Origin of the sequence: uncultured Endozoicomonas sp. (assembly GCF_947495845.1) — a bacterium.
GTDB lineage: Bacteria > Pseudomonadota > Gammaproteobacteria > Pseudomonadales > Endozoicomonadaceae > Endozoicomonas.
Genome location: NZ_CANMAO010000018.1, coordinates 1 through 57,671 on the forward strand (window position 1 = coordinate 1; position 57,671 = coordinate 57,671).

46 protein-coding genes, 1 tRNA gene and 1 pseudogene (1 of these 48 running past the window's edge) are annotated in these 57,671 nt (G+C 47.9%); 20 read left to right on the forward strand and 28 right to left on the reverse strand.

Features of this window, described 5'->3' with window-relative positions; translation table 11 throughout:
- Nucleotides 1–938: 938 nt before the first annotated feature.
- Nucleotides 939–1,160, forward strand: coding sequence for a hypothetical protein (locus Q1B11_RS12670; protein ID WP_299733179.1), 222 nt, complete (start codon nt 939–941; stop codon nt 1,158–1,160).
- 15 nt (nt 1,161–1,175) lie between these two features.
- Here Q1B11_RS12670 and Q1B11_RS12675 read toward each other — a convergent pair whose 3' ends face one another.
- Together Q1B11_RS12675 and Q1B11_RS12680 are read right to left on the reverse strand one after the other, a co-directional pair.
- On the reverse strand, nt 1,176–2,069 hold the full coding sequence (locus Q1B11_RS12675) for a hypothetical protein (RefSeq protein WP_299733182.1): 894 nt from the start codon (nt 2,067–2,069) through the stop codon (nt 1,176–1,178).
- Nucleotides 2,066–3,001, reverse strand: coding sequence for a site-specific DNA-methyltransferase (locus Q1B11_RS12680; RefSeq protein WP_299733185.1), 936 nt, complete (start codon nt 2,999–3,001; stop codon nt 2,066–2,068). The genes Q1B11_RS12675 and Q1B11_RS12680 overlap by 4 nt, the downstream gene beginning before the upstream one ends.
- A 356-nt stretch (nt 3,002–3,357) precedes the next feature.
- Here Q1B11_RS12680 and Q1B11_RS12685 point away from each other — a divergent pair, with 356 nt between their 5' ends.
- The gene (locus Q1B11_RS12685) at nt 3,358–3,585 is read left to right on the forward strand and encodes a hypothetical protein (RefSeq protein WP_299733188.1); all 228 of its coding nucleotides are present in this window, start codon (nt 3,358–3,360) and stop codon (nt 3,583–3,585) included.
- Between the two features lie 37 nt (nt 3,586–3,622).
- Here Q1B11_RS12685 and Q1B11_RS12690 read toward each other — a convergent pair whose 3' ends face one another.
- The 8 genes from Q1B11_RS12690 to Q1B11_RS12725 form a co-directional block, all read right to left on the reverse strand.
- The gene (locus tag Q1B11_RS12690) at nt 3,623–4,930 is read right to left on the reverse strand and encodes a hypothetical protein (RefSeq protein ID WP_299733191.1); all 1,308 of its coding nucleotides are present in this window, start codon (nt 4,928–4,930) and stop codon (nt 3,623–3,625) included.
- Nucleotides 4,931–5,047: 117 nt separating this feature from the next.
- Nucleotides 5,048–6,352: a zonular occludens toxin domain-containing protein gene (locus Q1B11_RS12695; protein ID WP_299733194.1), complete on the reverse strand. Its 1,305-nt coding sequence runs from the start codon at nt 6,350–6,352 to the stop codon at nt 5,048–5,050.
- A gap of 129 nt (nt 6,353–6,481) precedes the next feature.
- The gene (locus Q1B11_RS12700) at nt 6,482–6,799 is read right to left on the reverse strand and encodes a DUF2523 family protein (RefSeq protein ID WP_299733197.1); all 318 of its coding nucleotides are present in this window, start codon (nt 6,797–6,799) and stop codon (nt 6,482–6,484) included.
- A gap of 9 nt (nt 6,800–6,808) precedes the next feature.
- Entirely contained in the window at nt 6,809–8,239 is a 1,431-nt protein-coding gene (locus Q1B11_RS12705; RefSeq protein ID WP_299733200.1) for a virulence factor TspB C-terminal domain-related protein, read from the reverse strand.
- A gap of 73 nt (nt 8,240–8,312) precedes the next feature.
- Nucleotides 8,313–8,516 carry a major capsid protein gene (locus Q1B11_RS12710; protein ID WP_299733202.1) on the reverse strand — a complete coding sequence of 68 codons (204 nt, stop codon included), beginning with the start codon at nt 8,514–8,516 and terminating at the stop codon, nt 8,313–8,315.
- 18 nt (nt 8,517–8,534) lie between these two features.
- On the reverse strand, nt 8,535–8,747 hold the full coding sequence (locus Q1B11_RS12715) for a hypothetical protein (RefSeq protein ID WP_299733204.1): 213 nt from the start codon (nt 8,745–8,747) through the stop codon (nt 8,535–8,537).
- Nucleotides 8,747–9,037, reverse strand: a complete 291-nt coding sequence (locus Q1B11_RS12720; RefSeq protein ID WP_299733206.1) for a hypothetical protein — start codon at nt 9,035–9,037, stop codon at nt 8,747–8,749. The genes Q1B11_RS12715 and Q1B11_RS12720 overlap by 1 nt, the downstream gene beginning before the upstream one ends.
- A gap of 545 nt (nt 9,038–9,582) precedes the next feature.
- On the reverse strand, nt 9,583–9,774 hold the full coding sequence (locus Q1B11_RS12725) for a helix-turn-helix domain-containing protein (protein ID WP_299733208.1): 192 nt from the start codon (nt 9,772–9,774) through the stop codon (nt 9,583–9,585).
- Nucleotides 9,775–10,169: 395 nt separating this feature from the next.
- Here Q1B11_RS12725 and Q1B11_RS12730 point away from each other — a divergent pair, with 395 nt between their 5' ends.
- On the forward strand, nt 10,170–11,159 hold the full coding sequence (locus Q1B11_RS12730) for a tyrosine-type recombinase/integrase (RefSeq protein WP_299733211.1): 990 nt from the start codon (nt 10,170–10,172) through the stop codon (nt 11,157–11,159).
- Nucleotides 11,160–11,217: 58 nt separating this feature from the next.
- Here Q1B11_RS12730 and Q1B11_RS12735 read toward each other — a convergent pair.
- The 6 genes and pseudogenes from Q1B11_RS12735 to Q1B11_RS12760 all read right to left on the reverse strand — a co-directional run bounded on the left by Q1B11_RS12735 (nt 11,218) and on the right by Q1B11_RS12760 (nt 19,093).
- Nucleotides 11,218–11,310, reverse strand: a tRNA-Ser gene (locus Q1B11_RS12735).
- A 341-nt stretch (nt 11,311–11,651) separates the two neighbouring features.
- Nucleotides 11,652–11,816: pseudogene (gene csrA, locus Q1B11_RS12740) on the reverse strand (carbon storage regulator CsrA); the annotation flags it as partial.
- Between the two features lie 397 nt (nt 11,817–12,213).
- On the reverse strand, nt 12,214–13,449 hold the full coding sequence (locus tag Q1B11_RS12745) for an aspartate kinase (RefSeq protein ID WP_299733214.1): 1,236 nt from the start codon (nt 13,447–13,449) through the stop codon (nt 12,214–12,216).
- Between the two features lie 187 nt (nt 13,450–13,636).
- Nucleotides 13,637–16,258: an alanine--tRNA ligase gene (gene alaS / locus Q1B11_RS12750; protein ID WP_299733217.1), complete on the reverse strand. Its 2,622-nt coding sequence runs from the start codon at nt 16,256–16,258 to the stop codon at nt 13,637–13,639.
- Between the two features lie 114 nt (nt 16,259–16,372).
- Nucleotides 16,373–18,541, reverse strand: coding sequence for a bifunctional 23S rRNA (guanine(2069)-N(7))-methyltransferase RlmK/23S rRNA (guanine(2445)-N(2))-methyltransferase RlmL (gene rlmKL / locus Q1B11_RS12755; protein WP_299733220.1), 2,169 nt, complete (start codon nt 18,539–18,541; stop codon nt 16,373–16,375).
- Nucleotides 18,542–18,709: 168 nt separating this feature from the next.
- Nucleotides 18,710–19,093 (reverse strand): hypothetical protein, encoded by a 384-nt coding sequence (locus tag Q1B11_RS12760; RefSeq protein WP_299733223.1) that lies wholly within the window; start codon nt 19,091–19,093, stop codon nt 18,710–18,712.
- Nucleotides 19,094–19,529: 436 nt separating this feature from the next.
- Between Q1B11_RS12760 and rmf the strand changes: the two genes are divergently transcribed.
- Nucleotides 19,530–19,757 carry a ribosome modulation factor gene (gene rmf / locus Q1B11_RS12765; protein ID WP_095210600.1) on the forward strand — a complete coding sequence of 76 codons (228 nt, stop codon included), beginning with the start codon at nt 19,530–19,532 and terminating at the stop codon, nt 19,755–19,757.
- 81 nt (nt 19,758–19,838) lie between these two features.
- Here rmf and Q1B11_RS12770 read toward each other — a convergent pair whose 3' ends face one another.
- On the reverse strand, nt 19,839–20,864 hold the full coding sequence (locus tag Q1B11_RS12770) for a quinone-dependent dihydroorotate dehydrogenase (protein ID WP_366139467.1): 1,026 nt from the start codon (nt 20,862–20,864) through the stop codon (nt 19,839–19,841).
- 77 nt (nt 20,865–20,941) lie between these two features.
- Entirely contained in the window at nt 20,942–22,288 is a 1,347-nt protein-coding gene (locus tag Q1B11_RS12775) for a cytosine permease (protein WP_299733226.1), read from the reverse strand.
- 431 nt (nt 22,289–22,719) lie between these two features.
- On the opposite strand from Q1B11_RS12775, the gene Q1B11_RS12780 reads away from it, so the two are divergent.
- The gene (locus Q1B11_RS12780; RefSeq protein WP_299733229.1) at nt 22,720–23,052 is read left to right on the forward strand and encodes a YnfA family protein; all 333 of its coding nucleotides are present in this window, start codon (nt 22,720–22,722) and stop codon (nt 23,050–23,052) included.
- A 66-nt stretch (nt 23,053–23,118) separates the two neighbouring features.
- Here Q1B11_RS12780 and Q1B11_RS12785 read toward each other — a convergent pair whose 3' ends face one another.
- Nucleotides 23,119–27,975: an NAD-glutamate dehydrogenase gene (locus Q1B11_RS12785; RefSeq protein WP_299733232.1), complete on the reverse strand. Its 4,857-nt coding sequence runs from the start codon at nt 27,973–27,975 to the stop codon at nt 23,119–23,121.
- 233 nt (nt 27,976–28,208) lie between these two features.
- Here Q1B11_RS12785 and Q1B11_RS12790 point away from each other — a divergent pair, with 233 nt between their 5' ends.
- The 7 genes from Q1B11_RS12790 (at nt 28,209) to Q1B11_RS12820 (ending at nt 37,325) form a co-directional block, all read left to right on the forward strand.
- Entirely contained in the window at nt 28,209–29,180 is a 972-nt protein-coding gene (locus Q1B11_RS12790) for a MoxR family ATPase (protein ID WP_299733235.1), read from the forward strand.
- Nucleotides 29,181–29,206: 26 nt separating this feature from the next.
- Complete coding sequence (locus tag Q1B11_RS12795; protein ID WP_299733238.1) at nt 29,207–30,151, forward strand: DUF58 domain-containing protein; 945 nt, start codon at nt 29,207–29,209, stop codon at nt 30,149–30,151.
- Nucleotides 30,151–30,630 carry a DUF4381 domain-containing protein gene (locus Q1B11_RS12800; protein ID WP_299733241.1) on the forward strand — a complete coding sequence of 160 codons (480 nt, stop codon included), beginning with the start codon at nt 30,151–30,153 and terminating at the stop codon, nt 30,628–30,630. Before Q1B11_RS12795 ends, Q1B11_RS12800 begins: the two co-directional genes overlap by 1 nt.
- The gene (locus Q1B11_RS12805; RefSeq protein WP_299733244.1) at nt 30,623–31,645 is read left to right on the forward strand and encodes a VWA domain-containing protein; all 1,023 of its coding nucleotides are present in this window, start codon (nt 30,623–30,625) and stop codon (nt 31,643–31,645) included. The genes Q1B11_RS12800 and Q1B11_RS12805 overlap by 8 nt, the downstream gene beginning before the upstream one ends.
- Nucleotides 31,642–33,537 (forward strand): VWA domain-containing protein, encoded by a 1,896-nt coding sequence (locus tag Q1B11_RS12810; protein WP_299733247.1) that lies wholly within the window; start codon nt 31,642–31,644, stop codon nt 33,535–33,537. Before Q1B11_RS12805 ends, Q1B11_RS12810 begins: the two co-directional genes overlap by 4 nt.
- The gene (locus Q1B11_RS12815) at nt 33,531–35,285 is read left to right on the forward strand and encodes a BatD family protein (protein WP_299733250.1); all 1,755 of its coding nucleotides are present in this window, start codon (nt 33,531–33,533) and stop codon (nt 35,283–35,285) included. The genes Q1B11_RS12810 and Q1B11_RS12815 overlap by 7 nt, the downstream gene beginning before the upstream one ends.
- 225 nt (nt 35,286–35,510) lie before the next feature.
- A complete protein-coding gene (locus tag Q1B11_RS12820) occupies nt 35,511–37,325 on the forward strand; it encodes a long-chain fatty acid--CoA ligase (RefSeq protein WP_299733401.1) in 1,815 nt (604 codons plus the stop codon).
- 46 nt (nt 37,326–37,371) lie between these two features.
- On the opposite strand, the gene dauA is transcribed toward Q1B11_RS12820, so the two are convergent.
- Nucleotides 37,372–39,099, reverse strand: coding sequence for a C4-dicarboxylic acid transporter DauA (dauA, locus tag Q1B11_RS12825; RefSeq protein WP_299733253.1), 1,728 nt, complete (start codon nt 39,097–39,099; stop codon nt 37,372–37,374).
- A 126-nt stretch (nt 39,100–39,225) separates the two neighbouring features.
- Here dauA and Q1B11_RS12830 point away from each other — a divergent pair, with 126 nt between their 5' ends.
- Complete coding sequence (locus tag Q1B11_RS12830) at nt 39,226–39,732, forward strand: phosphoribosyltransferase family protein (protein WP_067586904.1); 507 nt, start codon at nt 39,226–39,228, stop codon at nt 39,730–39,732.
- Nucleotides 39,733–39,942: 210 nt separating this feature from the next.
- On the opposite strand, the gene aroC is transcribed toward Q1B11_RS12830, so the two are convergent.
- The 4 genes from aroC to Q1B11_RS12850 all read right to left on the reverse strand — a co-directional run bounded on the left by aroC (nt 39,943) and on the right by Q1B11_RS12850 (nt 44,075).
- The gene (aroC, locus tag Q1B11_RS12835; protein WP_299733259.1) at nt 39,943–41,025 is read right to left on the reverse strand and encodes a chorismate synthase; all 1,083 of its coding nucleotides are present in this window, start codon (nt 41,023–41,025) and stop codon (nt 39,943–39,945) included.
- 81 nt (nt 41,026–41,106) lie between these two features.
- A complete protein-coding gene (prmB, locus tag Q1B11_RS12840) occupies nt 41,107–42,057 on the reverse strand; it encodes a 50S ribosomal protein L3 N(5)-glutamine methyltransferase (protein WP_299733261.1) in 951 nt (316 codons plus the stop codon).
- A gap of 85 nt (nt 42,058–42,142) precedes the next feature.
- Nucleotides 42,143–42,829 carry a lipoprotein-releasing ABC transporter ATP-binding protein LolD gene (gene lolD / locus Q1B11_RS12845; protein WP_299733403.1) on the reverse strand — a complete coding sequence of 229 codons (687 nt, stop codon included), beginning with the start codon at nt 42,827–42,829 and terminating at the stop codon, nt 42,143–42,145.
- Between the two features lies 1 nt (nt 42,830).
- Entirely contained in the window at nt 42,831–44,075 is a 1,245-nt protein-coding gene (locus tag Q1B11_RS12850; protein ID WP_299733263.1) for a lipoprotein-releasing ABC transporter permease subunit, read from the reverse strand.
- A 288-nt stretch (nt 44,076–44,363) separates the two neighbouring features.
- Between Q1B11_RS12850 and Q1B11_RS12855 the strand changes: the two genes are divergently transcribed.
- A complete protein-coding gene (locus tag Q1B11_RS12855) occupies nt 44,364–44,693 on the forward strand; it encodes a hypothetical protein (protein WP_299733266.1) in 330 nt (109 codons plus the stop codon).
- Here the strand turns inward: Q1B11_RS12855 and Q1B11_RS12860 are convergent.
- Nucleotides 44,690–45,583, reverse strand: coding sequence for a helix-turn-helix domain-containing protein (locus Q1B11_RS12860; RefSeq protein WP_299733269.1), 894 nt, complete (start codon nt 45,581–45,583; stop codon nt 44,690–44,692). The genes Q1B11_RS12855 and Q1B11_RS12860 overlap by 4 nt on opposite strands.
- A 209-nt stretch (nt 45,584–45,792) precedes the next feature.
- Here Q1B11_RS12860 and galE point away from each other — a divergent pair, with 209 nt between their 5' ends.
- The 3 genes from galE to galK are packed head-to-tail and all read left to right on the forward strand — an operon-like array spanning nt 45,793 to nt 49,062.
- Nucleotides 45,793–46,809 carry a UDP-glucose 4-epimerase GalE gene (galE, locus tag Q1B11_RS12865; RefSeq protein ID WP_299733271.1) on the forward strand — a complete coding sequence of 339 codons (1,017 nt, stop codon included), beginning with the start codon at nt 45,793–45,795 and terminating at the stop codon, nt 46,807–46,809.
- 25 nt (nt 46,810–46,834) lie between these two features.
- On the forward strand, nt 46,835–47,884 hold the full coding sequence (locus Q1B11_RS12870; RefSeq protein ID WP_299733273.1) for a UDP-glucose--hexose-1-phosphate uridylyltransferase: 1,050 nt from the start codon (nt 46,835–46,837) through the stop codon (nt 47,882–47,884).
- A gap of 26 nt (nt 47,885–47,910) precedes the next feature.
- Nucleotides 47,911–49,062 (forward strand): galactokinase, encoded by a 1,152-nt coding sequence (galK, locus tag Q1B11_RS12875; protein ID WP_299733276.1) that lies wholly within the window; start codon nt 47,911–47,913, stop codon nt 49,060–49,062.
- A gap of 236 nt (nt 49,063–49,298) precedes the next feature.
- On the opposite strand, the gene Q1B11_RS12880 is transcribed toward galK, so the two are convergent.
- From Q1B11_RS12880 to Q1B11_RS12890, 3 genes are all read right to left on the reverse strand, one after another.
- A complete protein-coding gene (locus Q1B11_RS12880) occupies nt 49,299–50,585 on the reverse strand; it encodes a dicarboxylate/amino acid:cation symporter (protein ID WP_299733279.1) in 1,287 nt (428 codons plus the stop codon).
- A 397-nt stretch (nt 50,586–50,982) separates the two neighbouring features.
- Complete coding sequence (glpK, locus tag Q1B11_RS12885) at nt 50,983–52,488, reverse strand: glycerol kinase GlpK (RefSeq protein WP_299733282.1); 1,506 nt, start codon at nt 52,486–52,488, stop codon at nt 50,983–50,985.
- An 89-nt stretch (nt 52,489–52,577) separates the two neighbouring features.
- Nucleotides 52,578–53,396, reverse strand: coding sequence for an MIP/aquaporin family protein (locus Q1B11_RS12890; protein WP_299733285.1), 819 nt, complete (start codon nt 53,394–53,396; stop codon nt 52,578–52,580).
- A 485-nt stretch (nt 53,397–53,881) separates the two neighbouring features.
- Here Q1B11_RS12890 and glpA point away from each other — a divergent pair, with 485 nt between their 5' ends.
- The 3 genes in view from glpA to glpC are tightly spaced (at most 30 nt apart) and all read left to right on the forward strand, a layout consistent with a single transcriptional unit that may run on beyond the window.
- Nucleotides 53,882–55,519 carry an anaerobic glycerol-3-phosphate dehydrogenase subunit A gene (gene glpA / locus Q1B11_RS12895; RefSeq protein WP_299733288.1) on the forward strand — a complete coding sequence of 546 codons (1,638 nt, stop codon included), beginning with the start codon at nt 53,882–53,884 and terminating at the stop codon, nt 55,517–55,519.
- A complete protein-coding gene (glpB, locus tag Q1B11_RS12900) occupies nt 55,516–56,811 on the forward strand; it encodes a glycerol-3-phosphate dehydrogenase subunit GlpB (protein ID WP_299733291.1) in 1,296 nt (431 codons plus the stop codon). The genes glpA and glpB overlap by 4 nt, the downstream gene beginning before the upstream one ends.
- A 30-nt stretch (nt 56,812–56,841) precedes the next feature.
- Nucleotides 56,842–57,671: the 5' portion of an anaerobic glycerol-3-phosphate dehydrogenase subunit GlpC gene (gene glpC / locus Q1B11_RS12905; RefSeq protein ID WP_299733294.1), read on the forward strand. 355 nt of this gene lie beyond the right edge of the window; only the first 830 of its 1,185 coding nucleotides appear in the window; it begins with the start codon at nt 56,842–56,844; its stop codon lies beyond the right edge, outside the window.

The window sequence follows — 57,671 nt, forward strand, 5'->3', positions numbered from 1 at the left end:
AGCATCAGCGACGTTTCTTATTGTTTTTTGTCTGCAAACAAAAAAATCTATCAGAAATTGATCGCTGGTGCTTTTTTCTTCAAATCAGTTCATTTTTACCCACAGATATCCCTGAAGAGCCCCTTTGATTGGGTCAAAATATCTGCCAAGCAATCAGTGGGAATTATTGGGTGGTCGTTATTGCAGTATTCAGGGTAAGCTGGCGGCTCAGCTGAAGCTCCGAAACCGTCAGAACAATCGCATCTATACCTTCTACCAATCTTGCTGCCAGAACCTATGGCTAGCTTGAAACGACACGAAAGTTATGTAGATGGCATCAGAGTTTCTCTATGGCAGGAAAATAATCTACTCCTCGGACTTGCCGGGCAGCCCGATCTTTAAGCTTTTTTGTAGCCTTTGATGTATGACCTCTGGTCTGCGCAAAATAATAAAACATATTGCATTCTGCTTATATCAAGCAGGACGCCAGTTTTTTTGTAGAATCAATCAATGATCCACCTGCAGTCTCTTCACCCTAAAACCAGCAGTTGACTGCTTGAGTTTCTCTGCAGCCCACAGAACTAAAAGCGTTACGCGGAATTTTCTATTCACCTTTTGGGTGACTCGCTATAACGCTCTGCGGTTTTGAGAGACTCCATTCGCTAAGGGAAGCGTAACAAACAGTACTGCCAATTTGTTGCAAAACACAAGAGGGTACTTGAGCATACCCAATCAATTTTTCTCTATTAACCTGACAGAACAGCAAGTCTAGCAAAGCTTAAGCTATCGAACTTTCTGAAACAGATTTTCTGAAAAAACATCTTCGGTCATTAAGACGACTATAAAGTACGGCAAATTCAACTAAGAACATTTAAACAGCACAGTCAGACTGAATCCATTAAGCAATATGGAAGCTTTTTGGATACATCAATAATTCGTAACGATTCAGGAGGAGTACAGTGGAGATAAATCAAGGATTTAGAAGGGATAATGGCGGTGAGGGAGGGATTCGAATCCTTACACCGCCAGAGCAATATAATGTAAATCAATGGGTTACACAAGTAGCTATATACAAAAAGTGTCCAAGCTGGTTGCTAAAAGTGGTTTTTGGTCAATTTGGTGGACACTTTTTGGACACCTTGAAACTCATTTTCTCTCAACACAAATGGATGCTAACTTAAGACCCACGATCAAGTTTATTTAACAAAGTCCCACATATCTGTGAACAGGAAGTGATCAAATGTTTTGATATGATCCTTCAAAATAGGTTCGATCTGCATATTTGGCCTAATATCGCAGTAATATACGCCATCCAGTGGATTAAGCTTTACTGTATAACCTTTGAAATGCCCCGGTAAAAAGGTCGCGCTGACCCCATACTTTCCTTCTTTACCTTTTCTCTGCACATCATTCAAGAAAATGGCAAAATGTGGCGTAGCCTTTTCTGTCAACCTGTTATACAAAAATTTATCAACGAAAACTTTATCGAGTCTATCCTTACTAGACGTTTTTACAGAGCCTATAGCCTTGATTTCATCCATTTTTTTGACAATCAAGTCATGCTGATATTTCATTTCGAAGGCTGTTTTTCCGTCAACTTCAACGGGTATGTGAATCGTTCCTTCCGACACATCAAGACCAGACTTCTCAATTATCAGCCTAACGAATCTTTCAAATAAGTCCCCGTTGATCTTCCTTGCAGTATTGGACTTATTCGCTGGTAACGCATCTAAACATGCCCCAATGGACTGCTGTGCAGTATAGATAACCCTATTTATTAAATCACGATTTTTAGCAGTATCAGAACTCTTATCGCGTATGTTTACCAATAACACAGTGAAGCCTTTCGAAACCTCTTCGAACTCTTCTAGTGAGTAAAGTAAGTTCGAGTTAATTGGACGAGTGACGTTGTATGTACCATCTTTCTTGTACTGGAAAAACCGATAATGATTTTCATTTCTAGAAACTATTACAGCCTGAAGATTGCTCTTGATGAAAGAAAGGTACTTTTTTGAAAACGTTAAATAATCCTCTACCTTGAGAAAATTATCTTTATTCAGGGCATAAGCGACGAGAGCTTCAAGTTTCATCTGATGGAATTCCTTCTTTTGTCATTTTCCCTATCAAACTTGATCCATTCATCCTTGGTTCTCCTGACAACATTTTCTAGCCTTTCTATAGCCCAACAATTGTAATCATGATTAATTTCGCAACCAGACCATCGGCGTCCTAACTGCTCTGCCACAACAACAGTCGTTCCAGAACCAGAAAATGGGTCTATAACTAAGTCTCCTGGCTTAGAAGATGCCAAAATAAACTTCCTGACAAGTTCTTCTGGCTTCTGAGTAGGATGCTTAGTTTTCTCTCCCATTCCATTACAAGTAGTAGGTACTTCTAGGACATCTCTTGGTTTGGCTCCCATTGGGTGAGGTGTCCACACATCTTTCCTTTTGCCACCATTCCCATACTGACTGCTTTCAGCTTGTGGATGAGAAGGGTATTTCAGTGTATGACCACTGTAAGGAATTCTTACATCATCTACGTAAAAGTTCTGTTTTTTACCTTTTCTCAGATGAAGGATGCTTTCATGAGAGCGACCCCAATCATTACCTAGATTAGCTTTATTTTTATAATGCCATACAAGCCAACGACAACCTTGGAAATATTTCATTGAAGGGTGCTTTATGTCAGCCAAAATCTCAGAGAAACCACATACATATAGGGTTCCTTCTTTTTTCAGAACCCTATGAGCCTCTGAGATCCACTGCATAGACCAATCAATATATTTTTCCTGTGATTCAAACTTATCCCAGTCAGCTTTTTTGATATTATAGGGAGGGTCAGCAAAAATAAGGTCTACCGACTCAGGCTCCAAGCTTTTTAACCATTCAATGGAGTCGCCCTCAAAAAGCATACCATTGAAGTGTTCATACACAGGTGAAAAAGGAGACTCACCTACACTGTCGAATACTCTTCCATGCACCTCTTCAGAAAAGAGTTCATCTTGTTTTTCAGGACTCAACTTTCACTCCACTAAATCATATCTATAACTCATACAGAGATTCTACACCCAGCTGAAATTTTTACCTACATCTACAACTTCTACTCATTACGGGAATAACGTGACAATGGTTGCCCATGTATCAGCAAGCTTAACGTTTACTCCTCTATCTTGACACATTTGCACGATCATCTTGTTTTGATCAATAGTGCCTGATATTCAAGTACCTTCCCCCCTCTTTTACTGAATTCATATAATTCTGAACGACATCAGCCTTACTCAAAAAAATCTGTTGCCACTGAAGGACAAAACATTTTTTTGACACACCCTCTCGCCGTTCCTGAACAAATTACATTCAAAAAGAGAGGTAAAACATCATGAAAACACTCACTAACTCAATGCTTTGCACCTTGATCCATCTGACCAAGAATCAGCTTGAAGCCAAGCGTCATGAAGTTTCTGAACTGAGCCAGTACACCACCAAGGTGATCCGCGAGAGCTACAATTCCGAAGTTGACGAACTGGTAGCCATTCTGGAAATTCTGACCGACGTTCTCAAACTTCAGGAGCCTGCTGAGCAACCTACTCGCTCCACTAAGAAATAACAGATAGGGGGTTTACCCCCTTTCTGTTTTTTTATCTTTATACGCTGTAACCCATCAGTATTCGCTCCTGATAGGACTCACGGAGCCGTTCTATCAGTTGGTGCTCTGTCGTATTGTTTTTCTCATAGTGCTCAGTAATATCTGTCCATATGATACTCCCCTGAATTTCTTGGAGTACCCGCTTGAACTTCAGCCCTTTTCTGGCACAAGCAGACAGCAGGTTGCCTATGTAAAGCTGATAATTCTTACCAGTGAACGATGTCGCTTTTTTGTAGTATCGCTTGTAGTGCAGGTTATCTTTGTAGGCAGATTCAGGATATTTGAAGACGATATCTTCAAGCAGGATTGTCCAGATCGAATCGAGATAATTGCTGTTGTAATTGAGTCTGAAGGATTTCAGACCGTAGAGCCAGAGTGCTTGTATATGCTTGATCACCTGAGAATACGTGTGCATTTTGACACCGATTTCACCGGTTTCTTTATTGCAGGTTCCTAAGGCAAATTGTTGTATTACCGAGTGGTGAAACCGTACTTCAAAGCGGAATACATCTGACTCGGGATCATAGCCACTAGAACCGTCATCGAGCTTGGTGCTCTCCTGCCATTTGTGTTCCATGTAGTCGAATTTATCAATGCTCTGAGCCTGTATGGTTTTGTTATAGATCGCCATTTGCACCGCACCCGCAGAGCCAAATTTAAACGACTGTGAACGATCATAAACGCATGACACATCAGAGACAGTAAACTCGGCTTTATCAATCCCATAGAAGTTGGAAACCCTTCGAGATTTACAGGTCATGCGCTCTGACAAATCGTTTTCCGGTTTCCAGCCTTGTACGTCTACCGCCAGATGAATAGCGGGGTAATGGGGTTCAGCACACCTCAGTACCTTCTTGGCAATATTCGCCAGGAACTGATCAACCTTCTTCGGTGATCGGTTGTCCAGGAACCAAGGAGAACATTCAATTTTTAGGTGAGAACCGATAGATTCCGCCTTAGAGTGGAACATTTTGCAGAAGATGATGATACCCAACTGATTGTTCTGGAGCCGGTACTGATAACCCGAGGCTTTACCACTCTTGCCCAATATCCAGTCATGGCCGACAAACCGAAAGGTTTTCTCCCCAAAACTCAGCGAATCCTCAATATCCGTCAGGAAATCCAGGTTCATCGCTCCTTTAAACAGTTGTCGTAAGGTATCCACATAGGTTCCGACAATCTGGAAGTTATCCAGATAGAGGTCCTGCACTTTCCCGAATTTCGGGTGAACAAACAGAAGTCCCTTATCTGTTTGATTTGTGGTGGAGCCATCCTCTGAAGGCTCATAACGATTTAAATGTTTCATAATAAGATTCCTTCTTATAACTTTTCGATTTTCACTACCCTTTTTTAATGACGTGCTACAGGAACGTCCGCCTGTGCGGGCTGCCGCTGCGCGTTGCAGCCTCGCTCAGTGCAAAGCTCAGAGTCCGTCATAATGTTCAACCTCTCTTTTCTGGCTGCGGCGACTGTTTCGGTCGTGTCGTTTATCCGAGAGTGTTTCGTCAAAGTAGCCATTGCGGACAATGGCCTTGCACAGGTAGTCCGGTACTTCCATGCGGGTGATCCGTTGGGAGTAACAGATACAGACTTCCTGTGGCGTTTCCTCCCGCCACAACACACAGTTTTGTGGCTTCGGAAAGGAACGGGGCTTGGTCAGGTGATCGTAGACGGGAGCCGTATGTTTCAGGCCGGTGACTCTCGGCTTGCGGCGTTCCAGATACTGTTCGCGGCTTTGTGGTTGCGTGTCAGCAACTGGCAGCAGGGTGGCTGATGGTTCCGGTGCATTGGCGGCTTCGCCGTGTTGATCAGTGGTGAGGGTGGATAACACAAAGTACAGTGCAAAGCCGATAGCACCGAGCAGGATCGGAATCAGCCAGACGACAGGCGGCACACTTAATTTATGGGTATGCTCAAACGCTGAGAAGTAGACGCCAAAGTACCGCTTCGGCTTGCCGGTGACGGTTTTTCGCCCTTCCTTTTTGGCAAAGTGATCATCAGGATCAACGCACTTGTCCCACGTGTAACGAGTGACTTTCGATGATCCCCAGAAATTGAAATAGTGGGTATGGTGTCCGCACAGCCTTCTCAGGTGAACATCGAGAAAATTGGGATGCTGAGTAATCAGGATGACGTCGAAGCTGTCATGGCGATGCTTTTCAAAACGTGAGGCATATAAAGGTACTTTGTCTTTTCCTGAGCGCACCGGAAAGAATTCCTGGGCTTCATCAATCACCAGCACCGAATGGCCTTGCAGGTCATACCATTTGTGTGGATCAGGAAAGTGCGTCCAGTGCAGGTTCAGGTGCTCAAAATCCTTGAAGGTAAGTTCCACACCTTCAGGCGCGCTCTTTTCAATGTGCGATACCTTCTGCACTTGCGACGCTGGATAGCAGGCTTTGACCCACTTCAGCCATTGCCTCAGTGGATCGTGCTGCTTGAATACCTGTTCCAGAAACGGTGCATCAGTCAGTTCGACAAAGCGTTTTTCTTCATGGATGGGTTGAATCATCGGATCAATGACAGACCGCTGATTTTTTGTCAGTGATGGAAGATAACAGTCGTAGAAAAACGCCTGAAAGGTTTGGCACTGCTGATAATCCAGCAGGTTCAGTTTGATGTTGTTATAGAATTTCGGACGATTGGCATACTTCTTATCGGTGCAGACTGTTTTGAAGCAGTTCAGGCTTTTGCTGGCACCCGGCCTTCCGGTAATGAAATGAAGCATGACATTCTTCCTTTTTCTCCTTTGGTTATTCTTTTGGGTTGTTCGTTTGGGGTTCCGCAGGAAACCAAGTTCTTTTTGTCAAAAGAACATCGTTTCCAGCGGCTGATGAACACCATGAACAACCGTTATTCAGGACGTGCCACCAAAGCCTTTCCAGAAGGAAACGCTTTGTTTAGGCCGTCCGTTAAAGTAGCTAATGCCTTTCACCACCATGATTACCGTGATAAACGACAATGCGATGTTGATGGCATTCGGGATGCCCATAAGGGAGATCATCTGGAACATGGCGACAGGCATTCCATCGAAGTTGGCCTGTATCTGTTCGCCCAGATAATCCACCATCAGATCAAGACCAAAGTACGTCACCACGCCCACTCCCAGCCCACGCAGCAATAGCCATGCGAGGGGAACGATAGTAGTAACGATGAACGTGAGTATGTAGCCCATGCTGATCTCCTATCCGTTACCAAGTGATTTTGCCAAGATGACCGACATAGAAAACCATGTGGTCAGTTGGATGAACCACGATATATAAGAGGCAAGATCACACAGTGGGGTGAGTACAAATTCATGTTCTGTTCCCAGTAGTGTGAAGGTTGCAGAGTCAGGACATTGGCTGTCAGAAGAAACGTATTCTTCCGTATCCAGAAAATCATCCACGTGAATTTCCAAAGTGTCCCCAGGGAGTGTTCCCAATGGCGACATTTGATCATTTCCACTGATGATGGAATTGATATCACCTTCATTAAACTCAGACAGGCATAGCTGTTTCTTTTGCATACGAGCGATGGCGCACTGGATCGCATCACCGGTACACGACACTTCTTTATCGCAGCCCAAACCTGCAATAGAAGACGATGGATTATCAGACTCCGCCTGTTTTTCTGCCTGTTGGCGAATACCGGTTTCTTTGACAATCTGTTTTACTGATTGCGCCTCAGGAGAGTTTTCGGTGAGATCCTGTTGATCTAGAATATCGTCATGGGTTTGACCATTGGCGTTACCGCCATTGATAGGGTGATCCACTGAATCTGGATCAACCTTATCTCCTTCTGGATAAGTGCAAAGGTATTCACCGTTGACATATTGGCAGTTGCTAAAGGCATTTTTCTCGAAGCAAACCACTTCACCGTTGAAGGTGCCACAATTGAGTTCATCTTGGTTGGTTGCTTCATCGAAGCAGACCGGATAACCATTCACGATCTTGCAGCTTTTATCCTCACTGATGCAGACTTGAACCCCCGGATCACTCCGGCAATCCAATTCTTCTTCATTGATTTCAGTGTATTCACTGACACCGGCAAGCTGAGAGGTTTCTTCATTGCCAGTACATACCTCTCCGGTTGGCAGATATTCATAGGCTATTGGAGCAAGGGCATTATCATAATCACGAAAGCCGCCCAGTGTTGTATATCCACATTGGTTGTAGCAGGCGGTCTGAGCGTTGGTTGAGCTAGTTATTGGTTTGATATCCAAGCATGGATTACTGCTTGCACAACCAAAGGTTTGATTATCGATTACATCACAGGCTTCATTTGCAGGGTCAGCGGCAGATCCTGCAAAATACACAATGAACTTCGATTGCGATAAGCCACTCTCATGGTAAATGTATTGGCAGCGGTATGACCCTGCTGTGAAGCTATCACTGGGGTATATTGATAAAACAGAACTTGAAGCTTTGTTGTACGAGATATTAATACAAACATCCAGAGGGCTTTTGCCTTGTTTACCTCCTTCAGCGAAAACATGCCAAACGCCAGCATGACTGAATGAACTGAGCAAGGCGATAAAAAACAGTAATAGCTGATAAGGTAATTTCATGGCCGCATCATCCAGACCGCTGCAAGGATGACCACCACATAGACCCAACCGTAATCTGGAACCCACATTGTTGTATCATCCATGAACGAGTAATAAGAACGGGAGATCGAAACCTCCCGCCAAACAGTCCAAGCAAGCATCAGCCGAAAATCGCGCCTTTAGCCCACTTGAACACTACTGCAAGTGCCGCAACGCCGATCAACGCAGTACCGATACCAGTAATGGCAGCCGATCCATCCGTCGAAATGGCAGTCGTAGCCGCTGATACATCAATCTCAGCAAAGGCACTGGATGCCATCACTGAAGTTGCCAGCAGGAGTGCAAGGTGTTTTAGCTTCTTCATGGCTAATCTCCTTGTTGGTTAACGTAATTGACGAAGTACCAGGGCAAAGATGAAGGCAATCACCAACACCAGAATAGAAGCACCAAGTAGTGCATCCGCCTGATCTTTCGTCAGCCCAGTTGATGCAGGGGTTGCCCGCACCTCTTCCAGTGTGATGGTTGCGGAATTACCGGAGCAGGATATGCCACCGTCAGCATCCGTACTGAAACCATCACACAGAAGCAGTTGCATTATTTAACCGCCTTTTCCAACGCCGGTTTTTTAATGCCAAGAATCTTGATTGAGATTCGTTGTTTTGAACCAGACATCACCTTAGTTCGAAATTCGTACGGCTTTAAAGGTTGCAAGGTTTGAAAATCAACAAGCCTTTCGTAATCTGAACTGCAAATCATTAAATCCAAACCGTAGATGTTTGGATCATCATCTTCTGACATACCAGAAAGAAATACTTTCAGATAACGAGAACTTTCAAACTCTGTAACTTTGGCTCCCAGGAAGAGTGCCTTGATGGTGGTTTCCATTTTTTATTTTCTCCTTTTTTGGATCACCCATGATCAAGTAAATACACAGTTTTTAATTAGCGCAATAGGTTGAGAAAAATTTCCAATAACGACTTATAACCACTAAAAACCATTAAAATGATTTTTAATTTTTGCATTGGAGCCTTGCCGATGTGCTATCAATTTTTTTGTGGCGATGGGGAGAATCGCCAAAAAAAGTGAAGCACAACGGCATCCAATGCAATAATTAAAATTCATTGATTTGATTGAACGCTGTGATACTGAAAATCTTCAAACCAGACAGATTCTTTTGATTGAATGTAACGGGCATATTCAACCCATGACAGCGTATTACAGAATATATAGGGGAGTTCAGCCTGTTCTTTTAATGCTTCATCTACCTGTCTGGAAAGCCGTTCCAAGGTATCTTCAGTTTGTTTTCTCCGTCCTCTTTTCAAGAAGAAAAGCCATCCGTAAAGACAAGTAAATATCAGGTAAGAGACTGTATTTAATACTATAATTAGACTTCAAACATCTGTATCGACAATAGTAAAAAACAGTGACCGTTAGTCTTCATCAGACTCCAGACTGTCTCGCAATTTATCGACGTTAATCAACCGTCGTTTGCCGATTTTGTGCGAAGGTATTCTGTTGTCTTTTATCCAGCTTCTAACGGTTTCGGTTGAAACACCAACACGCTCCGCAAAAGCAGAAATGGACAGCATGAAGAAGTAGCCTTCAAATTTATCTTTAGTCATTTCTCAACACTCCCTGTTGAATGTGTTCGAGAATAGAAATACATAATTAATTTTTGAATTGCAACACCTGAAATTTAATTATTTTTTATCTTTACAGTCACAGAGGGTTATATATGGTCACAGCTGGTCATATATGGACAAAATAAATTTAACATATTGCTAGTTTTGTTTTATCAAAACTTAACTTTTGATTTACAAAAACACCTTTTTGTTTATTTTCTAACTATCAGAACACCAAAATGGTGCATAAAAATAAATCAGCCCCATTAATGACCATTAACAATTCATTACAACCAGAAACAACCAAATCAGTAATAGGCATCATTTTTTCACCACCTTCTAATTAACAAAATAGAAGTTAAGATGGTTTAAAAAATAAGAACCAAGGCAACATCATGGCAATCATTAAGAAAGACAATCAATGGAAAATTGATTTCCGAATCGGCAGCAAGCGATACCGTCATACCGCCAAAACCAAATTGGAGTGTATTCAGTATCGAGACAAGTGCCTCTCTGAAAAAGAGAAAGAAGCACCGGAGAAAGATGACCGCACCCTGCGAGAGTTGATTGATATCTGGTACGAGGCCAGAGGCATCGAACTGGCAGACAATGAAAGGACACTGAAGAACCTGATCCGTATATGTGAGTCATTGGGCAACCCAGTCGCTAAAGAAGTCACCAGTAGAGATTGGCACAGGTACAAGAAGCAAAAGCGAGAAGAAGGCATTGGAGACAAGACGCTCAATAATATGCTGGGCTATATCAATGCCGTTTATAACTTCCTGAGCCGGAATGCCATTATTGGCTACTGCAATCCCTTTCAGCCAGTGGATAAAATCCGTATACATGAAAAAGAGCTTATCTTCCTGAGCAATGATGAAATCCAATTACTATTTGAAGACATCAGGAAGAACTGTAAAAGCCGCCATGTGATGATCATCACCAAGATTTGTCTTTCTACCGGTGCTCGCTGGGGAGAGATCGAGAGCCGCAAAGATCACCACTTTAAGAACAATCAGGTTTACCTAACTTACACCAAATCCAAAAAGAACCGGATCATTCCATTAGATGAAGATTTGTTTCAGGAAGTGAAGCAGCACATCAGGGACAAAGGAGAGTTCACCAACTGCCAGGAATCTTTCAGAAGGGCTTTACTGCGTTCAGGGGTAAGAACCGTCAGAGGACAAGCCAGCCACGTTTTACGCCATACCTTTGCCAGCCACTTTATGATGAATGGCGGAAACATACGGGTACTGCAAAGCATCCTCGGTCATTCAGACATTAAGATGACCATGAAGTACGCCAAATTCAGCAAAGAACACTTAAACGACGCTGTTAGACTAAATCCATTAAGTAAAATGGACACTTCTTGGACACATCAGTAATTTGGGACTTTTGATCGAAAGCAAATAGAAAGGAAATCAATAACTTAGAAGGGATATATGGCGGTGAGGGAGGGATTCGAACCCTCGATACGGCTACAAACCGTATACTCCCTTAGCAGGGGAGCGCCTTCAGCCTCTCGGCCACCTCACCGGGAACGAGAGCTATGTTACCTTGAACACCTTGAAATGCAAGTGTTTTTTGATCAATAAAACCGCTTCTGACTTAGCATCAGAGGATAAAAAATCTATTGATTCCAGTTCTCATAAAACCACACGAGAACCTAAGTAAAGCAAATGCTTGGAGGGACATAACCAAACGAGAACCCAACAATAGAGGCTCTCGTTTCAGTCATGATACTGGAAAGATTTCTGAAAGCTTAATAAGCGACGACGGAAGGATAATCAGTAGGATTCGTAAGACTCAGATTCAGATTCGTAGCCAGACTCATAGTCACCTTCTTCGTAACTTTGACTGCCACCTTTCTTATACTCTTTCTCTTTCTGAATTCTCTGGTAAATCTCTTCACGATGCACAGCAACTTCTTTTGGTGCGTTAACACCAATACGTACCTGATTGCCCTTAACACCCAGAACGGTGACAGTGACCTCGTCCCCGACCATTAAGGTCTCTCCTACGCGGCGAGTCAGAATCAGCATTACAATCTCCTTATTTACATCTCTGTTAAGTCAACAACCGTCAATTCTGAGCACGCTGGTGCATTGTTTTGGAATGCTGATGAAAAACAGGCTTTAAAAAACAAGTCTCTCAGGTGCGAATATACGACACCAACCCCAGTACAGACATATCAAATTCATAAACCGACGAAGCCAGTTTGAAGATATGAAGTATATGTCAGCTCAACCGTTCATGCTTAAGAATTATTCAGCTAACCCAGTCTAGTCGTCAAACTACAGATTTCCATTCGTATTTTTACCTTATGGAAACCCGGTCACAACCTATAACTAAGCCTCAGGCAGTAACCAGTAGCTGATAACTGCCTGAACCAAATCCTCCGCCCGAAGACATCAGACCTAGCGCACTTACTACTTAGACCTACTTATCTTCAATAGGTTCCCTATCCAGTTCAAAAGCAGAGTGAAGCGCACGCACCGCCAGCTCCAGGTACTTCTCAGCGATGATGACCGACACTTTGATTTCCGATGTGGAAATGATCTGAATATTGATACCTTCAGCAGCCAGTGCTTCAAACATCTGGGAAGCCACACCGGCATGAGAGCGCATACCTACGCCAACAATGGAGACTTTGGCAATCTTCATATCACCATCGTATTCACGGGCTTCCAGCTCTTTAACGATCTGCTCAACCACCTCAATGGTGCGATCGTAGTCATTACGATGCACGGTGAAGGTGAAATCCGTGGTTTTATCATCCGATACGTTCTGGACGATCATATCCACTTCAATATTGGCCCGACTGATCGGTCCAAGAATCCGGGAGGCTACTCCGGGAATATCCGGTACACCCTTAATCGTTAGCTTGGCTTCATCTCGATTGAATGCAATGCCGGATACGACCGGTGATTCCATGTTGCAACCCTCATCCAGTGTTATTAGTGTTCCAGGGCCATCCTGGAATGTATGGAGAACTCTCAGGTTAACATTGTATTTGCCAGCAAATTCCACCGCCCTGATCTGCAGGACTTTGGAGCCAAGGCTGGCCATTTCAAGCATTTCTTCAAACGTAATTTGATCCAGACGACGGGCACCTTCAACCACTCTCGGGTCGGTGGTGTAAACACCATCCACATCGGTATAGATCTGGCATTCATTCGCCTCAAGGGCTGCAGCAAGAGCAACCGCTGTCGTGTCAGAGCCGCCACGCCCAAGAGTTGTGATGTTGCCCTCTTCGTCCCGCCCTTGAAAACCAGCAACCACCACAACGCGACCCAGTTCCAGATCTTTGCGGATATTGTCGGTTTCAATGCGTTGGATACGAGCTTTGTTATGAACGGAGTCCGTGACGATCGCCACCTGACTGCCGGTATAAGAAGTGGCCGGGCATCCACGCTCATTCAGCGCCATGCTCAGCAAACCAATGGTGACCTGTTCGCCCGTAGACAGAATGACATCCATTTCTCTGGGCGTCGGCTGAGCCTGCATGCTGTGAGCCAGCTCCACCAGCCGGTTAGTCTCGCCACTCATGGCAGACACCACCACGACAATGTCGTGCCCCTGCTCACGAAAACCCTTAACCTTGTCAGCAACGCCTTGAATGCGTTCAACTGTGCCAACGGATGTTCCGCCAAATTTCTGTACTATAAGCGCCATTTTATTCGTTCTACTTCAATCAGCCATGACCAGAATTTCACTTGAATGACGGCAGAATGTACCACGAAATCATCAGCCGTTGTATGCCCTGAAGCAAGAAAAACGGGGTGCTCCCGAAAAAGCGCCCCCGCTTTTGAGCATTATTTACCAAACCTGTCAGTATTACTGACACAATGGCAAGCAGTACTTACAGTTTTTCTTCCAGCCACCCGGTAATAGAAGCGAGAGCTTTGCCGAGGTTTTCTGGCTGTGAGCCACCACCCTGAGCAAAGTCAGGACGGCCACCGCCTTTACCACCCAGCTGCTCAGCAACCATCTTCAACAGATCGCCCGCTTTTACATTGCCAGTCAGGTCTTTGGTAACACCAGCAGCCAGAGGCACTTTGCCATCCGCCTTCGTCGCCAGGAAGACAACACCGGAACCCAGTTTGTTTTTCAGCTGATCCACCATATCTCTGAGGGATTTTGGATCGATACCTTCCAGCTCTGTCGCCAGCAGTTTAACGCCTTTAACATCGACAGCCTGAGACACCAGATCCGCACTGCCAGCACTGGCCAGTTTCTGCTTCAGCTGCTGCATCTCTTTTTCGAGACTTCGGCTCTGTTCAACCAGCGCCTGAAGTTTGGATTCCAACGTTTCAGGCTTGGCTTTCAGCGTACGACAAGCGTTGCTCAAATCAGCAAAACGCGCCTGTACAAACACTTCAGCACCGCCACCTGTCACTGCCTCAATTCGGCGCACACCGGCAGCAATGCCACTTTCTGCCACAATGCGGAAAGAACCGATATCACCAGTCCGGTTAGCGTGAATACCACCGCAAAGCTCCACAGAAAAACCATCAGCGCCCATGGTGAGAACACGCACTTCATCGGTATATTTTTCACCAAACAGTGCCATGGCACCTTTGGCAATGGCCGCATCCATATCCATCAGTTCGGTTTGAACCGGTGTATTGGCGCGAATCTGCTCGTTAACGATGCTTTCGATTTCTTTCAGCTCTTCAGGTTTAACCGATTCCAGATGAGAGAAGTCAAAACGCAGACGCTCAGGATCAACCAATGAGCCTTTCTGAGTCACATGTTCACCGAGTACTTGACGCAGTGCAGCGTGTAGCAGGTGTGTTGCCGAGTGATTCAAAGACGTCGCATGACGCTTGTCTGCATCAATACTGGCAGAGACTTCTTCACCTACTTTCAGCTCACCAGACACCACTTCCACTTGATGCAAGTGATGACCGCCCTGCTTCTGGGTATCAACAACCCGCAAAGAGCCAGTAGCAAAATTCAGTAATCCAGTGTCGCCTACCTGTCCGCCGGACTCGCCATAAAACGGTGTTTGTTCTAAAACAACCGTCGCCTGCTGACCTTCACTAATCAACTCAACTGGCTTGCCTTCTACAAACAATGCATGAACTTTGGCTTGCCCAGCTGTATTTTCATAACCGGTGAACTCGGTAGCGCCTTCAATGACTAATTGATCATTGTAGTTTGCACCAAACTTGCTGGAGGCGCGGGCACGCTCACGCTGAGTTTCCAGGGCTGTTTCAAAACCTTCGATATCCACTTTGAGATCCCGCTCACGGGCAATATCTTCCGTGAGGTCAACAGGGAATCCATAAGTGTCGTACAGGGTGAATACTGTCTCACCGGAAATCACATCACCGTTCATTGAGGCAATGCTTTCTTCCAGCAGTTTCATCCCTTTATCCAGAGTGCGGGTGAACTGCTCTTCTTCCTGCAGCAGCACTTTCTCAATCTGAGACTGATTTTTTGCCAAGTCGGGATAGGCTTCGCCCATGGTTTTCACCAGTGAGGTTACCAACTTATAGAAGAAGGAATCGTTCGCGCCCAGCTTATGACCATGACGGCAAGCACGACGAATTATACGACGCAGGGTATAACCACGACCTTCATTGGAAGGCATGACACCATCACTGATCAGGAAACTGCAGGACCGGATATGGTCTGCAATCACACGCAGAGAAGCTTCTGTCGTAGCAACGCCACCTAATACTTCGGAAGCGTCGTTCAACAGAGATTGAAACAAATCTATCTCATAGTTGCTGTTCACGTGCTGCATCACCGCAGCAATTCGCTCCAGCCCCATGCCGGTATCAACGGACGGCTTGGGCAGCGGCAGCATTTCACCGTCGGCCTGACGGTTATACTGCATAAATACAATATTCCAGATCTCGATAAAACGATCACCGTCTTCTTCCGGTGTGCCCGGACGGCCACCCCAGATATGATCACCATGATCAAAGAAAATCTCGGAACAAGGACCACAAGGCCCGGTGTCGCCCATCTGCCAGAAGTTATCGGATGCGTATGGTGCGCCTTTGTTGTCACCAATGCGGATAATGTCGTCTGCTGCAATACCGATGTCGTTCAACCAGATATCGTAAGCTTCATTGTCAGATTCATAAATCGTGACGCACAAACGCTCTTTTGGCAGACCAAGGGTGCCCGTCAGAAAATTCCAGGCAAAATGAATGGCGTCTTTTTTAAAGTAATCACCAAAACTGAAGTTACCCAGCATCTCAAAGAAGGTGTGATGGCGCGCGGTGTAACCAACGTTATCCAGATCGTTATGCTTGCCACCGGCACGAACGCACTTCTGGGAAGTGGTGGCACGTTTGTAATCCCGCTGCTCACGGCCCAGGAAAGTATCTTTGAACTGGTTCATCCCGGCATTGGTAAACAACAACGTCGGGTCGTCATGGGGCACCAGAGAGCTACTGGCAACCACTTCATGGCCATTTTCCCTGAAGTATTCAAGAAATGCTGAACGTATTTCGCTTGTCTTCATATAAAGTTCCCGCCGGGGAAGCGTCTTATCAATTGGCAAAACGGGGATTATATAGGATTCCCCATAAAAAATGAGCCATTGCCAGAAGCAATGACTCATTTTTCTTGTGAAATATTATTTTTGTGTTATCCGCCAGCAGCGGTGAATATCCTGTCGGCGCTGAAAATCTCTGTCGATGGTAGAGGTCGAGATATCTTCAACCTTAAACTGCACCTTCAACTCGTCGGCAAACTCAAATCGGCGGAAGTTGTTGGAAAAATACAACACACCACCGGGTTTCAGCCTTGCCATCGCCAGCTGAATCAGTTTGACATGGGCTTCCTGCACATCGAACACATCTCGCATTTTCTTTGAGTTAGAAAACGTCGGTGGGTCCATGAAAATCAAATCATAGAACCGGGAATCCTGCTTCAGCCACTCTTGGCAATCAGACTGCTCAAAGCGGTTTTTACGATCCACCAGACCATTGACCGCCATGTTCTTCCGCGCCCAACCCAAGTAGGTGTTCGACAGATCAACACTGGTGGTACTGGTTGCACCGCCCACCGCTGCGTGGATGGACGCCGTGCCGGTGTAACAGAACAGGTTCAGAAAATCCTTCCCTTTTGCCTCCTCCGCGATACGCAGACGCATTTTGCGGTGATCCAGAAACAGGCCGGTATCCAGATAATCTTTCAAGTTCACCAATAAACGACACTGACCTTCCTGCACTTCCAGCATATCGCCGGATTGCTCCAGTTTTTCATACTGTTTTTTACCAGATTGACGTTCACGGCGCTTAAACACAACATGATTTTCAGGAATCCCCAGCACGCCGGGAATCACTTCCAGCGCTTCCAACAAACGTTGATGAGCTTTGTCCTCATCAATACTTTTCGGTGCGGCGTATTCCTGCACATGCACCCAGTCACGATACACGTCCACGGCTACCGCGTACTCCGGCATATCCGCATCGTACAGGCGGTAACATTGGATATTTTCTTTCTTGAGCCACTTACCCAGTAACCGAAGGTTCTTCTTTAGTCGGTTGGCGAACATTTCTCCGCCGGGGGTGCTCGCTTTGAATTCCGGCTTATGTTGAGCCATGTTGGTAGACGCTGCGCCCGATGGTTCCGCCTGACGCTCACGAACATCATACAGATAGAGTTTGCAGGACAGAGCACCATTAAAGAGGGTGTAGTTTTTCCGTGGCCCCATTCCCAAACTGCGAATCAAGGCTTGAGAAGACGTAAAAATCGCTGCCTGCCAACCCGGGGTTTCCTGCTTAATCTTCTCACCCAGTCGTTTATAGAGATAAACCAGACTGGCTTCGTCGCCCATTCGTTCACCGTAAGGCGGGTTCGCAATCAACAGACCAGGCGTTAATGATGGCTCAACTTTCAGACTGCCAAGCTCCTGCTGGCTGACAGAAATTAATTTGGCAAGACCGGCACGCTGAATGTTTGATCTTGCACGCCCGACAATTCTGGCAAGCCCTTCATAACCTTCAATCTTTACTTGCGATGCGGCAAGGCCTGCGTCTCTGCGAGTACGTGCTTCTTCCAAGACGCTCAGCCACGTTTTTGGTACGTGCCCCATCCATTTATCAAAGCCATAACGGGTACGGAGTAAGCCCGGCGCCACATCAGCCGCCATCATGGCGCCTTCTATAAGGAAGGTGCCGGAGCCACACATAGGATCAATCAGGGCGCCACCGGCTATGGCAATCTCCGGCCAGCCGGCTCGGAGCAACAAAGCGGCCGCCAGATTTTCTTTCAGTGGGGCTTCACCAGCTTCCAGACGATAACCACGTTCGTGCAGGCTCTGACCGGAAAGGTCGATTCCAACAAACGCGGTTTTACCGCGCGCATGTACGTTAATGCGAATATCTGGTTTGCTGCTAATGGAAGGACGCCAGCCGTGACGATCCCGTAATTGATCGACAATGGCATCTTTAACGTACTGAGAACCGAACTTGGTGTGATTGATATCCGGGGTTTCGCCGTTGAAATCCACGCGAAAACTGGAACCCTGATCCAAATGTTCATCCCATTCGAAGGATTGCACACCATCGTAGAGCTTATGTTTTGTGGAAGAATCCACTTCGCCCAAACGCAGAAGAATACGGCTGGCCAAGCGGGACCAGAGACAGGCTCGATAAGCCAGCTCTAAAGAGCCACCAAAGCTGACACCGGCAACGGTCTGGGTCACCTCACTGGCGCCCAGATCTTCAAGCTCCGTTGCCAGCAGGGATTCAACCCCTTTCGGGCAACTGGCAAATAATGTCAGCATGGATGTACTCATAACCGGTTTGTCCTGAATAACCGACCATCATCACCCTCAACGCAGCATTTATCCAATAAAGAAAAGAGGCTGTAAAACGGGGGAAGGTGTGAGTCGGGGGAAAAATCCGTCGATTCTATAAGATATCCAAGCTATGAAAAAGAAATCACCGGCGGAATTTAAAGATATTTACGGGCAAAGCTTCCCACGGCGAGCCGGTTTGATAATGGAATAAGTGTCATTAAGGCTACGGTGAACCGTGGCATGGAGCACTTCACCGTCACTGGCCGTAAATTCCAGCGCATAATTAGTGCCGTTGACCACTTGTGTTCTCACCTGATTAATACCCAGCAACTGCAAGTGTGTACTGAATTGCACCAATGCCATTTCAGTGGCTTTCCGCGCCTCTGGCGTCACTTTGGCCACCGACCAGCCGCCCGGAATGGATTCTGAACTGCAAACCGGATTGTTTGTGCCGCAAGATCGTTCTGTCGAGCATGCCGAAAGAAATAACACAGAAATGCCTAGCACTATCGAGAAAATGCCGGGCGAGAAAATACTGGATTTGCTCATCCTATTGACTCCTTCAGCCCTGCACCTGCTTGCGGCAAGGGCGTTTGATAAAACCACAGTCAATAAGACTAGTCGCCAAACATAATTTAACCAATTGAATTTAAAAGCGAATACTGACAACTGCTCCAGCACTAAACGTAAGTACCTGCTTATATCTATAAAAGCTAAAGAAGTGAGGTTTTAGCCCTAAAATCCTCTTAATTTTCCTGACAAAGACGCAACAAATGAACAAAACTTAGATTGTTGACTTCCTCTGGGTAAACATTGCACATCACTTACTTAACCATTCTTTTGCGGAAAGTTTGTTTTGTGTTAACGTTTTTGTGGCAAGTTTGTTACAACGCTTAGGGCTGTATCAGGGTTCTAGAGACAGAACCTTACCCCAGAGAGCCATGGAGGCCGTCAAAACCAAATCAGCAAGAGGCACTTAACCATGTTGAAAAGACACAAAAGGGATAAAGCCGATAGAGCCTTTAATAAGGGATACCAGATAGGACTTTCTGGTCGTTCCAGAGACATCTGCCCACACCAGGAACCGGAGCTTCGTCAATCCTGGCTCACTGGCTGGCGGGAAGGTCGCGTTGACAATTGGGATGGTAAAACGGGCATTTCCAGCCTGGAGCGAATGTATAACTTCACCCCCGCTTCTTCTGCAAACTTATAAGCAATAAATACCGTATTCATACCGCCAGAGCTCCTTTCGGAGCCTGGCCACTCATGCAAAAATCCCCTTTCAAAGAGCCCTTTACAAAGACTCAGCAGAATAAACCGCTTCCGCCGCTTCACGAATCAATTCCGGCCCTTTGTAAATAAACCCTGAATAGATCTGCACCAGGCTAGCACCCGCGTTGATCTTATCTGCCGCCGTACTCGCATCCATAATGCCACCCACACCAATAATGGGCAGTTTGCCGGACAACTCGCCAGCCAGTAACTTGATCACTTCTGTAGACTTCTGACTCAATGGCGCACCGCTCAGTCCACCCGCCTCTTCCGCATTCGGGAAACCGTTTACGGCTTCACGATCGAGCGTCGTATTGGTCGCGATCACACCGTCCAGCTCGTGAGCCATTAATTCTGCCGCTACTTCAACGATTTCGGCCTCACTCATATCCGGCGCAATTTTTACCGCCAAAGGCACATAACAACCAAATTCTTTAGCCAGCACTGCCTGTTCTTCTTTCAGAGCAGACAAAAGGCTTTTCAGTGCTTCGCCGTACTGGAGCTTTCTCAGGCCCGGGGTGTTTGGAGAAGAGAGGTTAACCGCGATATAGCCAGCGTGTGGATACACTTTGCGCAAGCAGGCCAGATAATCATTGTTGGCATCTTCCACTGCCGTTGTGAGATTTTTACCAATATTGATGCCAACCACACCCTTGTACTGACTCTTTCGAACGTTTGCGATCAGGTGATCAACACCGTGATTATTAAAACCCATTCGGTTAATCAGGGCTTCTTTCTCAGGAATTCGAAACATTCTCGGCTTTGGGTTGCCGGGTTGTCCGACCGGTGTCACAGTGCCCAACTCAATAAAACCGAAACCGAGGCTTCCCAGGCCATCCATCGCATCGCCGTTTTTATCCAGCCCTGCGGCCAGGCCTACCGGATTATCAAAAGTCAGCCCCATCACCTTTCTGGGTTTGGAAGGCACGCCTGGGGACAACAAACGGGTTACGCCTAACCGTTGCCCGGCGCCAATCATATCCATGGCAAAGTCATGGGCGGTTTCTGCAGACAGACAAAAGAGAGCACTGCGGGTCAATTTATACATAATCAGGAATCAGCCATTAACTCACCGGACAAAATTCTCGGGAGTATACACCTACCGCCCCAGCCTGTCTCAGGGAATCACGGATTTTTGCTTTGGCTTTGGCCGTGAAAATGGCACATAGACAACAGCAACGAGAGCACCATCAAAAACACCCCTGGCAACCAGCCCTCAGGAATGAAAAAGCCGACGATAAAAGAGATGGGGATCAACAAACAGGTAAAACGATTAAAACCATGAAAGTACCAGTAAATACCCTGCTCATCATACAGCGCTTGAACATCAACACGCTGGAATTGCAGAAAATACCAGGCCAATAAAGCGCCGGCAATAGGTGCGAACAAGGTTCCAATCGCGGCCATATGATCCACATAACCACTGATCAGCTCCGGTATGCAAGTTAATAAAGCTGCCACAATCGCAACTATCAACGTCGCTTTGGGCCGGCCAAGACCACTAAACATATTACAAAGACAAAGCCCGCCGGTATAAAGATTGATCACATTAATTGACCAGTTATCCAGAAAAATCACCGTCGCCATTAAAATAAGGATAAGCACGCCCGGATCCAATCTCGTCACGGTTTCGAAGGGGTTAATGCTTTGCAAACCACCAGCAATCACAGCATAAACCCCAAAAGATGAGGCAAGCACTGTTCCAACCAATGCGCCAGACAGTGATCCGACGATCAGCGCGCCAGCAGAACGGGTATATCGAGTAAAATCTGAGGCGTCCGTCATGATCGTGAAGAAGCTGGAAATCAGAGTGTTTATCCAAACCAGTGCCAGCGCCCAGTCCCAGAACAATCCATCCTTATGAATCACAACGGATGGGGAGGCGCCAGCGCCGCCTTCCGCCATAACAAAACCTATAAGAACAGCGAAAATGACCAATTTGGCCGGAAAGGATACGCCAGACAACCATTTCAGAGAGTCATACCCAACCACAGCCACCGCTCCCTGAAACAGGGCAAAGACAAGAGATATGGACCAAAGGGGTATAACGATCTCAAAGCAGTTTCTCAATATGGCTTCAATCGCAAGGGAACCTGCTGCTGTTTGAAACGCAAACCAGTAAATTGAACACAGCAACCTGAGAATTGATGTAATCCAGCGGGAACCTCGAATGCCAAACACCACCCGACAGACCACTTGCCCCGGAATACCGTATTTAACCCCGGCTAAAGAAAGCAGTAAAAACGGCATCATTCCCAACAATGTCGATAGTAAATGTATACCGACCACTGAAAAAAACGACAGTCCGGCCATCGCCATAACGCCAGAAGTGACAAGTGTGCCCGGATTAATAAAAAAATTACTGTAAATTTTAAATAGAGGCCATAAGCCGCCCACTTGTTTAACAATTGGAACAGGTTCCAGCCCAAGCTGCTCTTGAGACAGCACCTGTTTAATATTCAGGCTTTTCATATCTATCACTTATCCTCAACTTCACCAGAAGCCTCTGAAGAAGCCTGATTCAAAGTGATAAATTTAATACAATCAGGAAAAAAATCTAATTAAGCACCCGGCCATATGGAATCGAATATTTCTGGCTTGTTGATCAGGTTCTCTGCAAGGCGCAACGGCGGGAGCATAGCGAGATATGTGACCAGAGTTGCAACGCAGTCAGAGGGTCTGATCAATGAGTCAGAAAATATGATTTCATATGGTTGGGTACTTATCTTGAAGATATAAAAACAACATCGTTATTTTAAAAAATGAGAAACCGTGCTACAAAAATTAAGTTATCCTAAAGAATCAATAATAATTGGTTTCATATTCTTTCGTTGGAACTTTTAAACAAAACCATTTACTCATAACGAGGTGTTAAGTGGTTGTAATATAGCGAGGAAGCTCAATTGCCAGAAGTGAAAACGCTCGTATTATTCTTTATCACAGCCATCTCAGAAATAATGGGCTGTTACTTACCTTATCTCTGGTTAAAAGAAGATAAGTCAGTTTGGCTCCTGGTACCGGCGGCATTCTGTCTTGCTTTGTTTTCCTGGTTGTTGTCGTTACACCCAACGGCGGCGGGCAGAGTCTATGCTGCTTATGGTGGCGTTTATATTCTCGTGGCAATCATTTGGTTATGGTGCATTGACGGCATTCGCCCAACGATATGGGATATTGTCGGCGTATCCGTGTCACTGACAGGCATGGCAATCATCATGTTTGCCCCAAGAACCGCATAAAAATGGCCGGAGGACGCTGCAGAGTCCCTGAAACGGGCAAAAAATGAAACAAACGTTTCGTCACCCTTATAAATTTGAACCATGCAAACTCACCTGGGCCAAATCCATCAATTCCCGATTCGCTACCGAAAATATAGCAAGATCGGCTTGTGACGTATTTCGAATATCCCCCAGCATTGTCTGCCAGCGAGTGACCAGCACTTGATGATCGGCAATCCATTGATCAATCGTCTGTTCAATCGACATATCGTCTCGGATCATGCGAATCAATCCCACTGACAGTTTTCGTTGCTGCCAATTCAGCTCGTCTCTTGCACTATCCCGGGCAAGCGATTGCCAGTGACTGGTGACCTTTAACTGGGAAAGCGCCTTGCCATACCAATCCAGCTCAAGGCGAGAACCAATCGCAAAGAAGGTTTTCACCGCCAGATCCAGCGACACACCGGTTTCATCCGCAACACGGATCACTGGCAAAGCACTGAGTAGATAACGCTGACCGGTCACCATCAGTGCCAGATCCTCCGGAACCCCCTGGGAAGCCAAGTCAGCTACGGCTCGTTTCAGTTCTTCCTGTTCTTCATTGCCCATGGCCTCCATAAAACAGCCGAGGAAATGTTGGAGCTTAGGCCGATAATGAGCAACACAATCCGCCGCTATCAAATCCTGACGCTTCAAACGAATCAACCAGCGTGTGGTTCTGCGCAGCAATTTGATCACTGAGGCAATCATTTTATATTGCAACTCGCTGGACACAACCAGATCCAGCTTCTCAATTGAATTCCAGAAATAGGCAATATCGAACATGTCACGACTGACGCTGAAGGCGCGGGCAATCTCTGGCGCCGATGCCCCGGTGGTAATCTGTAAACGGTGAATAAACGTCACGCCCATCATATCAATCAAGTGATTAGCAATCTGGGTTGCCACAATTTCCCGACGCAAACGGTGATGCTTAATGGCTTCGGGAAACTCTCTGACCAACACTCTGGGGAACGCAGTAAAGGCCTCCCGCGCCAGGTATTCATCATCAATAATGTCAGAGTTTAACAGCGCCTCCTTCAAATCAGACTTACTGTAAGACACCAGCAGCGACAACTCTGGCCGGGTCAGCCCTTTGTTACTCCCCATGCGCTCCGTGATGGTTTCATTATCTGGCAAGAACTCAATACTGCGATCTAGACGACCCTGCTCTTCCAGATACTCCATAAAACGACGGTATTCACCCATCCGCGTGGCAATGTCAGATTCCACCACCGAGATGGCCTGAGTCTGACGATAGTTATTGGTCAGCACCAGAGTAGAGACTTCTTCCGTCATACTTTCCAACAACTCATTACGCTGTTTGATGGTCATATCGCCGCTGACCACGCGGTCATTAAGCAGGATTTTTATGTTCACCTCATGGTCCGAACAATCCACCCCAGCGGAGTTATCAATAAAGTCGGTGTTCAGTCGACCTCCGTACGCAGCGTATTCCATTCGCCCTAACTGACTGACGCCCAGATTACCCCCTTCTCCGATAACCTTGGCCTGAACCTCGCAACCGTTCACTCTTAATGGATCGTTGGCTTTGTCGCCCACGTCAGCATGGGTTTCATCCATGGATTTGATATAAGTGCCAATCCCTCCGTTCCATAATAAATCCACCGGTGCCCGGAGCATGCAGCGGATCAATTCATTGGGTGGTAGCTGGTTGGCACTGATAGTAAATCGTTTTTTCATTTCCTCAGAGATTGAGATGGACTTGGCCTGTCGAGAAAAGATGCCGCCGCCTCTGGAAATTAAATCCCGGTTGTAATCCGCCCAGCTCGATCGGGGCAGCGCAAAAAGACGACAACGTTCTTCATAGCTGCGAAACACATCGGGGTTCGGGTCAACAAAAATATGCAAATGGTTAAACGCCCCAACCATAGCAATGGTCTGGGAGCAAAGCATGCCGTTACCAAACACATCACCGGACATATCACCAATACCAATGGCCGAGATAACATCTTCCTGGACATTGATACCCTGCTCTCGGAAATGTCGTTGTACCGACACCCAGGCACCTTTTGCCGTGATGCCCATCTTCTTGTGGTCGTAACCCACACTGCCACCGGAAGCAAATGCATCCCCCAGCCAGAATTGATATTCATCAGCGATTTCGTTGGCGATGTCTGAAAAGGTGGCGGTCCCTTTGTCCGCTGCAACCACCAGATACGTGTCATCGTCGTCATAAATGACAACTTTTTCGGGCTGCGCCACCTCACCATCCACCAGATTATCGGTGATATCCAATAGCCCACGGATAAAGGTTTTATAACAACGCACGCCTTCTTCAAGAATTTCTTCTCTGGTGCCATCCACTGGCAACCGCTTGGGCACAAACCCACCTTTGGCACCCACAGGCACAATCACAGAGTTTTTCACCTGCTGTGCTTTCACCAACCCAAGGATTTCGGTTCTGAAATCTTCCACCCGGTCTGACCAGCGAAGTCCACCTCGGGCAACTTTTCCACCCCGTAGATGTACGCCTTCCACCAAAGGGGAATACACAAAAATCTCATACAAGGGGACAGGTTTTGGCATGTCCGGAATCTCCCGGGCGGCCATTTTCAAAGAAATGTAGGGTTTCTGATCTCCGGATGAATCAACCTGATAAAAATTGGTTCTCTGGGTAGCTTTGATCACATGCTGATAACAACGAACCACCTTGTCTTCACTCAGTACGGACACTTGATCCAGTGATTGCAGGACTTTTTGCTGAATCTGCTGCTGCCGCGCCAGCCGCTGTTCAATGGACAACGCAAGGTTGGGATTAAATCGCACTTCAAACAACGCCACCAGCAATCGAGCAATATCGATGTTATTGCACAGCGTTTCGGCAATATAAGATTGACTGAAGCCCACCCCGATTTGCTTAAGATAACGGGCATAAGCGCGCAGCATGGACACCTGTCGCCAGTTTAACCCGGCAGACAACACCAGTCGGTTAAAGCGATCGTTCTCCGCTTCTCTGAACCAGATTTTCTCAAAGGCTTCCTGAAAAACGGGGCCTACCTTCTGAAGATCCAACGACACCCGGTTATCAAAACTCAGCAGAAAATCATGAATATAAATTTTCGCGCCGCTGCTGGACCGAATCAGGTAAGGGTATTCACCAATCACTCTTAACCCAAGGTTTTCAATAATGGGAATTTGATCCGCCAGCGGCAAAGGCTCCACATAGTGATAAAGCTTTAAATGCAGCTGATCCGGTTGATCATTCAGAGAACGATAAAACTCCATGGAAATCGGATTTTCACTGTGCATCAGCTCAAAATGACGCAAGTCCGTCACCGCTGATTGTGGCGTAAACGCTTCCTGATAGGCCGCACTGAAACCATTAGAAAATTGCCCCAGCAGACGATTACCGCGCACTTCACCAAACGCTTCTAAAGAAGCATCTCTGAGGTCATCATTCCAGGAAGCTGCCGCCATAATCACTTCCCGGGTGATAATATCCAGACTGTAATCAATGCGGCTTTTTAACTTAAAGACAAAGTGGACCCGGGCAAGGATGGATTCTGAGAAATAGGTTGTAAACTCACTGTCCTCAGCTTCAAGGCGTTCACACAGAATCCCCTCGATCCGTTTGCGAAAGCTGGTGCTGTAGATGTCTCTGGGTACAAAAACCAGAGCGGAGCAAAATGGGCCATAAGGATCCTGACGAATAAATACCTTTATCTGTTTGCGTTCCTGAATGCGCAAAATGGATAAAGCGGTTTCGAACAATTCGCCCTGCGTCGTCTGAAACAATTCATCCCGAGGGTAGATATCCAGAATTTGCACCAGATCTTTCCCGTGATGACTTTGTGGATCCAAACCTGAACGTTGAAGAATGTCATTAAGCTTGTTACGAATATGGGGGATTTCATAAGGCGTTTTGCGATACACCGGAGAAGTATAAAGCCCGACAATGCGAGATTCACCCACAATACGACCCTGCTCATCAAACCGTCTGACAGTAATAAAATCAGGATACGCTGGCCGGTGCACACTGGATCGAATGGCCGCTTTGGAAAACGACAGCCTTTCCGTTTGTTCAAAAAAATCATGCTCAATAAACGGCTGAAGTAATAACTGTCTGAACCCACCCTGCTCAGAAGGCCTTAACAAACCCCGAAGATGCTCCGGTGGGCGGATTAGCTTTCGTTGTTCATCTTTATCAACAACGACAAATTCTTCATAACCTAAAAACGTAAAATTGTCGTCCAGCAGCCATTCCAAAAATGCCTGAACTTCGTCTTCTTCCTTCAGCAGATCACCCGGCAGCGACTTCATTTTCCCCACCTGCCCTGCCAGCTGTTTAACCCTGTCGGTCATGTCCTGAAAGTCGTCCACCACACGGCTGACGTCAGACAACACCGCCTGCAGCTGTGCTGCCAGATCGTCCAGCTCCTCCTGATCTTCGCAGCGGTCAATTTCCAGATAGAGCATCGCTTCCCGGCTGACAAACTCGCCTTCCTCCCGCTCATCGGAGAACACCATCATGCAATCTTCTGATCGGCGTGAGTACAACACACCATTGCGCAGCAGGTGAATGGTGGTACCAACTTCATTCAGTTTCATGCGCACAGAGTCCACCACAAACGGCATATCCCGGTGCAAAATGCGAACCACCGTGTGGGTCGAATGCCAACCATGATGGTTGTACTCAGGGTTGATTACTTCGATCCGAGGCGCTGCCGGATCATGATAGGAAATGAAGTCCCAGAATGAGCGGGTTGAGCCGAGCGTATCCTGCCAATTGCCAGAGGTCAGGTCCTGATGGGTATCCAGAGCATAATACCGGAAAGCAAAGTCTCGAAAATTATCCACTTCCTCCACCGGCAGATGGGGGGAAATGTCGTCTATTAGCTTATCCAGTGTTTCCTCGCGCTCTAGATTTGTTAACTGCCCCATCCTTGGCCTCTCCAATACCGATAAAATAATAAAATCGTTTCAATAGGCATCGGCGTGTGCATACCTATATAAAGAAAACAAAGCCGTTTTTTTAAAGAATTCCGTAAAGCTTTCGCAAGCCTTGCTCATCAGGGGTTTCATTGTGAAAAAAGGCTTTGTAGAATTTTCAGTCACCGTTTCTGGCGTATACTCGTCAGACGTCGAATACTGTTGAACGTCCGGGTTGAGAAAGCATGTCCACAAGCCACTGTTTTACACAGTTCAATCAGCTGAAACACTATCTATCCAGCACCATCATCGGTCAGGAGCACTTGGTCAATCGCCTGTTAATTTCCCTGCTCGCCGATGGTCACCTACTGGTTGAGGGCGCGCCCGGTCTGGCAAAAACCCGCGCCGTTAAAGCCCTGTCCGATGGTTTGGAGGCGGATTTCCATCGCATTCAGTTCACGCCAGACCTGCTCCCGGCAGACGTCACCGGTACCGATATTTATCTTCCCGAAGACGGTAGTTTCCGCTTTCAGCCCGGCCCGGTGTTTCACAACCTGATTCTGGCGGACGAAATCAACCGCGCGCCGGCCAAGGTGCAATCCTCTTTACTGGAAGCCATGGCGGAACGTCAGGTAAGTGTCGGCCAGAAAACCTACCCGCTGCCAGACGTATTTATGGTGATGGCAACCCAAAACCCCATCGAACAGGAAGGCACCTATCAATTACCAGAAGCCCAACTGGATCGCTTTATCATGCATGTGCGGGTTGGCTATCCGGATGTAGAAGCAGAACGCGCCATTCTGAAACTGGCCCGGGGCGAAGCCATGAACAATCCGGTAGAGCAGCCCGAATCCTCCTTAACCCAGGAAAATATTCTGCAGGCTCGTCAGGAAGCGCTGACGGTGCATATGGAAGACTCTGTCGAGGAGTACATTGTTCAGCTGATTCATGCCAGCCGAAACCCGACACTTTACAGTGATCAGCTCGCCGGTTGGCTGGAATATGGCGCCAGCCCGCGGGGCACCATTGCTCTGGATCGTTGCGCCCGCGCCCACGCCTGGCTGGAAGGCCGAGATTTTGTCAGCCCTGATGATGTGCAGGCCGTTGCCCATGATGTGCTTCGCCATCGCCTGCTGTTGACCTTTGAAGCAGAAGCGGAAGGAAAAGACGCTGACCATATCATCAGCCAGCTTCTCAACCTGGTTCCTGTCGCTTAACTCCCTTAGAAGGTGAAGAAAAAACCATGAGTGGAGCGTATTGCACGTTACAGAGTTTGGTAAACCTGCGCTTGCAGGCCAAAGACCTGACTTTGTTCAAATCAGGGCGCAGTTTGCACCAGATGTTTGGGGGTGTCCGTTCACCGTTTAAAGGCCGTGGCGTGGATTTTGAAGAAGTTCGTGCCTATCAATTTGGCGACGATATCCGTTCCATCGATTGGCGCGTAACCGCCCGTCGTATGAAACCCCACACCAAAATCTTTCAGGAAGAACGGGAGCGCCCGGTGATGATTCTTCTGGATCAACGCCACTCTCTTTTTTTTGGTAGCCGACTGAATTTCAAATCCGTCACCGCCGCCGAAATTGCCGCACTGATTGCCTGGGCTACGCTCAATCATGGCGATCGCATTGGCGGCGTTATTTTCAATGAACAAGAATTGCAGGAAACCCGACCAAAACGTTCGCGCAAAACCCTGATGCACTGGCTGAACCAGACCGAAACCATGAACCGCAAACTGTCCCTGGCTGCCGTCGCCAGCCACGATGCCGCCAACGGCATGGCTCGCGCCCTCCGCCATGTACGACGGGTAACCCACCCGGGCACGCAGATTTTTTTCATCAGTGATTTTCAACATATGAATGAAGAGTCTGCGCAGCATTTAGCCCAGCTGGCACGAAACAACGAAGTGATGGCCATCAACGTCAGCGACCCTCTGGAACAGGAACTGCCAAAGCCCGATCAATATCGCATTACCGATGGTCTGCATACTCTGACAGTAAACACCGGCAGATCGGAACTAAGACGACAATTTCAACATAACTATCAACAGCAGCAGGAACAGCTTCATTCCTTATTGTCTCGCTACCGCATCCCGTTGATTCAAGCCAGTGCCGCAGAACCCACCGCCACGCAAATGCTGGGCAGTCGCGCATTAACGCCGAAACCCGTATCAGCAAGGGAGCCATCGTAATGACGCCAAACGCTCCCACGTCCCTGCTTGATCAGCTGCGCCCCAATCATCTGCCAGAACCCATTGGCTTTTGGCCACCGGCGATTGGTTGGTGGTTATTGGCTGCTGCGGTTATGAGCATCACGATACTTCTAGCCATGGTTGTATACCGATATATTAAAAAGAACCGATACCGTTCCATGGCATTGTCAGAAGCACGACAGCTGCAAGATAATTTCCAAGGTCACCAGTCACCGCAGCGTTTTGCCCAGAACTGCAACGAACTGTTAAAAAGAGTGGCACTGCACGCTTACCCTGATCGTCAGGTGGCCGGGTTGCACGGTGAGCAATGGCGACAATTTCTGGCAGAAACGGGCAAAACACCGGATTTTGCCAACAGCAATGCCTTCAGCAATGATCGTTTTAACCCCAACGCGATGTTGAATACCGATAACACTTATGAACTAACCCGGCGATGGATCAAGAAACACCATGCTTGAGTTTCAATTTCTCTGGATACTGATCGCCCTGCCGCTTCCTTTGCTGGTCTATCGATTCACTCGACCCGCCAGTACCGGAGCCGAGCAGAGTGCTGCACTGCATATTCCCTTTTACCATGCGCTTTCTTCCATGGCCGGGGAGCATTACGTTGAAAAAGAACAAAATCATCGTCGTCTGCTGCTGCCCAGCCTGATCTGGGCTCTGTTATTAATTGCCGCCAGTCGTCCAGTATGGGTGGGCGACCCGGTGGAATTACAGAGCAGTGGCCGCGATTTGATGATGGCCGTGGATCTCTCCGGCAGTATGGAACAAGAAGATATGGTCTTGAATGGTCGCACCACCAATCGACTGGCCGCCACCAAATCCGTCATGAATGACTTTATCCCTCGCCGCCGGGGTGACCGGCTTGGGCTGATACTGTTCGGCACCCAGGCGTACCTGCAAACACCATTAACCTTTGATCGCCAGACGGTGAAAACCCTAATGGATGAATCCGCCATTGGCATGGCGGGTAACTACACCGCCATTGGTGATGCTTTGGGTCTTGCGGTCAAGCATCTGCGAAAACGTCCGGCCGACAGCCGGGTATTAATTCTGCTCACCGATGGCGCCAACACGGCCGGAGAAATATCCCCACAGCAGGCGGCCCAAATCGCCAGAGATGAAGGCATTAAAATTTACACCATTGGTTTAGGTGCTGATGAAATGATCGTTCGCAGCCTGTTCGGCAATCGTCGTGTCAATCCATCCGCAGACCTTGATGAGAAAACCCTGAGAGAAATGGCGGAGATGACCGGCGGTCGTTACTTCCGGGCACGAAATACGGAAGAATTAAATCAGATCTATGCGTTACTGGATCAACTGGAGCCTACGCCTCAGGAAACGCAGACATTTCGCCCCTCCAAAGGTTTGTTTTACTGGCCACTGGGTGTCGCGCTATTGCTAAGCCTTATTGCCGCATTCTTAAAAGCCGCCCCAACCAAATGGTGGCAACAAGAGAGGGCTGATACATGATCGAAGCCATCAGCCAATTCCATTTTTTAAGACCGCTGTGGTTGCTGGCGCTCCTGCCCTGCCTTGGCCTTTTGTGGTTTTTCTGGAAGCAACAGCGCACAAAAGGCAACTGGAGTCGTGTTATTGCTCCAGAACTCCTGCCCTGGCTGCTAAAAGGAGGCAGCACCAAAACCACTCGCTGGCCACTGTCATTATTATTGGCCGGCTGGGTGATCACCTGTCTTGCAATGGCTGGCCCAACCTGGGAGAAACAACCGGTACCTGTCAGCCAGAACCAGAACCCACTGGTGGTTGCCGTCGATCTCTCCTACATCATGTACACCGCCGACCTGCAACCTAACCGGCTGACCCGTACCCGTTTCAAACTTCAGGATCTGTTTAACGAGCGCAAAGATGGTCTTTCTGCCATTGTCGCCTACGCTGGCTCAGCTCATACCGTTGCGCCACTGACCGACGACAGTCGTACTTTAAATAATCTCACCAGGGCAATGAGCCCCGACATTATGCCAGCCCAGGGCAACAACCCCGTTCAGGCAATACAATCCGCCATGGATTTGCTGGCCCAGGGCAGCAATGATAAAGGCACGATTCTGCTGGTTACCGGATCCATCACCCAACGCCAGGCGGATGGCATTAATGGGTTATTAAAAGGTAAAGGCATCCGCCTCTCGATACTTGGCGTCGGAACAGAACAGGGAGCGCCAATCCCCTTACCGGATGGCGGATATTTGAAGGACCGACAGAGAACCATCGTCGTACCTCAACTGGAAACCGAAGCATTGCAGGCACTGGCCACCGCAAATGGTGGACAGTATCGAACAATGACGGTGGATAACGCTGATTTATCCGCTCTGCTCAGCGCCATTGATAATCCGTTGCTCGCAAATAGCGAGACCATCTCCGACCGCGAATTTGATCAATGGTATGACGCAGGATACTGGCTTGTCTGGTTATTACTGCCCTTGGCATTGTTCGGTTTTCGTCGAGGCTGGCTAATGGTTCTGACAGTCACACTACTGCCCTTCAGTCAGGACTCCATGGCCCTGGAATGGCAGGACCTTTGGAAAACCCAAGATCAGCAAGCACAGGAAGCGCTGCAGGCCGGTGATGCCGCTCAAGCCGCTGCACAGTTTGATGACCCAGCGTGGAAAGCAGAAGCGCTGTTTCAGGCAGAACAATACGATCAATCCGCAGAAGTCTTGAATGCCAATCCTCAAACCGACCACGCCAACAACGCCTACAATCAGGCCAACGCTCTGGCAAAAGCAGGCAAGCTGGAAGACGCTCTGAAAGCATACGACAATGCTCTGTTACAGCAGCCTGACATGGAAGATGCCCAGTTCAACCGCGATCTGGTTGAGCAAATGCTGAAGCAACAACAGGAGCAACAACAGCAGCAGTCAGACAACAATCCGTCTAAAGAGCAATCCCAAGAGCAAGAGTCTCAAAATCCGCAGTCCCAGGGTGAGCAACAAAGTAGTCAGGATAATCAAAACCAACAACAACCGAACAGTGGACAGCAGTCGTCCGAAAACAATTCAGAAGAACAACCGCAATCACCGACTAGTGATGGAGACGCCTCTGAAAACCAGCAGCGCAACGAGGAAAGTCAGCAGGCAGATAACGCCTCGGAAAAAGAACAGGAAACTCAGCAAGGTGAACAGCAGCAAGCGCAGAATCAGCCTGCAAATGAAAAGCCTGAAGCCACTGCCGATCAACCCTCTGAGCAATCGTCAATGGACGCTGTTGAAGAAAAGCCCATGACACCGGAACAGCAAGCCATCGAAAGCTGGCTAAGAACCATACCCGACGACCCGGGCGGTCTATTACGAAGAAAATTTATGCAACAACATATGCAAAAACAAAGAACGAGGGAGGAAGGATCATGGTAGGCCACTCTTCCAGAACACTATCGATTACTTTTGTCGCGCTATCGCTGCTGCTCTCATTATTGATATCAGTAGGCGCCAGTGCCGATTTTACCGCCAGTGTTAACCGCACCACCATTGCGCCCCATGAATCACTGGAGCTAACCCTGCAAACCGATGAAAGCACCGACGAGGCACCCGACCTCTCGACACTGGAATTTAACTTCGACGTCCTCGGTACCCGACAACACAGCCAGACCAGCTACACCAATGGCAAAATGTCTTATTCCCGCAAGTGGATCATTACCCTGATTCCCAAGCAGGAAGGAACGGTAGTAATTCCACCGGTCTCTTTGGGCAAGGAGAAATCCCAACCCATTTCCATCACGGTGACCAAGCAGAACACTCAAGACCCTTCCATAAATGACAGCCCGTTATTCATGAAGGCTGAGGTCAGTAATGAAAACATCTACGTACAACAAGAGTTGTTGCTGACCGTACAGATTTTTTACCGCATTCAGCTCTACGACGACAAACGTTTATCCAGTCTTGATCTGGATAACGCATTGGTTCAGCAACTCGGGGAAGCCCGAGAGTTCGACGACATTATCAGCGGCATTCGTTATCGCGGTATTGAATTGAAATACACCATTCACCCGCAATCGGCCGGTGAGTTAATTATTCCACCATTAACATTCACCGGAACCGCAGCCGAAACACAGGATCCATTTGGCAGCTTCTTTTCCCGCAGCGGAAGACCGGTCACTGCCCGGTCTGCAGAACTGAAAATCAATGTAAAACCCAGCCCGGATAACTACCCGGCATCTGACGCCTGGCTACCGGCTCGCAATCTAACCCTTCAGGAACAGTGGAGCCAGCCTCTGGATACCCTCAAGGTCGGCGATGCTATTACCCGCACCATCACCGTCAATGCGGATGGCCTCAGTGCAGCCCAGTTACCTCCCATACTGATGCCACAGCCGGAAGGGGTGAACAGTTACCCCGATAAATCCAGCACAGAAGATCGCGAAACAGCCAACGGTATTCGTGGCCAACGAACCGATTCAATTGCCATGATTCCAACCCGTTCGGGCACCATTACTCTGCCTGTGATTGAGTACACTTGGTTTGATACGACCAGTGGCGAAATCAAAACCACCAGTCTGCCAGAAACAACCATTACCGTTGCTCCATCCAAGCAACCCATCGCCCCGGTTATCAACCAGCCATCGGCTACTGCTGTTCAAACACCATCAATCAATGAATGCCCAAAGCCAACGCCCGTATCGGCTGATTCAAGCGACAGTTCTTTGTTACTTTGGCAGATTCTTTCTGGTGTATTCGCTCTACTTTGGTTGTTCACTTTAGGCCTGTGGAGGTTCAAACAACCTACATCGAAGACCGAGATCTACGAGCAGAAAACCACACACAACAAAAAAATAAACAGTGAGGAACTGGCCGCTTTCGAACGATTGGCAGCCGCCTGTCAAAAAGAGGATGCCTCACAGGCATTGAATGAACTAAAAAGCTGGAGCCGTTTATATCTGAACAAAGGTCAACTCCATTCTCTGGCAGACAGTCTAAAGTTACTCGGCTCCCCTAAACTGGAGACTATCTGCAATGCATTGTCAGAAAGTCGCTACAGCACTCATCAGAAAACGGTGGATATTCAAAACCTCTTAACGGAAATAATCATCGAATGTCGTAGAATCCGCGATGAAAAGCCCCCAGAAAAAGGCGGGAAATCTCTCGGAAAGCTCTATCCGGAATAAAACAATAAAGAGGCATGGGGTAGAATACCCTATGCCTCTAAGGCCATTAAAATGTACACAATTACACTTTTGATAAGATAATTACCAATGGTTACACTTTAATCTGCTGAATTCTTTAGAAAATGACTTCGATCAATTTGTGTCTTTCCGCCCATCCTGTACTATCACACCCTCAAAACCTTTGACTGATTCACCATCCAGTTGTCGAGAATACTGTCTGTGCCGATGAACTCCCCTCTGAACATGCATCTGATCAGCCTGATCCAGGAACGCGTCCAACGCCACCCAGAACAAGTGGCCATGCGCTTCGCCAGTGACTGTTCTGAGGATTGGAAGCAACTAAGCTGGCAACAACTGTCGGATAAAGTCTGCAAAACATCCCATGCACTGCTTCAGCAAAATCTGGGCGTTCAAGAAAAAGTCGGTATCTGGTCACAAAATATGCCCCAGTGGACGGTGGCGGATCTGGCCTGTCTTCAGGCGAGATTGGTTACGGTACCTCTCTACCCCACTAGCACCATTGAGCAGATTCGATACATTCTCGACGAAACAGAAGCTTCGCTGATCTTTGTGGGCGAAAAAGCTCAATACCTCGGAGCCGTTGAGCTGTTAAACACCCTGCCAAAGTTAAAGACAATTGTCGTTTTTGATGCATCTGTGGATATTTCAGACTGCCCTCATGCTATCCATTTCGATGAGTTTTTAAAACAGTTAAAACAGACTGAGACGACGGCAAACTTACAAGAGCGAATCGACAGCCGCTCCATGGATGATCTGTTTACGCTGATCTACACCTCTGGCACCACCGGTGAGCCCAAAGGCGTCATGCTGGATTATTCCAACCTTGCTGCCAGTTTTCAGGGTCATGACCAAATCATTCATCTGGACAGCTTGGACACATCACTGTGCTTCCTGCCACTGAGCCATATTTTTGAACGTGGCTGGACCTATTACGTCCTGATTCGCGGTGCTACCAACGTATACCTGAAAGACCCGCAGCAGGTCAGTGAAGCTTTGAAAACCGTTAAACCAACGGTGCTTTGCTCTGTGCCGCGACTGTTTGAAAAAATCTACACCATGGTTAACAGTAAAGTGTCGTCTGCACCGTTTATCCGTCGTCTGATTTTCAACTCTGCCCTGAAGGCAGGCCTTTCTCACATGGATTACAAACGCCGTGGAGAGACACCACCGGCATATCTGCAAAAGCTAAATGCCATTGCGGATAAAATGGTGTTCAGCAAAATCCGCGACGGTCTTGGTGGCAAGATTCGCTTTATGCCCTGTGGCGGCGCAAGGCTTGATGATGATATTAACCGTTTTTTCCATGCCATTGGTGTGGATGTCAAAGTCGGCTACGGTATGACCGAAACCGTTGCCACCGTCACTTGCTTCCGCGATACCGAATTTGAATTTGGCTCTTGTGGCACGCCACTGCCCGGCACTCAGGTGCGCATCGGTGAAGAAGGCGAAATTCAGGTGAAAGGTGGAACCGTGATGAAAGGCTACTACAAAAAGCCTGAAGACACGGCTGAAACCTTTACTGCTGACGGTTGGCTCCGCACGGGTGATGCCGGTCTGATTGATGAAAATGGCGCCCTGCGCATGACGGAACGCATTAAGGAACTGATGAAGACGTCTAACGGCAAATACATTGCGCCTCAATATATTGAGGGCACCCTCAGTAAAGATCGCTTTATTGAACAGATTGCCATTGTCGCCGATGCCCGAAACTATGTGACCGCCCTGATTGTTCCCGCTTTTGAAGCTCTGGAAGAGCACGCCAAGGCGCTTAACCTGAAGTACCAAAATCATAAGGAACTGATTCAACACAGCAGCATCCAGGCATTAATTGAAGAGCGACTGAGCCAAGTACAGAATAGTCTGGCCAAGTTCGAGCAAGTAAAAAAGTTCACCCTGCTACCAAAAGAGTTCTCTATTGAGATGGGGGAAATCACCCCCACTCTGAAACTTCGCCGTAAAATCATCATGGAACGTTTCAAGAAAGAAATTGAAGCCATGTACTCATCGGCAAAAGCCTGATCAAAACTAAAAGGCACCCATAGGTGCCTTTTCTTTATCTTGGAATTTAATCGACGGTTCTTAACTCAACCAATGTTTCTATCAGTGTTGGGTAAAACTTAACAACCCCGTCTTCAGGGTCTACACCTGCCCTTGCCAGTGCTTTTAACGGCTGAAATTGCAAGTCACAAATCATCAAATAACACTGATTCTGACGACAATGTTCAATAAAACGCAGCAGCCCAGAAAGGCCACCTGCATCGAGAATATACACATTCTCCATTTGCAGAATAATCTGTCGTTTATTGTCACCGAGGCGTTTCACCTCACCAAACACATGATCTGCAGCCGCAAAGAAAACAGGCCCCTCGATTCTCAAAACAACCGTCTCCTGCCCCAGTTCCTCAGCTACAAATCGTGGATCATTCGTCACATCTCTCACATGGATCATCTCGGCGACTTCTTTCATAAACAGTAACGAAGCCAGCACCACACCCACAGAAATAGCGATGACCATATCGAAGATGACTGTCAGAAAAAAACAAACCAGGAAAACGGTCACATCGCTTTTCGGCGCCGTTTTCAGTAGATGGACCGCCTTTGGCGCCTCACTCATATTCCAGGCCACTACTAACAGCAGTGCAGCCATGGCAGACATGGGGATAAACGACAAAATGCCTGTTAATGCCAATAAAGCCAGCAAGACCACCAGCGCATGAATCATCCCCGCAATAGGGCTTTGCCCACCAGACTTCACATTAGCCGCAGAACGGGCAATGGCAGCCGTTGCCGGAATACCACCAAAGAAAGGGCTGACAATGTTGCCAATGCCCTGTCCCAGCAGTTCACTGTTAGTGCTGTGTCGTGTACTTGTCATACCATCCAACACCACTGCACAGAGCAGTGATTCAATGGCACCTAACATCGCTATCGCAAAGGCTGAAGGCAGAAGCGCCTGAATTAATGACCAGCTGATCGTTACCGGCTCACCATCTGCCCCCGGTTGCAACCACGGCCACTGAAACTCCGGCGGCAGCGGTGGAATTCCCATACCAGTTGAGCCATCCGCCATCAGGTAATGAAAACGACTGCCAATGGTGGCCACATCATACCCCTGGCTTCCCAACACAATCGCCACAAGGCTCCCCAGAATCACCGCCGGTAAGTGTGCCGGTACTGGCAGCTTGAACCTTGGCCATAACAACATGACGATCAATGTCGCACCAGCCACCAGCACACTTGGCCAGTGAGCATCAGGTAAGCCATTAGCGATTAACGCGACTTTTTCCCAATAATGCTCTGGCAACGAACCCAGCGATAAACCGAAATAATCCGGCAGTTGTAACGTTGCAATCACCACACCAATACCCGCGGTAAAGCCGAGAGTAATGGATTCCGGAATGTATTGAATTAAACGACCAAGTCGCATTAATGCCATCAGTACCAGAATAACGCCGGACATGACGGTAGCCAGCAGAAGGCCTGCCAGCCCATGCTGTTCCGCAATGGGAAACAACAGCACGACAAAAGCAGCGGTAGGCCCGGAGATGCTGTAACGGGAACCTCCCAGCAACGCAATAATAAAACCGCTGATAATTGCCGTATACAATCCATATTGCGGCGCAACACCACTGGCAATGGCCAATGCCATGGATAGCGGTATGGCAATGATACCGACCGTTAAACCTGCAAGAAGGTCTTTGGCAAAGCGACTTTGGGAATATTTATCAGTAATACACGACTGAATAAAGGCATGACATAACTTCAACGATGTCAGATGAGCACGATGTGGCACGGGAAACGCCTTGATACTTCAAAAAGGGTAAGAGTTTGTTAACAAGAAAGGTTTTGCAGCACTATTGCACAATGATAACCCCTTCCATAGAATTTGCAGACTAATTTTGGCTGGCCTGATGAAACCATGCAGCAATATAATTTTACCTATAACGATATTCACAACACCATCTGCAAGGCAGCCAAGGTGATTAGAGAGCAGGATTACGCCCCTGATTACTTGCTCGCTATTGGTGGCGGCGGTTTAATTCCTGCCCGCATCATGCGTACATTTATCAATCGCCCTATCCTGACCGTAGCGCTGTCCAGATACAGCGATGAGATTGGCACAGCCCCCGCAAGCACACCCATCAAACTTCAATGGTTGGAAACAGATATTAACCTGGCGGGCAAGAAGATCTTGGTGGTGGATGAAGTGGACGACGAACGGACAACACTGGAATACACGCTGCAACATTTGATGGAAACCCATCCGGATGCTGAGTTTTCAGCCTTTGTCGTACATAACAAAAAGAAAGCCAAAAAAGGTAAGCTGCCCGAAGGTATGAAACACTTTTTTGCTGGCGAAGAGATTGAAGATTACTGGATCAATTACGCTTGGGATGCTGAAAATATTGATGCTTTTGCACAATAAGTACCCAACCATATGAAATCATATTTTCTGACTCATTGATCAGACCCTCTGACTGCGTTGCAACTCTGGTCACATAGCTCGCTATGCTCCCGCCGTTGCGCCTTGCAGAGAACCTGATCAACAAGCCAGAAATATTCGATTCCATATGGCCGGGTACTTAAGCAGACATAAAAAAGGCTTCGAAAGAAGCCTTTTTATTATTAAGTTGGCTTAAATAACAGGCGCCGGACTGACGACATCGGCATTCTGCGCGCGGTGTCGCATGAAGTGATCCATCAAAGTGATCGCCATCATAGCTTCCGCAATGGGCACACCACGAATACCAACACAGGGATCATGACGCCCTTTTGTCACCACTTCCATCGCTTCTCCTTGCATATTAATGGAGCGGCCCGGTGTGGTGATACTGGAAGTGGGTTTGAAGGCAAGATGAGCAACCAGGTCTTGACCTGAGCTAATCCCGCCCAGCGTTCCACCGCTGTGGTTGGAGAGAAAACCTTCTGGCGTCAGTTCATCCCGATGCTCGGTGCCCGTCTGGGCAACGCAGTCAAAACCGTCACCAATCTCAACGCCTTTCACCGCATTAATGCTCATCAGACTGTGGGCTAAATCCGCATCCAGACGATCAAAGACAGGCTCACCCAAGCCCGGCGGCACACCGGTGGCTTTTACCGAAATCCGGGCACCGCAGGAGTTCCCCTCAGTGCGCAGATTAGTAATCAGCTCTTCCATCTCCTTCACTTTGGCAGCATCCGGAGAGAAAAACGGATTATTTCTGATCTCAGCAGCATCAAACTGCTCGATCTTTACCGGGCCAATTTGCGACAACCAACCCAGAATTTCAATGCCCTGAGTGCGGAGAAACTTTTTGGCAATGGCACCCGCCGCTACCCGCATCGCGGTTTCACGAGCCGATGAGCGACCACCGCCCCGATAATCACGAACACCATATTTATGGGTGTAGGTGTAGTCAGCATGGCCGGGGCGAAAAAGATCCTTAATGGCGGAATAATCTTTTGAACGTTGATCCTGATTTTCAATCAACAACCCAATGGGGGCTCCAGTGGTGACACCTTCAAAGACACCAGAGAGAATCTTTACCTGATCCGGTTCCCGACGTTGAGTTGTGAACTTCGAAGTGCCTGGCTTACGACGATCCAGGTCACCCTGAAGATCGGCCTCGGTTAATGGAATACCCGGAGGACAACCATCCACGATACAGCCCAGGGCGATACCATGGGACTCGCCAAACGTGGTCACCCTGAATAATTGTCCAATACTATTTCCAGCCATTTTTTATTCCAGCCATTTTAAACGATCTTTTTATTCTCTGAATAAGGAACTCTGGCTGGGAGTATACCAGCCATTCCAGCTTCAACGGGAGTTTAACTTGCTTTTAAACAGGGGCTGATAAGTTCTGCAATCTTCAGCAGACAACAGCATCACACCGTGCCCACCCTGCTCAAAATCGGGCCAGATAAACGGCACCTCTGGGTATTCATCCCTTAAAGCCCAGTGACTGTTACCCACTTCCAGCACCAACAAACCGTCCTGATCGAGGAAATCCGCCGCTCTGGATAGAATTTCCCGGGCAAAATCCAAACCGTCGTCTCCGGCGGCCAAGCCAAGCTCAGGCTCATGGCCAAACTCTTCCGGCATATCCGACATATCTTCAGAATCCACATAAGGCGGATTACTGAGAATCAACTGATACTTGGGTGTTTCTGGCAACACATCCAGCGCTTCAAACATATCTGACGGGGTTGCCTGCACTCTGCCCCAAAGCTCATGCTGATCGATGTTAATCGTAGCCACTTCCAGAGCATCTGTGGAAATATCCAGCAAATCCACCATGGCTTCCGGAAATGCATGAGCAGCAGCAATACCGATACAACCAGAACCTGTGCACAAATCCATCACCCGGGTGACGTCAACATGATTACCCAGCCAGGGCTGGAATTCCTCAAGAATCAATTCCGCAATGGGCGAGCGAGGAACCAGAACCCGCTCATCCACATAAAACGGCATACCGCAGAACCAGGCCTGATTCACCAGATACGCCAGAGGCTTTCGAGTAGATACCCGTTGTCCAATTAAAGCAGCAAGCCGCTGACGTTCATTATCCGTCAAACGACAATCCAGATAACTCTCCGGCAAATCCCAGGGTAACTGAAGAGACTGAAACGCAAGGTGTTGAGATTCGTCCAGTGCATTATCACTGCCGTGCCCAAAGAAAAGGCCGGCTTCATTGAAACGGGTGGCACCCCAGCGGATAAAATCTCGAATCGAGAACAAACCGTCGAACGACTCTGTGGAAAGGGTCACATTAACTCCTCAGGCTCTCAAACAATCAAGAACCCTTACTGCATAAAAATGATGCCATTCTTTCTGGGTTAGCATCTGGGTTAGCTTAAGCAGGCACCAGCAAACCATCGTCAAGTCGCAGCGCCCGATCCATCTGGCTGGCAAAGGCCATATCATGGGTGACGACAATAAAACTGGTGGTCAACTGCTCACTCAGCGCTTTCATCAAGTCGTGAATCCTGGCTGCCGTATTTGGGTCCAGATTGCCTGTTGGTTCATCCATCAACACCAGATCCGGCTCACCAACCAACGCCCGGGCAATTGCTACCCGCTGTCGTTCACCACCGGATAACTCTGACGGCTTGTGCGACATTCTGGGTTTTAAGCCAACCTGCTCAAGCATAGCTTCCGCCCTGAGGCGAGCCTCTTTCACCGACACCTCGCGACGAAGCAGCAAAGGCATCGCCACGTTTTCAAGAGCGGTGAACTCAGGCAACAGATGATGAAACTGATAGACAAAACCAAGATGTCGATTTCTCAATTCCCCCTGTCGGGTTTCAGACAGCTCGGATAATGCATGATTACAAACCAGCACTTCCCCTTGTGTTGGTTTATCCAGCCCAGCCAGTAACTGCAACAATGTCGTTTTACCGGAACCGGAAGAACCAACAATAGCCACCCGTTCAGAAGGTTTTACATCCAGTTCAACACCGTTCAAAACCGTCAATTTTTCAGGGCCTTCGGAAAACTCTTTGATCAGGCTCCGGCATTGCAGAACCGATGTCGTTTCCATATTACTCATAGCGCAACGCCTCCGCTGGCTGTGTCCTTGATGCCCGCCAGGCCGGGTAAAGCGTGGCCAGAAAACTCATTAACAAACCCGAAATACTGATAACCGCCACATCACCCCACATCAATTCAGACGGCAGGTAACTGATAAAGTAGACGTCGGGGCTCAAGAAGTGGATACCCAACAATTTCTCCAATGCACCGACAATAGCGGACACATTCAGTGCGCCAGCAATACCAAGAGCAACGCCCAGCATCGTGCCAATCACACCAATTAACGACCCTTGCACCATAAACACGCCCATGATCATTTTCGGGCTGGCGCCAAAGGTTCTGAGAATAGCGATATCGCCCTGCTTATCCGTTACTACCATGACTAACGTTGACACAATATTGAAAGCAGCCACTGCTACAATCAGCGTCAGCAATAAACCCACCATGGTTTTTTCCATCTGGATCGCCTGGAATAAACGACCATGGGTGCGCGTCCAGTCCTGCACGTAGTAGCGGCCAGGTAAATCAACGGCGACTTCCCAAGCCAGCCTTGGCGCTGAGAACAGGTCTTCCATTTTCAGGCGAATACCGGTGACACCTTCAGGAACCCTTAGGAAGCGGGCAAGATCCTGACGATTGGTGTAGGCAAGATTACCATCCACATCAGCACCCACAGAAAAGGTGCCGACCACCGTAAAACGTTTCAGCCGAGGCAGCACACCCGCAAGATTGACACTGGCTTCCGGCAGTACCATAGTGACTTTGTCGCCTACAGAAACCCCAAGGTAATTGGCCAGAATTTCACCCAGTAAAATCCCGAACTCGCCAGCGTGCAAATCATCCACTGAACCACGTTTCATATGATCTGCAATGATGGACACTTCTTTTTCATAGGCCGGATCAATACCGTAAACCATGGTTCCCCGAACCAGATCACCGTTGGTTAACATGCCCTGAGCGTCCACAAAAGGCGCCGCAGCTTCAATGCCCTCTGTCTGAGGAATGGTATCCACAAGTTGCTGCCAGTCTTCAATACCACCCTGTGCCGACGTGATAGTGGCATGGGGCACCATGCCCAAGACCCGCTGCTTCAGTTCACGGTCAAAGCCATTCATAACCGAAAGCACGATAATCAGCACCGACACACCCAGTGTCAGGCCCACCATCGAGGTACCGGAAATAAACGAGATAAAATGATTTCGTCGCTTGGCGCGGGTATAGCGCAAGCCAATAAAAAACGATAATGGTCTAAACATTGGTGTGCCAGTTATGCCTGTATCCTTTCAGTCGAAAAGAAAGCCCCAGTAAAGAAAGTGCCGGTAAAGGCGCCGCCAGCAAATCCGCCATTATGGCATAAAGCGGCGAGAATCCATCGGATCTTTTCCAAACAAATAACCTATTCCAAGTAGCAAGTAGGTCAAGCAGGTAGGGAATTGCCATAAAGCCCACAGTTCTGAACGCCACCGGTCAGGAAATCTATCGTTCAACAATGGCTTAAGCTAAAGTACACGTCATATCAGAAGTAGAGACAAGGCAGGACTCTTATGAATACACACTTCCTCACCAGACTTTTACTGACCGCCACTCTGGCCATCGCTTCCCATAGTGCTATTGCTGAAACCACTACCGTGACCTCCGGCGAAATACTGGTTCCTATTGGCAGTCAGTCTTCCGGGTTGCAAGCCAGCACACTTCCCACCCACGGCCAAACCATGACTGATGTACTGCAAACCTTTGGTAAGCCAGATACAAATGACACCATTGGCACGCCACCAATCTCCCGCTGGTCTTATACCGCCAAAAATATGACAGTTTACTTTGAAGGCAAACGGGTTCTGCGCACCGTTGTTCATCACTCTGTCGCAACGCCTTAGAGCAGTTTCTTTCGAAACTGCCCGGGCGGCATACCAAAGTAGCGCTGAAACGCTTCATAGAAGCGGCTCAGCGAACTAAATCCGCAATCAAAGCCAATCTCCCCAATAGGCCGCTCACTGTCCAACAATAAAAGCTGCGCTTTCTGCAATCGCTGAAACTGAAGATATTGCTTGATCGACACCCCCATCACACTGGAAAAAAGATTCGTCGTGTAGTTGCGATGCAACCCCAGATGATTAGCGACATCTGCCGTTGAAATAGGATTATGCAGATTCTCACCAATAAAGCGCACCATAGTCGACACATGATGGGCGCCTTTTACACGACCACTTCCCGGATGATCACCAGACCATTGCAGGCCAGCATCTGACTCGTCCGATACGGATTTAACCGCTTTAGGCGATTCCCAACCAACAATACTGATTCTTTTCAGCAACAACGCTATTTCACCCAGAATGATTTCCCGCAACTCAGGCAACGCTCGCTGATAATCATCAAACCAGTGTTGTAGTCGCGTGAGTAAATAATCATGCTCTGAATTCGCCAGCAACACCTGACCATTCATCACAGCCTGTCGCATGGTTTCTGAAAGCGACCATTGCAGGAACTCTGGCAACGGCACATACAGGTTAAATAGCTTTCCTTCCCCTTCCAGGGCAATCAACCGGTGGGGCATATTCGCCCAGAAAAGCGCCAACCGGTTTTCCGGGATTTTCTGCATCCGACCATCAACAATGTACGTCGCTGAACAGCCAATCAGGTAGTTCAGCTCCACATGACCATGCACATGACTGCTGGACATCACGTAGGGTGCACGGTGCTCTATATAGAAAATATCGCCCTGAATATCCGCAATGGAGCCGGGCATGGCCACAACACCTTCTGTCACTCTATTAACTTCCTTTTACCCATCGCCTTTCAACTTGAAAACTTTGGGTATAGACACTGAAACCCGATTGACCGTGATCAACTTTGCTTCAATGATACTAAGCAGCACCGATAAAATCTTTGTTTTCGGGAAAAACCGGTTAAAAACCGTAAAAGAAATTGAGACACTACCGTTCTTAAAATGAAGTTATGTAACCAACGAGGTCAACCATGAGCATTCTGATCACCGGAGGCGCCGGATACATTGGCAGTCACACCTGTCTGGAGCTACTCAATGCCGGCCAGGACGTTGTGGTGGTGGATAACCTTTGCAACAGCCACGAGATCGCTATTCGCCGGGTAGAAGAACTGACCGGCAAAAAAATGGCTTTCTATCCCATCGATATCCGGGATACAGAAGCGCTTACCACTGTCTTTCAAACACACGACATTGAGGCAGTTATTCATTTTGCCGGTTTGAAGGCTGTGGGCGAGTCCACCAAGATCCCACTGGCCTACTTTGACAACAATGTCAGTGGAACCGTCAACCTTCTGGAGGTAATGGAACGTCATGACGTACGTCATCTGGTGTTCAGTTCCTCCGCAACCGTCTATGGCGACCCTCATCAGGTTCCCATCAAAGAAGACTTTCCGGTTGGCGCTGTCACTAATCCTTATGGTCGCAGCAAGTACATGGTGGAAGAAATCCTGCGGGATACCGCCGCTGCCGATGAACGCTGGAACTTCAGCATCCTCCGCTACTTTAACCCGGTGGGCGCTCATGAGTCCGGTCTGATTGGTGAAGATCCGAATGGCATTCCGAACAACCTGACACCGTATATCGCCCAGGTTGCCGTCGGCAAACTTGAACATCTCAACGTGTTTGGTGACGACTATCCAACACCGGATGGCACTGGAATACGCGACTACATCCATGTTGTTGATCTGGCGCTGGGTCATCTGGCTGCGCTAAAAGCTCACTGGACCGATCATGGTATCCACACTTACAACCTTGGCACCGGCAAAGGCAGCAGTGTTATGGATATGCTGCACGCGTTTGAAAAAGCTTGTGAGCGACAACTGCCATACAAAATTCAACCGCGCCGCCCGGGTGATATTGCCAAATGCTTTGCGGATCCCGCCTATGCAGAAGAAAAATTGGGCTGGCGAGCAACTCGCACCGTGGAAGAAATGACCATGGATGCCTGGCGCTGGCAATCCAAAAACCCGAACGGGTTTCGTAACTAACGCTTGTAATTGTAAGAAGCAACTGATGACTGAGTTCAACCCTGTGGATCACCCCCACCGTCGTTTCAACCCACTGAATGGAGACTGGGTATTAGTCTCTCCTCATCGTGCTAAACGACCATGGCAAGGTCAGGTAGAAAAGACGGCACCGGGCAACCGTCCGGTGCATGATCCTGAGTGCTTTCTCTGCCCCGGAAACCAACGTATTACGGGAGACGATAACCCGGATTACACCGATCCGTTTGTATTCCCCAATGACTTTCCGGCTCTGTTAACAGATACACCGGATGCTCAAGGTAAGTCTGACTTATTTCAAAGCAGTGCCGCCAGAGGTGAAGCCAGAGTCATCTGCTTTTCTCCGGATCACAGCAAAACATTGCCACAACTGACAACCAAAGAAATTCGTAAGGTAGTGGATACCTGGGCTGATCAGGTCACTGAACTCGGTCAACAATACCCATGGGTACAATTGTTTGAAAACAAAGGCGCAGTGATGGGTTGCTCCAACCCGCATCCCCATGGACAAATCTGGGCCAGCAGCTTTCTGCCAAACGAAGCACGGAAAGAAAACCAGAATCAACAGCAATGGCTTGCCAACAAAGGCGTCAATATGCTGGTCGAGTATGCACGACAGGAGTCTGAATCTGGTGCGCGTACCGTCGCAGAAAATGAACACTGGATTGCCGTCGTTCCCTATTGGGCTGGCTGGCCTTTTGAAACGTTGCTGTTGCCAAAGCGGCATGTACTCCGCATGCCGGAGCTGACTGACCAAGAAAGAAACAACCTGTCTTCTATTCTGAAACAGCTGACAACCCGCTACGACAACCTGTTCCAAACCTCATTTCCATACTCCATGGGCTGGCACGGTGCGCCCTGTGATCAGGGAAAAGAGATTGCAGATAATAGCCACTGGCAGCTACACGCCCATTTCTATCCGCCGCTATTGCGCTCGGCAACCGTTCGCAAATTTATGGTGGGGTTCGAGATGCTGGCAGAAACTCAGCGAGACCTTACGGCAGAACAGGCTGCGGCACGGCTTCGTGAACTCTCCGACGTTCACTATCTGGAACACTGACGTCTTCTTATATCTGGATCTTTTTTATGAATCAGCAACAAACATTGACCGCGCTGTTTGAAAACACGTTCGGCCATCAACCTACGGATTTTTTTCAGGCACCGGGCCGGGTCAATCTGATCGGCGAACACACTGATTACAACGATGGCTTTGTGCTGCCTTGCGCCATCGATTATCAGGCGATGATTGCCGTATCACCTCGTAATGATAACAAAGTGGTCGCCACGGCCCACAGCTATGATGGACAGGTATCCGAGTTCGAACTCACATTGCCTATTACTCACAGTGAGGAAGCGTTCTGGAGTAACTATGTGCGCGGTGTCGCCAGCGTGATGCTGGAAAAAGGCCATAAACTGCACGGCGTTAACCTCGCCATTATCGGTAATGTTCCGCAGGGTGCAGGACTCAGCTCCTCTGCCTGCCTGGAAGTTGTGACAGGGTTGACTCTGAGCCGTATGGCCGGCCTCGATATCAGCCTGAAAGAACTGGCATTGATCGGCCAGAAAGCAGAAAACGAATTTGTGGGTTGCAACTGCGGCATTATGGATCAGATGGTTTCAGCCTGCGGCAAGGAAGGCCATGCCATGTTGCTGGATTGTCGTTCACTGGATACACGCTTGGTGTCTATTCCAGAAGGTGCAGCTGTTGTCATAATTAACTCCAACGTAAAACGTGGACTGGTGGATAGTGAATACAACACCCGTCGTCAGCAATGTGAAGCTGCAGCCCGTCATTTTGGAGTGAAAGCCCTTCGTGATGTCACCGTAGAGCAGCTGGAAGATGAACGGAAAAATCTTGATGAGATGGCTTACCGCCGTGCCCGCCACGTTATCACGGAAAACAATCGCACCGAAGAAGCCGCAGAAGCCCTTGCCCGTGGTGATCTGAAGACCATGGGAATACTCATGGCTGAATCCCACGCGTCCATGAAAGATGATTTTGAAATCACAGTTCCTGCCATTGATGGCATTGTGGAGATCGTCAAATCCGTGATTGGAGAAGAAGGCGGCGTTCGTATGACCGGTGGTGGTTTTGGCGGCTGCGTTGTTGCTCTGATTCCAGAAACATTGACTGATACTGTAAAAGCAGCTGTTGAATCTCGTTACTCTGAATACGCTAAAAACTTAAACGCCGATATTTACGTTTGCCGGGCGTCCCAAGGTGCAAGCGCACTCTGAAACATATTAAAAACGAGGGGCAGTACAAAATACTGCGCCTCAAGTTTGTAAATTGGCATATAAACACCAGCTAATTAATCTACAAAATAAACTCCAACCCAAGACCGAGCTTTGATGTCTGGGGACAGATGAGACCAAGCCGCAATGGCCTTTCTTGATGATTTTGGATACCCCAGATAAACAAAAAGGCCAAAAGCGAACGCTTCTGGCCTATATCAGAAAAATGGTCAGCTAAATTAACTGTGTTGTGCTGCGCCCGATAACTTATCGCTTCCACTCATTGCCACATCGGTAATCTGACCTTCACTTTTGGCAACAATGGTGCTGACAGCAGTATCGCCTACTACGTTGGTCACTGTGCAAGCGGCATCAAGAATACGATCCGTCGCAATGATAATTCCCAGCGCTTCAATTGGCAGACCCAGAGTGTGCAGCAGAACACCGGTAGTCACTACCGCTCCGCCAGGAATTCCGCCGGTAGCAATGGCCAGCAGGAAGGCGGTAAAGCCGAGGGTAAACAGCGCAGTACCGCCCAGCTCAACACCGTAGGCATTAGCAACGAAGATGGTAGCCACTACCATGTAGATCGCAGCGCCGGACATATTCATTGTCGCACCCAGCGGTACAGAGAATCCGGCTACCTTTTCAGACACACCCAGCTTTTCAGTCAGGGTTTTAAACGTCACTGGAATGGTCGCGTTTGAGCTGGCAGTGGACAGGGAGAACATCATCTGTTCACGAGTCTTACGAATAAACTGCAGTGGGCTGATACCAGTGGTCATGCCAATCACCAGCGGGTAAAAGACGAACAACCACACAACCATGACTGCAAGCGCTGTCAGAACATAGGTCAGTACGCTGACAATACTGCCTGCATCCAAAGTAGCTGCCAGCTTAGCGGTCAGGAACAGAACACCAATCGGCGCCATGCTCATTACCATGGTGATCAGCTTCATCATGACACTGTTTGCCAGGGCAAAAGACTTGCTGACGCTGTGGGTTTCGTGATTTTCCAGCTTCTTTACGGCGATACCGGTAATGATGGCCATAAACAGAATCTGCAGGATATTACCTTCTGCAAACGCCTGAACCGGGTTAGTAGGCACAACCGCAATGATCATATCCAGCAGGTTTGGCAAATTAGTTCTGCTCAGTGTCAGAGTATCATCTGCCAGACCAAGGTTAGCGCCAATACCTGGTTGCACGACCATGGCCAAACCAATAGCAGCACTGATGGCGATAACGGTATTCAGCAGGTATAAGCCAAACGTTTTAAAGCCCAAGCGTCCAAACTGACCAATGTCTTCTAGATTACAGACCGCATTAACAATGGAAATAAAGATCAGTGGTACCACCATCAGCTTGATCATACCAACGAAGATGCTGCCACCGGCATGGAAAAGGCCGCCGATCAGATACGATTGAAGAAAACCATCAGGACTGGCGAACATTTGGATAGCGCCACCAAGGACGAGACCAATGACGAGGGAAGCCAGAATACGGGCGGCAAGATTATTGTTCATAAATTCAAGTACTCCATCACCGATCGAATAAAAACGACCGCAATCTTGTATTTATTGATATTTGATTGGTGCAGAAACAGTCACCTGCCACTGCTGTGTGGATGCAATGTATACAATCTGGAACGCTCACTCAAGTTGAGCTAACACCGAATAACAGGGAATAATCCTGAAACAGAGAAATACTCAGAATTAAAATATCTTTTCAACCGGTTGTATCCAAGAAAATATCGCATAGTTTATTTTGAACACAGGATATGTCTTTGAACTCAACTTTCTTCTAACAAAAACAAACACTTGCAAGCATATTTATTCAACCCCCCTAAATCCAGAGCATAAAAAATGGCTTCTTACGAAGCCATTTCTATAAAGCCTTACATTCTAGAATTAACGTTTGGGGTTACTCTTGATCTTCCCAGTGAAGACTGCGCTCAACGGCTTTCTTCCAGCCTTTATACAGAACCTGACGATGATCGTCGTCCATCTCCGGCGTATAAGTCCGATCAACACCCACTTTGTTTTTCAGTTCATCCATATTTTTCCAGAAGCCAACAGCCAAACCTGCAAGATAAGCAGAACCGGCAGCAGTGGATTCCGTCACCGTTGGGCGAACCACGTCTTTATTTAGAATATCAGATTGAAATTGCATCAGGAAGTTGTTGGCAACGGCACCACCATCCACTCGCAGCTGCTTCATTTCAATACCGGAATCCTGTTGCATAGCTTCAATCAGATCACGGGACTGATAAGCGATAGCTTCCAGAGTCGCACGTACAATATGATTGCGATTGGCTCCACGGGTTAAGCCGAAGATAGCACCACGGGCGTAAGGATCCCAATAGGGCGCACCAAGGCCAACAAAGCCAGGTACCACATAGACGCCGTTGGTATCCGACACTTTACTGGCAAAGTATTCAGTATCTGCCGCATCACGCACCAGGCCCAGCTCATCACGCAACCACTGAACGGAGGCACCACCCATAAATACAGAACCTTCCAGAGCGTAATGCACTTTCCCATCAATGCCGAAGGCAATGGTCGTTAACAATCCATTCTCTGACTTAACCGGCGCTTCGCCAGTGTTCATCAGCAGGAAACAACCTGTACCGTAGGTGTTTTTTGCCATGCCTTTTTCATGACACATCTGACCAAACAGTGCCGCCTGCTGGTCACCCGCCATACCCGCCACCGGAATACGGGTTCCGCCTTTACCACCAATGTTCGTTTGACCGTAGACTTCTGAGCTGGATTTCACTTCTGGCAACATACTCCGAGGAATATCCAGCGCCTTGAGAATCGTGTCATCCCACTCAAGGCGGTTGATATCAAACAACATAGTACGGGAGGCATTGGTTACATCCGTCACATGGGTGCGACCATTGGTCAGCTTCCAGGTCAACCAGGTATCAATAGTACCGAACAACAGCTCACCGTTTTCCGCTTTCTCACGGGCACCGTCTACATTATCCAGAATCCATTTAATCTTGGTACCGGAGAAATAAGCATCCAGAACCAAACCGGTGGTTTCACGAATATGACTTTCGAGACCTTCTTTCTTCAGCTGTTCACAAATTTCAGTGGTTCTTCGGCACTGCCAGACAATGGCATTGTAGACTGGTTGCCCCGTGTTCTTATCCCAAACGACAGTGGTTTCACGTTGGTTAGTGATACCAATAGCAGCAACTTCATCAGAAGGAATATTGGTTTTAGCCAACACTTCTGTCAGCACAGAGCTCTGAGTACCCCAAATTTCCATAGGGTCATGTTCAACCCAGCCTGGTTGTGGGTAATACTGGGTGAATTCACGCTGAGAAGAGCTGACAATCTCACCATCGTGATTAAAGATAATGGCTCGGGAACTTGTGGTGCCCTGATCAAGTGAAACAATATATTTCTTGGTAGTCATGATGTTTTCCTTAAATCCTTTTGCGGGGCAGTAGTGATTAAATCCTACTGCCACTGCCCTTTATTTGCGTCTACTTTATAACCAATCGATCAAACTGTCTGTATTTCACAACCCGGCGTTGCACAGGCTACTGGCTCAACCTGCTTACCAAGCACATTGATATAAACCCATGCACCTGCCATCGCACCGCAGATTGGCGCGAGAATTGGCACCCAGAAATAGGGGTTTGCACGACCACCGGTCATGGCGACTTCGCCCCAACCGGCAAAGAAAGCAAACAGTTTCGGTCCGAAATCACGGGCCGGGTTCATGGCAAAGCCGGTGAGTGGGCCAAAAGAAGCGCCGATCACAGCAATCAATATACCAATTAACAATGCGGACAGTGCGCCATTGGATACGCCATTGTTATCATCACCAATGGCCAGAATGCCGCCCATCAACACGGCAGTAATGACAAACTCAACAGCAAAAGCCTGAAAGTTATTCAGCGCCGCATTAGGGTACGTAGAGAAAATACCCGCTGTTGCCAAGCTGGCTTCCGAACCACGCACAATATTATTAGTCAGTTCGAAGTCAGCAAACAGACTGCTGTATAGGAAGTAAACCAATGCGGCGGAACAAAAAGCGCCAGCTATCTGGGCAACAATATAAGGAAGTACCTTCTGTTTATCGAAGCCTTTAAACACCATCAGCGCCAACGTAACTGCCGGGTTCAAATGCGCACCGGAAATGCCACCGGTCACATAAACCGCAATAGCAACACCAAGCCCCCAGACAATGGAAATTTCCCACTGCCCAAAACTCACTCCAGCCAACACCAGTGCAGCCACACAGCCAACACCAAAGAAAATAAGCAGACCTGCGCCGATAAATTCAGCAAGGCATTCCCCAAACAACGACTTATTCATAATGGTTGCTTCCATATACTGTCGTATAAAAAGTAGGAGTCAGGCGAAACCACTAAAAACTCGTGTTTCAGAGCCGCTCCGAACAGGAACGAATTCTTACAAACAAGAACAATGATGATCAACAGGCGAACATTGATGCAAATCAAACAAAGCTAACGAACAAACGAACATTGCGGAAAATACTATCATAAAGCAGTCAATTTGATTCCGCTGTAACCAATAGGATCCACCCAGTTTGCTTGTTTCAAATCACCAAATGAAACTTTCTGTTTCTTCGTTGTAGCTTCGCTGTTGATTCATGTGATTTATTTTTAACATCTTCCCGTAATGTTGATGTAGATCATATTTCATACCTGCCACTTTCTTTATATTTCATCACGAACATAAACGAACATTTTAAATGCTTTCAATGCGCCGTAATCACCCCATTACGATTAGCAGAACAGCAACTATCGACCCTACCCTGTAACAGAAGAGCGTACTCAATGAGGCAACTAGAGACTGATGTCGTCATTATTGGTGGAGGCGCAACCGGTGCCGGTGTCCTTCGTGACTGTGCACTTCGGGGTATGCGGGCAATTCTGGTTGAGAAAGACGACATTGCTAATGGGACCACCGGACGTAATCACGGATTACTTCATTCCGGTGCACGTTATGCAGTGACAGACCAACATTCTGCCAGTGAATGCATTAGCGAAAATAAGATACTTAAGCGAATTGCTGGCCACTGCATAGAAGAAACCGGTGGTTTATTTATTACACTGCCAGAAGATGACCTTTCATTTCAGTCTCAGTTTATCGAATCTTGCACAACAGCAGGCATACAAGCTGATGCATTAACGCCGGCAGAAGCCTTACGCATTGAGCCAAATGTTAATCCTGCTTTATTGGGTGCCGTTCGCGTTCCTGACGGCACTGTTGACCCTTTTCGACTTACTGCCTCCAACATTCTTGATGCCGAAGAACACGGTGGTCGCCTGCTGAATTACACACGAGTGACTGGGCTGATCATTAACAATGGCCGAGCCTGCGGTGTGCATTGCGTCAATCTGAGAACCGGAGAACCCATTGATATTCATGCTTTGCAGGTCGTGAATGCTGCTGGCATCTGGGGGCAACAAATTACAGAATACGGTGATCTGTCACTGCGCATGTTTCCTGCCAAAGGTTCATTACTGATAATGGATTACCGGGTGAATAGCCTGGTAATCAACCGTTGTCGTAAACCAGCAGATGCCGACATTCTGGTACCCGGTGATACCATTTCCTTGATCGGTACGACTTCTGAAAAAATTCCATACAGCGATATTGAAAACATTCGTGTAACACCGGAAGAAGTTGAAACCTTACTTTCTGAAGGCGAGAAGCTCTGCCCTGCCATGGCCAACACCCGAATCCTCAGGGCTTACTGCGGCGTCCGGCCACTGGTTGCGTTGGGCAATGACGACTCCGGACGCAATATCAGCCGGGGTATTGTTCTGCTTGATCATGGTGACACCGACGGCCTGCCAGGTCTAATTACCATTACTGGTGGCAAGCTGATGACTTATCGTCTGATGGCAGAAATGGCCACCGATGCGGTGGCTAAAAACCTTGGTAATACCAACGCCTGTGAAACAGCCGAGCGTCACCTTCCGGGGGCTAATGGAAAAAATACAGATATCCACGCGCCACAGGTTTCCATTCCTGTGTCCGGCTCTGCCAAATACCGTCACGGTGAGCGGGCAGCCCGTTTTCTTGCGGATGATAAAAAGAAAAATGTTGTAATCTGCGAATGTGAAATGGTCACTCGGGGTGAAATTGAATACGCCGTCAATAATCTTAACGCCATGGATCTGGTAGACCTTCGTCGTCGAACCCGCATTGGCATGGGCCCCTGTCAGGGGAAAATGTGTGCCTGTCGGGCGGCGGGTATTGTCAGCGAAATGACCAACGATGATAACGGTGACAACGCCCTGAAAAGTGTCAGTGAATTTATGCAGGAACGGTGGAAAGGAGTTCGCCCAATCCTCTGGGGAGATGCCATGCGTGAAGCCGATCTGAGCTATTGGCTGTACAACAACCTTTTGGGCTGCGATCAGTTGCAAGCACAACCGACCGGGTTAACCGTGGAAGTATTATGAACTACGATGTCATTGTCATAGGCGGTGGCCTGTCTGGCCTGACCAGTGCTATTCACTGCGCTGAAGCCGGTTTGAAAACAGTGGTCATTAGCGCAGGTGAAAGTTCCCTTGCCTTTGCCTCAGGTTGCATTGATGTATTGGGTTTCAATCAAAACAATCAGGCCGTTGAGTTTCCTTTTGAAGAAATAGCACTGCTACCCGCTGAACACCCTTATAAAAGAATCGGTTCCAGATCACTGAAACAAGGGCTTAGTTTTTTCTTGGAGCAGATGGCTTTAGAAGACATCGCCATGGCACACAATGAACAGAAGAACCATGGGCGACTCACCGCACTTGGTGCTGTTCGCCCCACCTGGCTCAGTCAGGCTGGCACCAAACATCTGCCCATCAATAAACCGTTAGACGCCATTAAAAAGATAGCTGTCGCAAATATCGCCGGGTTCCGTGACTTTCAGCCTGAATTGGTGATTGCCGGAATGAAAAGAAACCCGATGTTTGCCAATAATGAGTTCAACTGGGCGGACATCTCTCCGGAAACCCTTGGCATCGCGGTTCGTAACCCTTATGAACTTCGTTCTCTGGAACTTGCCAGAACCCTCAAGCGCGACCTATTCAACAAACCTAATGGCATGAACATTTTTGCCTCCGCCCTGCAAAAGGCGGCTCGAAATGCTGATCTTGTGCTCATTCCATCGGTGCTGGCCGTTGAACTTGGCAACGATCTGATTGCAGAACTGGAGCAATTAACCGGCCTTTCCATTTGCGAAGTTGCTTCTTTACCACCATCACTACCTGGCATGCGGCTGGCAAGTGCTCTGAAGGCACGATTCAGGAAGTTTGGCGGCATTCTGCTGGAAGGCGACGATGTGATTTCTGGCCGGTTTTCTGACAAGCATTTGCAGACCATTACTACACGACTAAGCCCTAATACACCGTTATCAGCAAAACACTTCGTATTGGCAACCGGTAGCTTTTTCAGTAAAGGACTTTCCAGCAATCGCTCTGAGCTGACAGAAAGTGTCTTTAACCTCTCTGTGAACAGCGAAACCACCCGTGAACAATGGTCCAATGATCGCTTTATTGATGGCCAGCACAGCTTCACTACCACCGGCATACGAACGGACAACCTGCTCAACCCATATCGAGAAGACGAGATAATAAGCAACCTTTATTGTGCCGGTGCCGTACTCAGTGGATTCAATCCGGTGAGAGAAGCCAGTGCTGGCGGTGTTGCTATTGCGACCGGCTGGTTTGCAGCAAGCCAGATTATTGCAAAGCAATCTGCCGTATAAAAGACAAGCGAGATCACTATGCTTAATATAATGGATACCAGTTTTGACAACTGCATTAAGTGCACCATCTGCACCACTCGCTGCCCGGTTGCCGAAGCGAATCTGGATTACCCTGGGCCAAAACAGGCAGGACCTGACGGTGAACGGCTACGAATTAAAAACCCCGAACTGTACGACGAAGCACTGAAGCTTTGTACTAATTGCAAACGATGCGAAGTCGCCTGCCCTTCCGGGGTTCAGGTAGGTACTGTTATTCAGCTGGCGAAAGCACGACACGGTGGCTTTAAAAAGGGCCCTCGGGAGCTAATGCTTAGCCATACCGACTTAATGGGTTCTCTCTCCTCCACGGCAGCGCCGATTGTTAATGTCGTCACTCAATTAAAGCCCATCAAAAAGCTGCTGGATAAAACTCTGGGCATTGATGAACGACAGACTCTGCCTAAATACAGCGGACAAACTTTCCGCAGCTGGTTCAAAAAGCAGGAAGCAGAACAAGCCAGGTTCGAGCGGAAAATCAGTTTTTTCCATGGCTGTTTTACTAACTACAATGACACGACGGTGGGCAGACACCTGGTACAGGTACTGAACGCCATGAATATTGGTGTCAGCCTACTGAAAAAAGAAAAGTGCTGCGGCGTCCCCCTGATTGCCAATGGTTTTTTTGATAAAGCGCGAAAGAACGCCGAACTCAATATGGGTCAATTTGCGGATGCTCTTGATAGCACTGAGTGCGTCATTGCCACCGAGCCAAGCTGCGCCATGACCTTAAGAGATGAATATCCAGAAGTGCTACAGGTGGATAATCATAATCTCAGGGATCAGATTTTCTTTGCTTCTACCTTCATTGCCCGGGAACTTAG

Excerpts from the sequence above, each read along its gene's own strand:
- Q1B11_RS12675 (WP_299733182.1), bottom strand. The coding sequence starts at position 2,069 with ATGAAACTTGAAGCTCTCGTCGCTTATGCCCTGAATAAAGATAATTTT.
- Q1B11_RS12685 (WP_299733188.1), top strand. The coding sequence starts at position 3,358 with ATGAAAACACTCACTAACTCAATGCTTTGCACCTTGATCCATCTGACC.
- Q1B11_RS12690 (WP_299733191.1), bottom strand. The coding sequence starts at position 4,930 with ATGAAACATTTAAATCGTTATGAGCCTTCAGAGGATGGCTCCACCACA.
- Q1B11_RS12695 (WP_299733194.1), bottom strand. The coding sequence starts at position 6,352 with ATGCTTCATTTCATTACCGGAAGGCCGGGTGCCAGCAAAAGCCTGAAC.
- Q1B11_RS12700 (WP_299733197.1), bottom strand. The coding sequence starts at position 6,799 with ATGGGCTACATACTCACGTTCATCGTTACTACTATCGTTCCCCTCGCA.
- Q1B11_RS12710 (WP_299733202.1), bottom strand. The coding sequence starts at position 8,516 with ATGAAGAAGCTAAAACACCTTGCACTCCTGCTGGCAACTTCAGTGATG.
- Q1B11_RS12715 (WP_299733204.1), bottom strand. The coding sequence starts at position 8,747 with ATGCAACTGCTTCTGTGTGATGGTTTCAGTACGGATGCTGACGGTGGC.
- Q1B11_RS12720 (WP_299733206.1), bottom strand. The coding sequence starts at position 9,037 with ATGGAAACCACCATCAAGGCACTCTTCCTGGGAGCCAAAGTTACAGAG.
- Q1B11_RS12725 (WP_299733208.1), bottom strand. The coding sequence starts at position 9,774 with ATGACTAAAGATAAATTTGAAGGCTACTTCTTCATGCTGTCCATTTCT.
- Q1B11_RS12730 (WP_299733211.1), top strand. The coding sequence starts at position 10,170 with ATGGCAATCATTAAGAAAGACAATCAATGGAAAATTGATTTCCGAATC.
- Q1B11_RS12745 (WP_299733214.1), bottom strand. The coding sequence starts at position 13,449 with ATGGCGCTTATAGTACAGAAATTTGGCGGAACATCCGTTGGCACAGTT.
- alaS (WP_299733217.1), bottom strand. The coding sequence starts at position 16,258 with ATGAAGACAAGCGAAATACGTTCAGCATTTCTTGAATACTTCAGGGAA.
- rlmKL (WP_299733220.1), bottom strand. The coding sequence starts at position 18,541 with ATGAGTACATCCATGCTGACATTATTTGCCAGTTGCCCGAAAGGGGTT.
- Q1B11_RS12760 (WP_299733223.1), bottom strand. The coding sequence starts at position 19,093 with ATGAGCAAATCCAGTATTTTCTCGCCCGGCATTTTCTCGATAGTGCTA.
- Q1B11_RS12770 (WP_366139467.1), bottom strand. The coding sequence starts at position 20,864 with ATGTATAAATTGACCCGCAGTGCTCTCTTTTGTCTGTCTGCAGAAACC.
- Q1B11_RS12775 (WP_299733226.1), bottom strand. The coding sequence starts at position 22,288 with ATGAAAAGCCTGAATATTAAACAGGTGCTGTCTCAAGAGCAGCTTGGG.
- Q1B11_RS12785 (WP_299733232.1), bottom strand. The coding sequence starts at position 27,975 with ATGGGGCAGTTAACAAATCTAGAGCGCGAGGAAACACTGGATAAGCTA.
- Q1B11_RS12790 (WP_299733235.1), top strand. The coding sequence starts at position 28,209 with ATGTCCACAAGCCACTGTTTTACACAGTTCAATCAGCTGAAACACTAT.
- Q1B11_RS12795 (WP_299733238.1), top strand. The coding sequence starts at position 29,207 with ATGAGTGGAGCGTATTGCACGTTACAGAGTTTGGTAAACCTGCGCTTG.
- Q1B11_RS12800 (WP_299733241.1), top strand. The coding sequence starts at position 30,151 with ATGACGCCAAACGCTCCCACGTCCCTGCTTGATCAGCTGCGCCCCAAT.
- Q1B11_RS12805 (WP_299733244.1), top strand. The coding sequence starts at position 30,623 with ATGCTTGAGTTTCAATTTCTCTGGATACTGATCGCCCTGCCGCTTCCT.
- Q1B11_RS12810 (WP_299733247.1), top strand. The coding sequence starts at position 31,642 with ATGATCGAAGCCATCAGCCAATTCCATTTTTTAAGACCGCTGTGGTTG.
- Q1B11_RS12815 (WP_299733250.1), top strand. The coding sequence starts at position 33,531 with ATGGTAGGCCACTCTTCCAGAACACTATCGATTACTTTTGTCGCGCTA.
- Q1B11_RS12820 (WP_299733401.1), top strand. The coding sequence starts at position 35,511 with ATGAACTCCCCTCTGAACATGCATCTGATCAGCCTGATCCAGGAACGC.
- Q1B11_RS12830 (WP_067586904.1), top strand. The coding sequence starts at position 39,226 with ATGCAGCAATATAATTTTACCTATAACGATATTCACAACACCATCTGC.
- aroC (WP_299733259.1), bottom strand. The coding sequence starts at position 41,025 with ATGGCTGGAAATAGTATTGGACAATTATTCAGGGTGACCACGTTTGGC.
- lolD (WP_299733403.1), bottom strand. The coding sequence starts at position 42,829 with ATGGAAACGACATCGGTTCTGCAATGCCGGAGCCTGATCAAAGAGTTT.
- Q1B11_RS12850 (WP_299733263.1), bottom strand. The coding sequence starts at position 44,075 with ATGTTTAGACCATTATCGTTTTTTATTGGCTTGCGCTATACCCGCGCC.
- Q1B11_RS12855 (WP_299733266.1), top strand. The coding sequence starts at position 44,364 with ATGAATACACACTTCCTCACCAGACTTTTACTGACCGCCACTCTGGCC.
- galE (WP_299733271.1), top strand. The coding sequence starts at position 45,793 with ATGAGCATTCTGATCACCGGAGGCGCCGGATACATTGGCAGTCACACC.
- Q1B11_RS12870 (WP_299733273.1), top strand. The coding sequence starts at position 46,835 with ATGACTGAGTTCAACCCTGTGGATCACCCCCACCGTCGTTTCAACCCA.
- galK (WP_299733276.1), top strand. The coding sequence starts at position 47,911 with ATGAATCAGCAACAAACATTGACCGCGCTGTTTGAAAACACGTTCGGC.
- Q1B11_RS12880 (WP_299733279.1), bottom strand. The coding sequence starts at position 50,585 with ATGAACAATAATCTTGCCGCCCGTATTCTGGCTTCCCTCGTCATTGGT.
- glpK (WP_299733282.1), bottom strand. The coding sequence starts at position 52,488 with ATGACTACCAAGAAATATATTGTTTCACTTGATCAGGGCACCACAAGT.
- Q1B11_RS12890 (WP_299733285.1), bottom strand. The coding sequence starts at position 53,396 with ATGAATAAGTCGTTGTTTGGGGAATGCCTTGCTGAATTTATCGGCGCA.
- glpA (WP_299733288.1), top strand. The coding sequence starts at position 53,882 with ATGAGGCAACTAGAGACTGATGTCGTCATTATTGGTGGAGGCGCAACC.
- glpB (WP_299733291.1), top strand. The coding sequence starts at position 55,516 with ATGAACTACGATGTCATTGTCATAGGCGGTGGCCTGTCTGGCCTGACC.